Origin of the sequence: Pseudomonas sp. SWRI179 (assembly GCF_014268705.1) — a bacterium.
Taxonomy (GTDB): domain Bacteria; phylum Pseudomonadota; class Gammaproteobacteria; order Pseudomonadales; family Pseudomonadaceae; genus Aquipseudomonas; species Aquipseudomonas zanjanensis.
The window spans coordinates 1-55,408 of sequence record NZ_JABWRA010000032.1 but is presented as its reverse complement, the minus strand read 5'-3'; the positions used below and the strand labels follow the sequence as shown (position 1 = coordinate 55,408).

The following is a 55,408-nucleotide window of genomic DNA, read 5'->3' as shown; positions in this document are numbered from 1 at the left end:
GCCCTATAGCGAGACTTCCCATTTGGGCGAAGGATGTTTCCCACTGCTTTGCCCCGTATTCACCGATGCGGCGCATGAAAGGGCGTCGCGAAGGCATTTCCTACGACGCCCTTCGCTTACGTCTGAACGACATGTTCACTTAAGAACATGATCAATCGAAATTTCTGCTTTTTATGCGACAACGAGCGATGCTATTTTCGGTAACGAAACTGTAACATTCGCATCCGCCGCCATAACAAGAACCTGGAGCACTTGAATGTTTGCTTTCTTTCGACCTGCCGCACACCAGGCAGTCCTGCCTGAAGAAAAAATAGACAGCACTTACCGACGCCTTCGCTGGCAGATCTTCGCAGGGATCTTCATTGGCTACGCCGGGTATTACCTGCTGCGCAAGAACTTCTCCCTGGCCATGCCGTACCTGATCGACGAGGGTTATACCCGTGGCCAGCTGGGCCTGGCCATGTCGGCCATCGCCATTGCTTATGGGCTGTCGAAGTTCCTGATGGGCCTGGTCTCCGACCGTTCCAACCCGCGCTACTTCCTGCCCTTCGGCTTGCTGGTCTCGGCGGGGGTGATGTTCGTGTTCGGTTTCGCGCCCTGGGCAACGTCCAGCGTGACCATCATGTTCATCCTCCTGTTCATCAACGGCTGGGCCCAAGGCATGGGCTGGCCGCCAAGCGGACGGACCATGGTGCACTGGTGGTCGCAGAAGGAACGTGGCGGCGTGGTGTCGGTGTGGAACGTGGCGCACAACGTCGGTGGCGGCCTGATCGGCCCGCTGTTCCTGCTGGGCATGGCCTGGTTCAATGATTGGCACGCGGCATTCTATGTGCCCGCTACCGTAGCGCTCGTCGTTGCGGTGTTTGCCTTCGCGACCATGCGCGACACCCCACAATCGGTGGGCCTGCCTCCGATCGAGAAATACAAGAACGACTACCCGGAAGGCTACGACGCCAGCCACGAGAACGAATTCAGCGCCAAGGAAATCTTCGTCAAGTACGTGCTGCGCAACAAGATGCTCTGGTACATCGCCATGGCCAACGTCTTCGTCTACCTGCTGCGCTACGGCGTGCTGGACTGGGCGCCGACCTACCTCAAGGAAGCCAAGGGCTTCACGGTGGACAAGAGCTCCTGGGCCTATTTCTTCTACGAGTGGGCGGGCATTCCCGGCACGCTGCTGTGTGGCTGGATGTCCGACAAGATCTTCCGTGGCAACCGTGGCCTGACCGGCATGGTATTCATGGCCCTGGTGACCGTGGCAACGCTGGTGTACTGGCTGAACCCGGCCGGCAACCCGACCGTCGACATGATCGCCCTGGTTTCCATCGGATTCCTGATCTACGGCCCGGTGATGCTGATCGGTTTGCAGGCACTGGAGCTGGCGCCGAAGAAAGCCGCCGGTACCGCCGCGGGCTTCACGGGTCTGTTTGGTTACCTGGGTGGATCGGTCGCGGCCAGCGCCGCCATGGGCTACACCGTGGACCACTTTGGCTGGAATGGCGGTTTTGTGCTGTTGATCGGTGCCTGCCTGCTGGCGATGGCATTCCTCGCGCCAACCCTATGGCACAAGCAAATCGCCAGTCAGAGCCGCGAAGCAGTCGCCTGATCCAGCGTTGACTGGCAGCGCTTGAGCCGCGCCTCCAGGTTCCGGTCTGGCATGGCGTGGCTGCGCAGGGCGTGTACGGTCTGCTCGACGTAATCGCGAGTAGTGCCGTAACGCCCACAGGCGCTTTCGAACACCTGGCTCAGCACATGGTCCGGCAAGTTGCCGGCATAGCTGGGCAGGTGTCGCTCCAACACAAAACCCAAGGCTTGCACCCGGCTGCCATCCTCGAGACGGCAACTGAGCCAGTGCGGGCGATAGGACGGCACCGGCATCTCGCGCTGCCACAGGGCAAACAGCGAGTCCTCGAGATTTTCCTCCGGCAACCTGTAGGCGAAACCGCTGCATGAACCGCCGCGATCCAATCCGAACACCAATCCTGGCAATTCCGGGGTGCCGCGGTGTTCATGGGACCACAGGTATAAACCGCGATGGTAACCATGGACCCGGCCGCGCACCCGCTCCACCGCCGTGCATTCCGGCCGCCAGATCAATGAACCGTACGCGAACAACCAGACCGGACCGCCCTGGTGGAGACTCATGGTCAATTGCATCGAGGCGAGCAATTGTTCACGGGTCAGCTGCGGCCCCAGTTCGAGTCGTGGCGGGTACAAGGCACAGGTAATGGCGGATTCGATAGCGGTCATGGCCGTTAGCGGTTGGCTCCTCGCGGAGGCGGAAGGTAGTCGGGGGTGCCGTCATGGTGTTGACGGTCAGGGGAATTCAGGCAAGTTAAATGCCATTGCGTACCCTATATACGTTATCGGTATCTAGCCTCAAGACTAAATATCAAAACGAAATATATGATGTTATATCGATGGATGGACATCTGCTGTTGTGGCGAGGGAGCTTGCTCCCGCTGGACTGCGAAGCAGTCCCAAAAGAGGCGGTCGCTGCGCAACCGAGCGGGAGCAAGCTCCCTCGCCACAAAAGCAGACCTAAGCCTGGGAGGATGAATGCGGCTCAGGCGCGCGGCGCATACGCAAACACATCCGCACGCATCTGATGAGCATCCATGCCGGCTTCCACCAGGGCATCGAGCGTGGCATAGATCATGGCCGGCGAACCGCTGGCATAGACGTGCACACCAGAAAGGTCACTGATGTCCTCGCACACCGCTTCATGGAGCATCCCGCAGCGCCCTTCCCAGCCACACAAGTCGCTGACGACTTTATGCAGGAACAGGTTCGGCAGTTTTTTCCATTCGTCCCAATGCTCGATTTCATAGAAATCGTCCGGCCGCCGCACGCCCCAATACAGGTGCACCGGGTGCTTGAAGCCCGCCGCGCGGCAGTGCTCGATCAAGCTGTGCATCTGCGCCATGCCGGTTCCAGCGGCGATCAGCACCAATGGGCCTTCCGGTAGCTCGGACAAATGCGTGTCGCCAAACGGCATTTCGACGCGCACGCTGGGGTTGCGTCGCAGTTGCTCCAGCAGCGCCTGTGCACTGCTTTCGCGCACCAATACGTGCAATTGCAGCTCGCGCCCGGAATGCGGCGCCGAGGCCAGGGAAAAAGCCGATTTCTCGCCGTTTTCCCGCTCGATCATCAGGTACTGCCCGGCGTGATAGCGCGGTGGCTTGCCCGCCGGCGCACGCAGGCGCACTCGCCAGACATCACCGCCTACGTCGGCGCACTCGATGACCTGGCACGCCAGGTTGCGTACCGGCAACTCACCCGGCGACAGCACGCCGTCCCACAGCACCACGCAGTCCTCCAGCGGCTCGGCGATACAGGTGAAGATCTCACCGTGATCGCGCACCTCGCCCGCCTGTTGCACACGGCCCTCCACCAGCAACGCGCCACAGACGTGGCAGTTGCCGTTGCGGCAGCTTTGCGGGCATTCATAGCCCAGGCGCCGCGCGCCATCGAGAATCCGCTCCGCCGGCTGTATCTCCAGCACCGCGCCGGAAGGCTGCAAGGTCACACGCATCAATCTATTCCTAACTGATTCCAGATGGCATCGATCCGTTGGGTAACGGCTTCATCCTTGACGATAACCCGGCCCCACTCACGGGTGGTTTCACCGGGCCATTTATGCGTGGCATCGAGCCCCATCTTCGACCCCAGGCCAGACACCGGCGAGGCGAAGTCGAGGTAGTCGATCGGCGTATTCTCGATCATCACCGTGTCGCGCTTGGGGTCCATGCGCGTGGTGATGGCCCAGATCACGTCGTTCCAGTCCCGTGCATTGATATCGTCGTCGGTGACGATAACGAACTTGGTGTACATGAACTGTCGCAAAAACGACCAGACGCCGAGCATCACCCGCTTGGCGTGCCCCGGATACGACTTCTTCATGGTCACCACGGCCATGCGATACGAACAGCCTTCCGGCGGCAAATAGAAATCGGTGATTTCCGGAAACTGCTTTTGCAGGATAGGCACGAACACTTCGTTCAGCGCCACGCCGAGAATCGCCGGTTCGTCAGGCGGACGACCGGTGTAGGTGCTGTGATAGATCGGCTTGATCCGATGGGTGATGCGCTCGACAGTAAACACAGGGAAGCTGTCGACTTCGTTGTAGTAACCGGTGTGGTCGCCGTACGGTCCTTCGTCGGCCATTTCGCCAGGATGGATCACCCCCTCAAGGATGATCTCGGCGGTGGCCGGCACCTGCAGGTCGTTGCCACGGCATTTCACCAGCTCGGTGCGGTTGCCCCGCAGCAGGCCGGCGAAGGCATATTCGGAAAGGCTGTCGGGCACGGGCGTGACAGCGCCGAGGATAGTCGCCGGGTCCGCGCCCAGGGCCACCGACACCGGGAAGGGCTGGCCGGGGTGTTTTTCACACCACTCACGGTAGTCCAGCGCACCACCCCGATGGCTCAGCCAGCGCATGATGACCTTGTTGCGGCCGATCACCTGCTGACGGTAGATGCCCAGGTTCTGGCGGTCCTTGTTCGGGCCTTTGGTAACGGTAAGGCCCCAGGTGATCAGCGGGCCGACGTCGCCCGGCCAGCAGGTCTGTACCGGCAGCATAGCCAAATCGACATCGTCACCCTCGATCACCACTTCCTGGCAGATCGCGTCCTTGACGACTTTCGGCGCCATGGAAATGATCTTGCGGAAAATCGGCAGCTTCGACCAGGCGTCCTTCAGGCCTTTGGGCGGCTCGGGCTCCTTGAGGAACGCCAGCAGCTTGCCGATCTCGCGCAGTTCGCTGACGGCTTCGGCCCCCATGCCCAGGGCCACGCGCTCCGGTGTGCCGAACAGGTTGCCCAGCACCGGGATGTCATAACCCGTCGGATTTTCGAACAACAACGCCGGGCCTTTTGCGCGCAGGGTGCGGTCGCAGACCTCGGTCATTTCCAGGACGGGAGACACCGGCACCTGGATGCGCTTGAGTTCGCCGCGCTGTTCCAGCCCGCTGATAAAGTCGCGCAAGTCGCGATACTGCATGCAAAAGCCTCATGGTGGCCGTGGCGTTCGGGGGCCCGAGTTTAACGCCGCCCGTCCAGAATAGTGAATGCACAGATAGCAAAAAGCCGGGTTTCCCCGGCTCTTGCTGGCCTGTCCTGACGATTTACTTGCGTTTCATCGACAGGAAGAACTCATCGTTGGTCTTGGTCGTCTTCAGCTTGTCGACCAGGAACTCGATGGCAGCGACTTCATCCATCGGATGCAGCAGCTTGCGCAGGATCCACATGCGCTGCAACTCGTCATCGGCGGTCAGCAATTCTTCGCGACGGGTACCGGAACGGTTGATGTTGATCGCCGGGAACACACGCTTCTCGGCGATACGACGGTCCAGGGGCAGCTCCATGTTGCCGGTGCCCTTGAATTCCTCGTAGATCACTTCGTCCATCTTCGAACCGGTTTCAACCAGTGCGGTGGCGATGATGGTCAGCGAACCGCCTTCCTCGATGTTCCGCGCGGCGCCGAAGAAACGCTTCGGTTTTTCCAGCGCGTGGGCATCGACACCACCGGTCAGCACCTTGCCGGAGCTCGGGATCACGGTGTTGTAGGCGCGGGCCAGACGGGTGATGGAGTCCAGCAGGATCACCACGTCCTTCTTGTGCTCGACCAGGCGCTTGGCCTTCTCGATCACCATTTCGGCAACCTGCACGTGACGGGTTGGCGGCTCGTCGAACGTCGAGGCGACCACTTCGCCGCGCACGGTGCGCTGCATCTCGGTCACTTCTTCCGGACGTTCGTCGATCAGCAACACGATCAGGTGAACTTCAGGGTTGTTACGGGCGATGTTGGCCGCGATGTTCTGCAGCATGATCGTCTTGCCCGCTTTCGGCGGCGCCACGATCAGGCCGCGCTGGCCTTTGCCGATGGGTGCGCACAGGTCGATGACACGACCGGTGAGGTCTTCGGTGGAGCCGTTGCCGGCTTCCATCTTCATGCGCACGGTCGGGAACAGCGGGGTCAGGTTCTCGAAGAGAATCTTGTTCTTCGCGTTTTCCGGACGATCGAAGTTGATCGTGTCGACCTTGAGCAGGGCGAAATAACGCTCGCCTTCCTTCGGAGGGCGGATCTTGCCGACGATGGTGTCACCGGTGCGCAAGTTGAAGCGACGGATCTGGCTCGGCGAGACGTAGATATCGTCTGGGCCGGCGAGATAGGAAGCGTCTGCGGAGCGAAGGAAGCCGAAGCCGTCCTGGAGAATCTCCAGCACGCCATCACCGGAGATTTCCTCGCCGCTTTTCGCGTGCTTCTTGAGCAGGGAGAAAATCACGTCCTGCTTGCGCGAACGGGCCATATTTTCTATGCCCATCTGTTCGGCCAATTCGAGCAGTTCGGTAATCGGCTTTTGCTTGAGTTCAGTCAGATTCATATAGGAATGACGTAATCATTTATGGAGGGGGGAAATTAAGCTTTTGGCTTAATGAGGCCGCGCCGCGGAGAAGGCGACAGGATCGCGTACTTATTCGAAAGGAGAGCGTCGGCGACGGCTTGCAGGGGGCAATGGAGAAACCAGTGCGGGGCCGAATGTACCACCTGGGTTTGCAAGCGTCTAGCCCCGAATAACGAAAAAGCCCCGCGATTTGCGGGGCTTTTCCAGTGGCATTCGGCGCTTAGATGTTAGCGTCGAGGAAAGCAGCCAGTTGCGACTTCGACAGCGCACCGACCTTGGTGGCTTCGACGTTGCCGTTCTTGAACAGCATCAGGGTCGGGATACCACGCACGCCGTGCTTGGCCGGCGTCTCCTGGTTTTCGTCGATGTTCAGCTTGGCAACGGTCAGCTTGCCCTTGTAGGTCTCGGCAATCTCGTCCAGGACCGGAGCGATCATTTTGCAAGGACCGCACCACTCAGCCCAATAGTCGACCAGTACCGCGCCTTCGGCCTTGAGAACGTCAGCTTCGAAGCTAGCGTCGCTAACGTGTTTGATCAGATCGCTGCTCATGGAAATCTCCGGGGTCATCAGCAAAAAAACGTGGCCCATCATAGCGGCCCTTCCCGGGTTCAGGAAGCCGCAGTTGATTGAGTCTCGCTATGGCGCACGATGTATTTGAGTATGGCCCGGTTCAAGAAGCTACGGGAGCGACAAAGGAAATGCCGGTACGCAGCGCAGCGTTACGTACATGTTCCTGCATGGCTTTTTGCGCGGCGCCTGACGCCCGACGGGCCAGGGCGCGCAGGATCTTGCGATGCTCCTGCCAGGTTTCCATCGCCCGCTCCGCCCGGATGAACGGTAGTTTCTGGCTCTCCAGGAAGATGTCGGCGCTGGCGGTGAGGATGCTCAGCATCGCCTGGTTGCCGCTGGCCAGCAGGATTCGCCGATGGAATTCGAAATCCAGCCGCGCGGCGGCGTCGAAATCCCCGACCTTCAATTCCCGGCGCATGGCTTCGACATTGTCTTGCAACCGGTCGAGCTCATCGGCGCTGAGCGTCACCGCCGCCAACCCCGCCGCGAAACCCTCCAGGGCGTAGCGCAACTGGAAGATGTCCACCGGCGAAGCCTGGGCCGCGAACGGCCACCCCGGCGCGGACTCGCTGCGTGGAGCCTCTACCGGTGCCTGCACGAACACGCCCTTGCCCGGCTGCACGCTGATCATGCCCAAGGCACTCAGGGACGACAGCGCTTCGCGCAACGACGCCCGGCTCACCCCCAGTTGCAGCGCCAGGTCCCGTTGCGACGGCAGCGCATCGCCGGGGCCGAAGCCTTCATCGACGATCAGTTTGCGGATGGCTTGCAGCGCCACTTCAGGAACGGCACGAGCGATGGAATTCATGATTTTTCAGACGAACCGGGCCAGTGAGCGGCTAGTTGTAAAGCTATTCGTCGCGCCCGGCAAGTCGTGCCCCAGCAGGGTTCGGCGGCAAATGCCGACGCCCGATAAAGGTGCGAAACGCGGCGCAACTGTTCAGACCAGTAAGACCGCCTCCCACCAGCAAAACCGTGGCTTTGACCGATGAAGAGCCGGCTTGGCATGGCCTGTGCTCTGTCCGAACGCAGAAATCACATCACCGATTGCGGAGATTCGCCATGATTCAGCGTTGCAGCGCCCTGCTCACAGCCCTGTTCGCCAGCCTGATGCTTTGTCAGCTGCCTGCCCACGCCGATGGCCTGGAAGACGTGGTCAAGCGTGGCACCCTCAAGGTCGCCGTGCCCCAGGACTTCCCGCCCTTCGGTTCGGTCGGCCCGGACATGAAGCCGCGCGGCCTGGACATCGACACCGCGAAACTGCTGGCCGACCAGCTCAAGGTCAAGCTTGAACTGACCCCCGTCAACAGCACCAACCGCATCCCGTTCCTGACCACCGGCAAGGTCGACCTGGTGATTTCCAGCCTGGGTAAGAACCCGGAGCGGGAAAAAGTCATCGACTTTTCCAGCGCCTATGCGCCGTTCTACCTGGCCGTGTTCGGCCCGCCTGATGCCGCCATCAATGGCCTGGACGACCTCAAGGGCAAGACCATCAGCGTCACCCGTGGCGCCATCGAAGACATCGAGCTGACCAAAGTCGCCCCCGAAGGCGCCACCATCAAGCGCTTCGAAGACAACAACTCGACCATCGCCGCCTACCTGGCCGGCCAGGTCGACTTGATCGCCAGCGGCAATGTGGTGATGGTCGCCATCAGCGAACGCAACCCCAAGCGTGTTCCGGCGCTGAAGGTAAAACTCAAGGACTCGCCGGTTTACGTGGGCGTAAATAAGAACGAGCCGGCGCTTTTGGACAAGGTCAACCAGATCCTCGCCACCGCCAAGACCGATGGCAGCCTGGAGAAAAACTCCCAGACCTGGCTCAAGCAGCCGCTGCCGGCCGATCTCTGACCGTCGCTTGAGAGGCTGAGCATGGCTTATCAGTTCGATTTTCTACCGGTGGTGCAAAACACCGAGCTGCTGTTGCGCGGTGCGCTGTTCACCCTGGAACTGACGGCCATCGGCACGTTGCTCGGGGTCAGCCTGGGCATCGTCGGGGCCGTGGTGCGGGCGTGGAACATTCGCCCGTTCGCGGCGATCTTCGGCGTGTACGTGGAGTTGATCCGCAACACGCCGTTCCTGGTGCAGCTGTTTTTCATCTTCTTCGGCTTGCCGTCCCTGGGCCTGCAGATTTCTGAATGGCAGGCTGCGGTATTGGCGATGGTGATCAACCTTGGCGCCTACTCCACCGAGATCATCCGTGCCGGCATCCAGGCGATCCCACGGGGGCAATTGGAAGCCGCCGCGGCCCTGGCAATGAGCCGCTTCGAGGCGTTCCGTCATGTGGTGCTGTTGCCGGCACTGGGCAAGGTCTGGCCGGCCTTGAGCAGCCAGATCATCATCGTGATGCTCGGCTCGGCGGTCTGTTCGCAGATCGCCACCGAAGAGTTGAGCTTTGCCGCCAACTTCATCCAGTCGCGCAACTTCCGCGCGTTCGAAACGTACGCGCTGACCACGCTGATCTATTTGTGCATGGCGCTGTTGATCCGCCAGTTCCTCAATTGGGTCGGGCGTCGCTACATTGCCAGGAGCAGCCAATGAGCGATTTCACTTTCTGGGACGTGGTGCGCAACCTGCTCACCGGGCTGCAATGGACCCTGGCGCTGTCGCTGGTGGCGTTTATCGGCGGTGGCGTGATCGGTTTGCTGATCATGGTGCTGCGCATCTCCAAGCGCGCCCTGCCCCGCAACGTCGCCCGTACCTACATCGAGCTGTTCCAAGGCACACCGCTGTTGATGCAACTGTTCCTGGTGTTCTTCGGCGTGGCCCTGGCCGGGGTGGAGATTTCACCGTGGATGGCGGCGGCGATTGCCCTGACGCTGTTTACCAGCGCCTACCTGGCGGAGATCTGGCGCGGTTGTGTCGACTCGATTTCCGATGGCCAGTGGGAAGCCTCCGCAAGCCTGGCCCTCAACCCGCTCGAACAGTTGCGCTACGTGATCCTGCCCCAGGCCCTGCGCATCGCCGTGGCGCCGACCGTGGGCTTCTCCGTGCAGGTGGTCAAAGGTACGGCTGTCACGTCGATCATCGGCTTTACCGAACTGACCAAGACCGGCGGCATGCTTGCCAATGCCACGTTCGAGCCGTTCATGGTCTATGGCCTGGTCGCCCTCGGTTACTTCCTGCTCTGCTACCCCTTGTCCCTCAGTGCGCGCTACCTGGAAAGGAGACTGCATGCCTCTGCTTAGAATTACCGCCCTGCATAAATACTACGGCGATCATCACGTGCTCAAAGGCATCGACCTGAGTGTCGAGGAAGGCCAGGTGGTGGCGATCATCGGCCGCAGCGGCTCGGGCAAATCCACCTTGCTGCGCACCCTCAATGGCCTGGAGTCGATCAACGATGGCGTGATCGAAGTCGACGGCGAATACCTCGATGCGGCCCGCGCCGACCTGCGCAGCCTGCGCCAGAAAGTCGGGATGGTGTTTCAGCAGTTCAACCTGTTCCCGCACCTGACCGTCGGCGAGAACGTCATGCTCGCGCCGCAAGTTGTGCAAAAAGTGCCCAAGGCCAAGGCGGCCGAGCTGGCGCGGCAGATGCTGGAACGGGTCGGGCTGGGCGAGAAATTCGATGCGTTCCCCGACCGCTTGTCCGGCGGCCAACAGCAACGGGTGGCGATTGCCCGCGCCCTGGCGATGTCGCCGAAAGTGCTGCTGTGCGACGAAATCACTTCGGCCCTGGACCCGGAACTGGTCAACGAAGTGCTCAGCGTGGTGCGACAACTGGCCAAGGAAGGCATGACGCTGATCATGGTCACCCATGAAATGCGTTTTGCCCGGGAAGTCGGCGACAAACTGGTGTTCATGCACCAGGGCAAGGTGCATGAGGTGGGCGATCCCAAGGTGTTGTTCGCCAATCCGCAGACTGCGGAACTGGCGAATTTTATCGGGACTGTCGAATCGGTGGCGTGATTTTCAGTTGGCGGATACCAGCTCGAAGCGCCCGCGACCCTCGATCGACACCTCCTCGCGAACCCGGGTCGCGTTCGCCGGCAAGTAGGTGTCGACCTCCACTTGCGCGGAAAACATGCGCCCCAGGACAGGCGCACCGCCCTGCCTGGCAACCAATGTCTGGCCAGGCAACAAGCGGCTGGCCTGCTCCAGGGAGCGCGCACGCCCCTGGAACAATTCGACAGCCTGCCCATCGACGCGAGGCTGTCTGAGACTCAGCGTGAAACTGCCCTGCAGCCCAAGGCTGAAGGCTTCGGCGCCGACCCCAGGGGCGTCGAAGCGCAAAGCCATCGCGGTAGGCTGGGGGCAGACCACGCTCAGGTTCAAGGTTCGCTTGCCCAGCGCCAGTTCTGTCCTGCCCGGCTGTTCAACCAGCAGTTCGCCCCGGTGCAGGCGGCCGTAATCGACCCGATCCTGGCTCAGCGACACGCTGCATTGCTCAGCCTTCGCTGGGCTCGTCAGCATCAGCATCGCCATCAAGCAACTCAGGCAGCTCAGGCTCCTCGGCAGTCGCCAAGGCCTCATTTGGCTGAAGGTCAAGGCATACCGCAGAAGCGGTTTCATAAGGGAGATCTTCATCATTGTCTTCCGTCAGATCGAATTGAAGCTGGCAGGTCCTGGAGCTGGACAGCGCTACTTTCAGCGCCTGCTGCCCGCCGATATCGCCAATGAAAATCATGCCGTCACCCGCCACGCTGGTGAGGAAGTCGTCATTGTCGGCCAGTACCGAGACACCGTGCGGGAGTGCCTGCCCGCCCTCATCCCGGGCATGCAGCAACACCCTGCGTACGTTGACCACCGAGAAATCCACGGCATTGAACGAGCCACGACCAGCGCTCAGGATCTTGGTGCCGTTCTGGATATCCACGCGCTTGGGCAATGATCGAGTGTCCACTTCCAGGCGACTGTTGTTGTAGGCGGGCAAACTGGCGATGACCGCCCGCCCCTTGGCGTCCGTCCATACCGGCCCCTGCGGCGTGCTGATCCTGGCCCCCGGAACACCTTCGAGGGAAACGACACCAAACGTTTCCTGGACCCGGTAAGGGGAAAAGGTCACCCCTTGTTCATGGGCCACGATGCCGCCTTTGAGGTAGCCATTGTAATTGGTGTTAAAGCGGTCCTGGCTGGCCGCAAGCCCGACCTGCGCATAGCGCGGCGTGGCGTTGACAGTGCCCCGCGTCAGCGATTGCGGGTGGTTCAGTCCCTGTTCGGCGCCGACCTCGTAATTGAGGTATTCGTTGACGCGCTCGGTGTAGGCAGCCGTCAGGGTGGAGCGGCTTCCCTGATGCCTGAGGGAGGAACGAACACGCCGGTCCTTGCCCAGCGGTACGCTGACTTGCAGGCGTACCGACACGCCGTCATTGGATGAGCTCGAGGCCCCCACGGCCGAGTCCACATAGGCACTCACGCTCGCGTGCTTGAACGACTTGCTCCAGGAGCCATGCCAGTGGGCGTATTTCTGGTCGTCGAACTGCGACGATTGCGAATAACCCACCGAGAAACCACCCAGCGCCGGGTCGAACCAACTGAGTCCGGCCGTGTATTGGTTCTTGAAACGCGACCCCAGGAAATCATCCCGTTCGGATTGCCTGTCGCCGTAGCGGATCTCTGACACTTCGCGGTAACCCGGCGTTTGCCGGGTGGCACTGAGCGTCAGGTCAACGCTGTCGGCCACCGCTGTGCCCAACGAAAGGCTTCTGCGCGCGCCGGATTCACCGCTGGCCTTGTCGTGGGAAACATTGCCGCGCGCGCCCACCGCGAGGTTCGCTACAGGTCGAGTATCGAGCCCAAGTCCCGTCGCTTGATAATCCGACGTCCCCACCAGGCCGGCACTGAGCGCCGAGCTTTTCCCCAGGCCCCAGGTTGCGCTCCCCATCGCCAGCAAAGGTTGCTCCCCCTCGCTCTCGCTTGGCCCACGCACCTGGCCGAGGGAAACGTAATAGCCCGACTGAGCAGGCGCCGTGCCCCGGAAGGACGCCGACGGCACAATAAAACGCTGCTCTGCGCCACTCTCCTCTATCACGCTCACTTCAAGATCGCTGGTGCCGTTGAGCAAGGGCAGATTGCTGAGGGTGAATGGCCCCTCTGGAACCAGCGTGGTGTAGATCAACGCACCGGACTGACGAACCTCCACACGGGACTGGCTCAAAGCCAACCCCTCCACCACTGCACCATTGGCGCCCGCGCTACGCTTTACGCCGTCGGGGAAAAACTGCAGGCCGGAAAACTGGACGCCGCCGAACACCGGGCTGTTACTGGAGAGCTGTCCCACCTGGAACGTGGATTGCCAGGGCAGTACGTCGCGCTGGGCATAGGCGTACAGATGCTCGCTGCGTTGCACCCCATTGACCGATGTGTAGAGCTGGCGACTGCGCACAATCCAGTCCCCCAGATTGACGCCGGCTTCGGTGGCCAGGGAAAAATAACGGCTTGAACCGCCTGATCGCGATTGGCTTTCCAGGCCCAGCACATCGTAATTGAGCAGACCTGCCAAGCCGCCTCGGGAAAACATTCCCTCATCCAACTCCGGCGCGCGGAACGCCTCGCTCGAGACCACCAGTTCCACCTCCTCGCGATTGGGGCGTAGATTCACGACGGTATTGGGATATTGGGCAAGAAAGTCATGGCACGCCGGTTCGCTCCATTCTCCCTGGTCGACGGTGGCGGCCGGGACGCGCAAACCAGCTTTTTCCAGAAGAGCCTGGGTGAAACACAACTCGCCCTCGCGATTGAATCGCGCCTCGGACAACCCAAGCTGATTGCCGTTGACCCGCAGATTCACCACCTGCGTGCCCTCATGAAAACGCGGCGCGTAACGAAAATAATCCGACACACCAGGGTCGAGCCCACGGGAAGAGAGAATCGATGCGTCGAACTGCGCGAGTGTCTCGCTGGCCTTGCCAGGCCCTTGGGCGAGCACCGGGCCACCGGTTCCGCACCCGATCAGCGCGGACAACATCAGCTTGTGCGCCCAGCGGTTTTTTTTACCGGTCCATCCGCAAACGAATCGACGGTCGCCGTTGCGCACCCTAGAACATGGCGCGACCTGCGTGACCGTTATCATTGGCTCACGACCGGCGCGTCGAAGTTGCCGATGGCAAACCCATATACTGTCGCGGGCTGGATCGTCACCGAGGTCACCGTGGCGCCGGCCTCCTTGAATGGCGCCGTCAGGGTTTCGCCCGGCAGGATATAGGTGCGAGGCAAGGCAACCGAGGCGTTCGGGGGGTTCAGCTGTACCCGGTCAGACAACCGCACCACGTAAGGGCTGTCGTTCTGCACCGCCAGGTTTTCCCCGTCAACTTTCCATTTCAACAGCTCCCAGGGCGCCGAATGCCGAGCCAGGCCCTTGGGATGAATGATCAGCGGCAAGTTGTGCCGGACGTTGATGCCCACCGTGGCACCGCCGTTGGATGGCTTCTGCGGAATACCCTCGAACGTGACACGCTTGAGCCGCTGGGTCTTGAGCGGCTCCTTGAATACTCCGATCAAACGAATCAACTGCGTTTCGCCCGCATCGACCCGCATGATTGGCGGCGTCACGATGACGGACAATTCGCCATCTTCCGGTATGTGTTCAACTTTTGAATGAAGCAGCGTCGGGCCGGCGTCGGTGTTCTTGAGATTGATGGTGGCTTCGCCATTTTCCTCGTAATAAATGACCACCGTGGTTTCTGGCTGCACGCCAGCGGCCATTGCCGCGCCGCAGAATATAAAATTCAGGCACAGAGACGCACACAGGAAACACTTAAGTTTCAATAAAAAATTCAAGACACACTCTCCCGCCACGAATAAAAATTCATGGAGCGATATATATAATTTGAACACTCAAACTCGAAAACAACCGCTGCCTGACACGTGATATTTGTTCGCCACCCATGTCAGCCAGCGGTACAGAGCCAATAATAATGCTCAATAAAATACCGACCCCGTAAGCGGGGTCGGCATGGACGTCAGATGTATTTCAACTCCAGCGTTGCACTGCCATCGATTTGAACATCGTCTCGCACCGCCAGCTCGGTGGTGTTGTTGATCACGGCTTCGATTTCCAGCTCGCCAGAAAGCGTTGTCAGCATGTATGGGCTCGTGTCCCCGGTAGCAGCCCACGAGAGGGTGTACTGTGGAAGACTGCGCATGAAATCCTTGGCGCCAAACCAGCTGGCTCCATCATTACCACTCAGAATGGTGCGGGAACTGGTGCCCCCGTCCATCGAGGAGTTACGGATAAACAAAGCGTAGGCGCCAATCTTGTCGCCATTAGCATTCGTACCCAAGCCGAAACTATTCAGTGGCGCGGCAAGCTCAAGGTCTACAACCTCCATAGCCTCATGTTTCCTGCTGGCCGCCCGGTTATCCGAGGCGGTCAAACCAACAAGCGTAGGGCCATCACAGGTAATGTTGAAAGCGGTATTGCGCGCCCCCAGCCTGGTGTAATCAATAGGGCTCAACTCAGTCGGGGTGATCCGTCCTAAATCCACCTCCAACGTAGGAATATTCAGCGAGCAACTGCCAGGCACAATACTGCCCGCCACATGCAAATCAGCAGCCTGAACATTGGCGCAGGCCAGAGCGAGAACACTGACTGCCGCCAATCCAAATATTTTTTTCATTTCTTGATTCCTCAACTAGCATCAATGGGATGCCGTTCATGCAACGCCCGGGAATTCCTTATCCCAGCAGCCCAACTCAGCAGACAACCTTCTTCCTGAACCTGAAGCAGTCGCAACAACTAACAGCACGGCGAAATTGCCGAACGGAAGTCTCGGTTAAGTTCCCTTAAAAATAAGCCAGAAAGATCACCTATCATTGTAGGAAATGGCTTCGAACTATATAGCAACAGATGCCTCTTACAGAAGTTTCACACTAAGTTATATCTTTACTGTTCCCCGCAAAAAAAGCCTGCGAGCGACCGAACCTCACGGGCATCCGTTGGCGGCGGCGGTCGATCGTGGCACGATGGCTGGGTTATCGACCGAGATCCTTCAACCATGCCGAATACCCAAGCCAAGAATCTGTCCCTGATCGCTGCCATCGACCTGGGCTCCAACAGCTTCCACATGGTCGTCGCCAAGGCCCAGAACGGAGAAATCCGCATCCTTGAGCGGCTCGGCGAGAAGGTCCAACTGGCCGCCGGCATCGATGAAGAACGCCAACTGAGCGAAGAATCCATCCAGCGCGGGCTCGATTGCCTCAAGCGGTTCGCCCAACTGATCAACGGCATGCCCCTGGGCGCGGTGCGGATCGTCGGCACCAACGCCCTGCGCGAAGCGCGCAACCGTGGCGAGTTCATCCGCCGCGCCGAAGCCATCCTCGGCCATCCGGTGGAAGTCATCTCCGGCCGTGAAGAAGCCCGCCTGATCTACCTGGGCGTTTCCCATACTTTGGCCGACACCCCGGGCAAGCGCCTGGTGGCGGACATCGGTGGGGGCAGTACCGAGTTCATCATCGGCCAGCGCTTCGAGCCGCTGCTGCGCGAAAGCCTGCAGATGGGCTGCGTCAGCTACACCCAGCGTTATTTCCGCGACGGCAAGATCACCCCGGCCCGCTATGCCCAGGCCTATACGGCGGCGCGCCTGGAAATCATGAGCATCGAACACGCCCTGCATCGCCTGACCTGGGACGAAGCCATCGGCTCCTCGGGGACCATCCGGGCCATCGGCCTGGCGCTCAAGGCGGGTGGCCACGGCACTGGCGAAGTCAACGCCGAGGGCCTGGCCTGGCTCAAGCGCAGGGTGTTCAAGCTCGGTGAGGCGGACAAGATCGATTTCGAAGGCATCAAGCCCGACCGCCGGGCGATTTTCCCGGCGGGCCTGGCGATCCTCGAAGCGATTTTCGACGCCCTCGAATTGCAACGCATGGACCACTGCGAGGGCGCCCTGCGCGAAGGCGTGCTTTACGACCTGCTGGGACGGCATCATCACGAAGACGTGCGTGAACGCACCCTGGGCTCGCTCATGGAGCGTTATCACGTCGACCTGGAACAAGCCGTACGGGTCGAGCGCAAGGCGCTACATGCCTTCGACCAGGTCGCCGACGATTGGGACCTTAACGACGGGGTCTGGCGTGAGTTGCTGGGCTGGGCCGCCAAGGTCCATGAAGTGGGCCTGGACATCGCCCACTATCACTACCACAAGCACGGCGCCTACCTGATCGAGCACTCGGACCTGGCGGGTTTCTCCCGGGAAGACCAGCAGATGCTCGCGCTATTGGTACGCGGCCATCGGCGCAACATTCCCAAGGATAAATTCGCCGAGTTCGGCGACGACGGCATCAAGCTGATTCGCCTGTGCGTGCTGCTGCGTTTTGCGATCCTGTTCCACCACATCCGTGGCACCCAGGAAATGCCGCAAGTGGCCCTGCATGCCGACGGCGATCAGTTGGACGTGATGTTTCCCGACGGCTGGCTGGAAGAGAACCAACTGACCCAGGCCGATTTCGCCCAGGAAGCGGAATGGCTGACGCGGGTCGGGATTGTGTTGAACATCCACTGATTGCTTGCTGGAGTCCCTAGTGGCCCAACTGCAATCCATTGTGGCGAGGGAGCTTGCTCCCGCTGGAGGGCGAAGCCCTCCCAAGAGTTGGGGCTGCTGCGCCCGAAGCGTCGGACCGGCCCAGCGGGAGCAAGCTCCCTCGCCACAAAAGCTAAGCCTGCCCCCCAGACCTTCGAGTTTTAACGAACCGCCAGCACCGGGCTGCTCAAGCGCTCCAACAAGGTCGCCTGGGCGCTGCGCGGGTTCTGGTTGCCGGTCGGCGTGTTGCGGATGTAACGGCCATCCGACTGCAGGCTCCAGCTGTGGGTGTTGTCGGTCAGGTAGCTTTCCAGCTCCTTCTTGACCCGCAGGATCAGCTTCTTGCCTTCCACCGGGAAGCAGGTCTCGACCCGCTTGTCGAGGTTGCGCTCCATCCAGTCGGCGCTGGACAGGAACATCTGCTCCTCACCGCCGTTGAGGAAGTAGAACACCCGCGTGTGTTCCAGGAACCGCCCGATGATCGAGCGCACGTGGATATTGTGGGACACCCCCGGAATGCCCGGCCGCAGGCAGCACATGCCCCGCACCACCAGGTCGATGCGCACGCCCGACTGGCTGGCCTTGTACAACGCACGGATGATCTTCGGATCGGTCAGCGAGTTGAACTTGGCAATGATGTGGGCCGGCTTGCCGTCCAGGGCGAACTGCGTCTCCCGGGCGATCATGTCGAGCATGCCCTTTTTCAGGGTGAACGGCGCATGCAGCAGTTTCTTCATGCGCAGGGTCTTGCCCATGCCGATCAACTGGCTGAACAACTTGCCGACGTCTTCGCACAAGGCATCGTCGGAGGTCAGCAGGCTGTAGTCGGTGTACAGGCGGGCGTTGGCGGCATGGTAGTTGCCGGTGCCCAAGTGGGCGTAACGCACGATCTCACCGGCTTCACGGCGTAGGATGAGCATCATCTTGGCGTGGGTCTTGAAGCCGACCACGCCGTAGATCACCACCGCGCCGGCCGCTTGCAGGCGGCTGGCCAGTTGCAGGTTGGATTCCTCGTCGAAGCGGGCGCGCAATTCGATCACGGCCGTGACTTCCTTGCCGTTTCGCGCGGCGTCCACCAGGGCATCGACGATTTCCGAGTTGGCGCCGCTGCGATACAGGGTCTGGCGCACCGCCAGGACGTGCGGGTCCTTGGCGGCCTGGCGCAGCAGGTCGACCACCGGCGTGAACGACTCGAACGGGTGCAACAGGAGGATGTCCTGCTTGCTGATCACGCTGAAAATGTTCTCGCTGTTTTGCAGCAGTTTCGGGATCTGCGGCGTGAACGGCAGGTATTGCAGTTCCGGGTGGCTGTCCAGGCCGGTGATGCTGAACAGTCGGGTCAGGTTGACCGGGCCGTTGACCTGGTACAGCTCGGTCTCGTGCAGGTTGAACTGCTTGAGCAGGTAGTCGGACAGGTGTTTGGGGCAGGTGTCGGCCACCTCCAGGCGCACCGCATCGCCGTAGCGACGGGAGAACAGCTCGCCGCGCAGGGCGCGGGCCAGGTCTTCGACGTCCTCGGTGTCCACCGACAGGTCGGCGTTACGGGTCAGGCGGAACTGGTAGCAACCCTTCACTTTCATGCCCTGGAACAGGTCATCGGCGTGGGCGTGGATCATCGACGACAGGAACACATAATTGTCCCCGGGGCCGCCGACGTCTTCCGGCACACGGATGATGCGCGGCAACAGGCGCGGCGCCGGGATGATCGCCAGGCCGGAATCGCGACCGAAGGCGTCGATGCCTTCCAGCTCGACGATGAAGTTCAGGCTCTTGTTGACCAGCAGCGGGAACGGGTGCGTCGGATCGAGGCCGATCGGCGTGATGATCGGTGCGATCTCGTCACGGAAATAGCGGCGCACCCATGTCTTGATCTTGGTGTTCCAGTTGCGCCGGCGGATGAAGCGCACCTGGTGTTTTTCCAGCTCCGGCAACAGGATGTCGTTGAGGATCGCGTACTGCCGGTCCACATGACCGTGGACCAGTTCGCTGATGCGCGCCAAGGCCTGGTGCGGTTGCAGACCATCGGCGCCGGCCTGTTCACGGGCGAAGGTGATCTGCTTCTTCAGGCCGGCCACACGGATTTCGAAAAACTCGTCCAGGTTGCTGGAAAAGATCAGCAGGAACTTCAGCCGCTCCAGCAGCGGGTAGGACTCGTCCAGCGCCTGCTCCAGCACGCGGATGTTGAACTGCAGTTGCGACAGCTCGCGATGGATGTACAGGCTGCTGTCATCCAGGTTCGGAATGGCAATCGCCGGGGCCGGGGCGGGCTCGACCACAGCCGGGGGAGCGGGCTCCAGCTCCGGCGGTGTCTCGGCGACTTGCTCGACCACGGGTTGAGCGTCTTTTACGGCAACTTCTGTGAGTCCTTCGGTATTCATCGCAAGTTCCTGGGAGGCTATTTCTGCTCTCGTAACAATTGGGCGGCGCGCACGGCAAAGTAAGTCAGGATGCCATCAGCGCCTGCGCGTTTGAAAGCGGTCAAGGACTCCAGGATCACCCCTTCGCCCAACCAACCGTTCTGGATCGCGGCCATGTGCATGGCGTACTCGCCGCTGACCTGATAAACAAAGGTCGGCACTTTGAATTCGTCTTTGACCCGGCAAAGAATGTCGAGGTAGGGCATGCCAGGCTTGACCATGACCATGTCTGCCCCTTCTGACAAGTCAGCCGCCACTTCGTGCAAGGCTTCCTGACTGTTGGCCGGGTCCATCTGATAAGAGGCCTTGTTGGCCTTGCCCAGGTTCAGCGCCGAGCCGACCGCATCGCGGAACGGGCCGTAATAGGCGCTGGCGTACTTGGCCGAGTAGGCCATGATCCGCACATTGACGTGACCGGCGACCTCGAGGGCTTCGCGGATCGCCTGGATGCGCCCGTCCATCATGTCCGACGGCGCTACCACCTGGGCACCGGCCTCGGCATGGGACAACGCCTGCCGGACCAGCGCATCGACAGTAATGTCGTTCTGCACGTAGCCTTCTTCGTCGAGGATACCGTCCTGCCCGTGAGTGGTGAACGGGTCCAGTGCCACGTCGGTGATCACCCCCAGCTCCGGGAAGCGCGCGCGCAGGGCGCGGGTCGCACGTTGGGCAATGCCCTCCGGGTTCCAGGCTTCGGCGGCGTCCAGGGATTTGAGCGCCGGCGGCGTAACCGGGAACAGGGCCAGCGCCGGAATGCCCAGCTCGACCCAGTGGGCGGCTTCTTCGAGCAGCAGGTCGATGGTCAGGCGTTCCACCCCGGGCATCGACGCCACCGCCTCGCGACGGTTCTCACCGTCCAACACGAACACCGGCAGGATCAGGTCATCGGTGGTCAGCACGTTTTCACGCACCAGCCGACGAGAGAACTCATCACGGCGGTTGCGACGCAGACGGGTAGCAGGGAACAGACGATTGGCGGGGGTAAAGCTCACGGCAGACTCCTGAGCCCGCAGACGGGCGAGCGTGACAGTTATAAGCGGCCATTATGACGAACGCATGACAGTTGTGCGAAAGCGCGACCGGTAGTCGCAGTCATTGTCTTCTGTAGGAATTGTTCACGTCGAGACACATTTCGATACTTTCCTGAATGTGTCCGAAGGGTTAGGCTGCGCGTTCATTTCGCCAGCACCCAGACAATGCTCCAACAATTTCTGCATGACTTCGGCTACTTGGCCTTGTTTATCGGCACGTTCTTCGAAGGCGAAACCATCCTCGTGCTCGCAGGCTTCCTGGCGTTCCGTGGCTACATGGACATCAACCTGGTGGTCGTCGTGGCGTTCTGCGGCAGCTACGCGGGCGATCAGCTGTGGTATTTCCTGGGGCGCAAGCACGGCCGCAAGCTCTTGGCGCGCAAGCCGCGCTGGCAGTTGATGGGCGATCGCGCGTTGGAGCACATCCGCCGGCATCCGGACATCTGGGTCCTGAGTTTCCGCTTCGTCTACGGCCTGCGCACGGTGATGCCGGTGGCCATCGGCCTGTCAGGCTACCCGCCGGGCCGCTACCTGCTGCTCAACGGCATCGGCGCGGCAATCTGGGCCACGGCCCTGGCCGCCGCCGCGTACCACTTCGGCGCGGTGCTGGAAGGCATGCTGGGTAGCATCAAGAAATACGAACTGTGGGTGCTCGGCGCGTTGCTGGTGCTGGGCCTGGTCCTGTGGCTGCGCCGGCGCATCAAGAATGCGCGGCTGGCCAAGAAAGTCCTCGAAGCCGAGCGACTCGAACAAGCCAAGTCTGCCGAGCCTACGACGCCAACCGAGTAAACCGGCTGCGGCAGCAGTACAGCCCGATGCCGCTGAGCAGGCTGTAGCTGAGCAGCCCGACCCAGGCCCCATGGCTCATCACAGCGCTGGCCGGCCACAACCCGGCCAAGGGCGCCAGCCATACCAGCGGTAGGTTCGACGCCAGCCGCAACAGCTCCAGCTTCAGCGCCCACGGGCGATTCTCCAGGGCCACGCCCAACACGAACAGACCGAACGCCACCGCGCCCCAACCCAGCACCAGGGCGGCGACCGGCAGGCTGCCTTCAAGGTTCATCAAATAACTGCCCAAGGCAATGTAGACGCCGAACTGCAGCCCCACGTACCACTGCTGGCGCGGGTCCAGCGGCACTTCGAATTTGCGGAACTGGCTCAAGTCCGGCTTGTTCAGCGGGTACCGGGCCGCGACATCCGCCGGACGCCAACCGGTGGGCATGAACCAGATTCGCAGCTTGTCCCACCAGCGCCCCGCTCGCCGCGCATCGGCCCACAGCTGGGCATAGAACTGCAGGTTGGCCCACACCGGATTCCAGCTCGCCAGCGGCGTGGTCACGCCAAAAATCACCGGCTCGTTATCGTCTTCTTCCTGGAAGGTGCCAAACAGACGGTCCCAAATAATGAACACCCCGCCGTAGTTGCGATCCATGTAGAGAGGGTTCTGTGCATGGTGGGCACGATGATTGGACGGCGTCACGAAACACCACTCCAGCCAGCCCAGCTTGGGAATGTGCTGGGTGTGGACCCAGAACTGGTACAGCAGATTCAACGCCGCAACGCTGACGAAGACCACCAACGGCACGCCCAATACGGCGAGCGGGACGTAGAAGACCCAGCTCAACAGGAAGCCGGTGCTGGTCTGGCGCAACGCGGTGGACAGGTTGTAGTCCTCGCTCTGGTGATGCACCGAATGGGCGGCCCAGAGGATGTTGCGCTCATGGCCCATGCGGTGCAGCCAGTAATAGCAGAAGTCGTAGAGCACAAAGGCAAACACCCAGGTCCAGGCCCGGTCGGCAGGGAGCTCGATGACGGCCAGGTGCTTCAATGCAAAGGCATAGGTCACCAGTCCCACGCCTTTGGTCAGCAGGCCGGTGGTGGTCGACAGCACGCCGGTGCTCACGCTGTTGATCGCGTCTGCCACGCGGTAGTGGCTCACGCCCCGCCAGCGATCGGCCAACAACTCGACGGCAATCAGCACAAAGAAGAACGGCACGGCATACAGGATGAAGTTCATGACGCAACCCGGGCAGGCGAGGCAGGGAGATAACCGGCAGGTTAGGTGTAGCTGCCCGATCCCCCTATGGCAACGAGTGACAAATTAGTAGACATTTAACGCCATGAATCTGGAGAAAAAGCCCATGAGCAAAAAAATTGCAGTGATCCTTTCCGGCTGTGGCGTGTATGACGGCGCCGAGATCCACGAAAGCGTGATCACCTTGCTGCGCCTCGATCAGCGCGGGGCGCAGGTCCAGTGCTTCGCCCCCAACATTGCCCAGTTGCATGTGATCAATCACCTGACAGGCGAGGAAATGCCCGAGAGCCGCAACGTGTTGGTGGAGTCCGCGCGGATCGCCCGGGGCAACGTGAAGGATTTGCGTGACGCCAACGTCGACGATTTCGATGCGCTGATCGTACCCGGTGGCTTTGGCTCGGCGAAAAACCTCTCCAACTTTGCCGTCGAGGGCGCCGGCTGCACGGTCCAGCCAGAAGTCCTGGCCTTGACCGAAGCCTTTGCCGAGGCCGGTAAACCGGTGGGGCTGATCTGCATCTCCCCGGCCCTGGCAGCAAAAATCTATGGCCCGGGGGTGACCTGCACCATCGGCAACGACCCGGATACGGCGGCGGCCGTGAGCAAAATGGGCGGCACCCACGAAGACTGCGCGGTGACCGACATCGTCGAGGACCGCGCGCGCAAACTGGTCAGCACGCCGGCCTACATGCTGGCGCAGAACATCAGCGAAGCGGCTTCGGGCATCAACAAGCTGGTGGACCGGGTGTTGGAATTGACGCACGAGAACGACGCCTGACCCCGCAACCGCTCCTGAACTTCCTTCCTGTGGGAGCGGGCTTGCTCGCGAATGCGGTGTGTCAGTCATCGATGAGCCAACTGAACCTACGCCTTCGCGAGCAAGCCCGCTCCCACAAGGGAATTGAGGCATGAGTCAGGAAACTCGAGTCAACCGAGTCAGGATCCGATCCAGCGCATTGGCAAACCCTTGCTTGTCCCGCTCGCTGTACGCCGCCGGGCCGCCACCCATATGCCCCTGCTCACGCAAATCGGTGAACAGGTTGCGCACCGCCAGGCGCTCGCCCATGTTTTGCGCGTCGAACTCCTTGCCCCGCGGGTCCAGGGCGGCGACGCCCCTCTTTACCAACCGGTCGGCCAAGGGCACATCGCTGCAGATCACCAACTCACCCGGCACGGCGTGCTCCACCAGGTAATCGTCCGCCGCGTCAGGGCCGCTGGGCACCACGATCAACTTCACACAGGCCAGGGCCGGCTTGATCTGCGGTTGGCCAGCCACCAGCACCACCTCGAACCGGCGCTTCAAGGCGAACTTGACCACCAGTTCCTTCGCCGCCTTGGGACAGGCGTCGGCGTCGATCCATACGCGCATTGAGTGGTTTCCTCTAGATTGAAAAGCATCGCGGGCAAGCCTTGCTCCCACAGGTAAGTGCTGGCTGTGGGAGCAGGCTTGTGTGGGAGCAAAGCTTGCTCGCGATTATGAGCGCAGCGAATGCCTTTTCAGGAAACCTGCACCCGACGTTTCTCCGCCACCCAGCTGCGCCCATACAGCACCACGATCGCCAGGATCGCCACCACTTGGGCGGCCAGCGAATAGGCATCGGCATGAATGCCCAGCCAGTCGAAGTCGAAGAACGCCACCGGATGGGTGCCGAAAATCCCGGCTTCCTGCAACGCCTTCACACCATGACCGGCGAACACCACCGACAGCGCGCACAGCAACGCGGCGTTGATACTGAAGAACAGCGCCAGCGGCAGTTTCGCCGAGCCGCGCAGGATTACCCAGGCCAACCCCACCAGCAACACCAGCGCCGTCGCACCGCCGGCCAGCACCGCGTTGTGCCCGGCAGGGCCCGCTTGCAGCCACAGGGTTTCGTAGAACAGGATCACCTCGAACAGTTCGCGATAGACCGAGAAGAACGCCAGGATCGCAAAACCAAAACGACCACCGCCGCCCACCAGGCTGCTCTTGATGTAGTCCTGCCAGGCCGCTGCGTGGCGACGGTCGTGCATCCAGACACCCAGCCACAGCACCATCACGCTGGCGAACAACGCCGTCGCGCCTTCGAGCAACTCGCGCTGGGCACCGCTGACGTCGATCACATACGCCGCCAGGCCCCAGGTCGCCAGGCCGGCCAGCAGCGCCAGGCCCCAACCGACGTTGACGCTGCGCACCGCCGACTGCTGGCCGGTGTTGCGCAGGAATGCCAGGATTGCCGCCAGCACCAGGATCGCTTCCAACCCTTCACGCAGCAGGATCAGCAAGCCGGAGATGTAGCTCAGCGACCAGCTCAAGCCATCGCCGCCCAGCAAGTCGGCGGACGCTTTCAACTTGGCCTTGGCCGCGTCCAGGCGCTGTTCGGCCTGCTCCACCGGCAGACCGTCCTGCAGCGACTGACGGTAGGCCATCAGGGCCTTTTCGGTGTCTTTGCGCACGTTGGCATCGACGTTGTCCAGCGAGCTTTCCACCAGCTCGAAACCTTCCAGGTAAGCCGCGACCGACAGGTCGTAGGCCTGGTCATGGTCACCGGCGCGATACGCCGCGATGCTTTTGTCCAGGGTGGCGGCCGTGTAGTCGAGCAACTGCGCCGGGCCACGTTGCACCTGTGGCGGCTGGGCGCGCTGGGCACGGAATGTCGCCGCCGCCGCCGGGCCTTGCGCGGCGAGGACTTCGCCCGGGGTCTGGCGCGCCAGGTCAGCGAGGTTAAAGACTTGTTCACTTTTGGCCGCGGCCGGGTCGGCGCTGAAGCTGGCGATGTAGGTCGCCAGGTCCCAGCGTTGACGGTCGTCGAGCTGATCGGCGAAAGCCGGCATGTCGGTGCCTTCGATGCCCATGCCGAGGGTGTTGTAGATCCCATAGAGGCTCAGGCGATCCAGGCGCTGGGCGTCCCGCAAGTTGGCGGGCGGCGGTTCCAGGCCAACACCGGCAGGACCGTCGCCGGCACCGCTGGCACCGTGGCACACCGAACAATTCTGCGCATACAACGGCGCACCGCGAATGGGATCGGGAGTGATGACCGGCGCTTGGCTGACTTCATATGCCACCGCCAGCTTGGCCCCCAGCTGCCGCGCCAGGCGGGCGACTTCGCCGCCGTCCTGGCGCTGAGTGATCGCCGTGCGCAAGGCGCCGATGCCCTGGACCAGCTCGGCCTTTTCCGGTTTGGCCGGCAACCCGACGATCAACCCTTCCAGCGCCTGGGTGAACTCCAACTGCTCGCGGTACTCCGCCTCGTCGATGACCTTGCCTGCCTCGACCGTAGCCGGGTAATCCGCCCCGATGTAATCCAATAAATGCAGCGCCTGGGGGGCACTTTCGAGGGTGTCAGCCAGCAGCGAAGTGCTGCACAGCGCAAGCAATGGCAATACAAGCCAGGCCAGCAAACGGAACGGCGCAGTCATGAATGACTCTCGGTTGGTAATAAGAAGTAACACATTGTTCACTTCCAATGGCTTTGGCTCAAGGGCGGATGTGCCTGGGGAGCCGATTTTCATCGGATTTTCATGCTTTGGAGGTGATGTCACAAAAACAGCATTTCGCAATTGAAAAGCCATTACATAGCCAAGCGCCATGTTTATAATCCCGCGGCCTTCTTATCATTCGATGGCATAAAAGCTCCTCTTTTTATGAGGAACCGACAGCGTTTCGACGCTCGTCCGTGGGATCGCTCCAGCCCGGCCCGCACACCCCCGGCTGCTATCAGGGAAGAAAATGTTCATGGCATCCCGTGCCGTTCTTTCGGTCGCCCTCGGCGCGATCACCTTGTTGTCCGGCTGCTCGGCCTTTCGCAACTACGACAGCGAATTGGCCCAGACCAACCAGCAGCTGGCGTCCGGCAACGTCGACGGCGCGTTGACCCTGCTGGAAAAGAACAACTCCAGTCAGGACAAAGACCTGCTGTATTACTTCGAGAAAGGTGAGCTGCTGCGTGCCAAAGGCGATTTGTCCGGCAGCCAGACCGCCTGGAACAGCGCCGATCAGCAGGTCGGCCAGTGGGAGGATGCGGTCAAGCTCGACACAGCCAAGTACCTGGCCCAGTTCGGCAGCTTCCTGGTCAACGATAAAGTCCGCCGCTACGAAGGCTACGATTACGAAAAGGTCATGCTGACCACGCAGATGGCCCTGAATCTGCTGGCAGTGAATGACTTCGACGGCGCCCGGACCCAGATCAAGAAGACCCACGAACGCGAAGCGGTGATTGCCGACCTGCGGGACAAGGAATACCTCAAGCGCGAGGAAGAAGCCGAGAAACAAGGGGTCAGGACCGAATACAAGGACCTCCAGGGTTACCCGGTGGCCAGCCTCGACGCCCCGGAAGTCGTCGGCCTCAAAAACAGTTACCAAAGCGCGTTCAGCCACTACCTGGCCGGTTTCGTCTACGAAGCCCTGGGTGAAAAGGACCTGGCCGCGCCGGGCTATCGCAAGGCCGCCGAACTGCGCCCCAACACGCCATTGCTGGAGCAGGCCCTGCGCGACCTGGACAAGCCTGCCGCCAAAAGCGATGACAGCGACATCCTGATCGTGGTGCAGAGTGGCCTGGCGCCGTCCCGGGACTCGATCCGCATTCCCCTTCCGCTGCCGATCAGCGGCAACCTGGTCATCACGCCGTTGTCGTTCCCGCTGATCAAGCCTGACACCTCCACAGCCACCTTCGGCCAGATCGGTGTCGATGGCCGCCAGTTGGACCTGACCCAGCTCAACAGCACCACCGCCATGTCGCGCCGAGCCCTGCGCGATGACATGCCGGGCATCATCCTGCGCACCACCGTGCGCGCCATCACCCGTGGCGTGGCGCAAAAACAGATCAACGAAACCAACCCCCTGGCCGGCCTGGCCGTGGGTCTTACCTCGGCGGTACTCGAAGGCGCCGACACCCGGACCTGGCGCACCCTGCCCGACTACACCCAGGTCGTGCGCCTGCGCCTGAAGAAAGGCGAGCACCAGGTCACCCTGCCAAGCGCGGTGGGCGGTTCGGTGGTCAAGGTCACCGTCGACCAGCGCTACCAGGTCATCACGCTACGGGCGGTGGGTAACCAAGTGTTCGCCGGCGGTTTGGCGGCCCAGGTGATACCAAGCGCCAACCCGACCGCCATTGCCCTCAAGCAACCTTAAGAACGGAGTCTTGTTCACATGCGTTTAAAACTGATCGCCGTCGGCGCCCTGGCCTTGCTGGCCGGTTGCGCCACCCCGCCGCCACCGGAGCCGGGCAGCGCCGCCAGCAAGGTCGTGGCGATGGGCAAGACCAAGAACATCGTGGTCGGCGCCATGCGCGTGGCCCGGGAAAACGGCTACATGACCGTCAACGTCCAATTGAGCAACACCAGCTACAACAACAAGACGATGTATTACCGCTTTGCCTGGCTGGGGCCGGAAGGCTTTCCGATCGCCGAAGAAGAAACCTGGAAAAGCCTGACGATGTATGGCGAACAGACCAGTTTCCTGCCGGCCATCGCACCGACACCCAAGGCCGTGGATTTCCGTTTGGAAATCAATACCCCTTGAGCCTGATCCCGGTCGGTCAAGCCAGCACGGACCTGTGGCGAGGGAGCTTGCTCCCGCTGGGCCGCGAAGCGGCCCCAAGATCTTGCGGTCGCTGCGCAGCCGAGCGGGAGCAAGCTCCCTCGCCACAGGGATCGTCGGCACAAGTTCCTTTACCGATCGGCATTGCACCTAAGCCCATATTCATTCAGTTTTCGAGAGCCCCCACATGTTCGTACGCATTTCCTCCCTCGCCCTCGCCGCCCTGCTGGTCAGCGGCTGTGCCAACAACTCGCCGGTCCTGGGCAACAAGAACATCAGCTACGGCGACACCAAGGCCGTGGAAACCGTGACCAACGAGTTCGGCTCCACCGACCTGCAGATGATCGCCGAGTCCATGACCCGCTCCCTGGCCCAGTCCGGCATCCTGCAGGGTCGCCCGGTTGTCCAGGTCTATGACGTGAAGAACAAGACCAGCGAATACATCGACACCCGCGAAATCACCACCAGCATCAAGACCCAGTTGATGAAGACCGGCGCGGCCCGTTTCGCCAGCGACAACACCGCCATGGAAAGCCAGGTCGACCAGCTCAAGCTGCAGAACCAGAGCGGCCTGTACAAGAAAAGCACCGTGGCCAAGACCGGCAACATGATCGCTGCCAAGTACCGCCTCGAGGGCTCCATCAGCTCGATCGTCAAGCGCAGCAGCGACTACAAGGACGTCTTCTACAAATTCAGCCTGCAATTGATCGACGTCGAGAGCGGTCTGGCCGAGTGGATGGACGAAAAAGAAATCCGCAAGACCACGGAGCGCTAAGCCATGCGCACATGGATAGGCATCATGGCCCTGGCCTGCGCATTCAGTGCCCAGGCGGCCCCAAAAGTCGCGGTGACCGACCTGGCGTACCAGGAGCGGGTGGAGGAATACATCCACACCGTTTCGGCGCAAAGCAACTTCCAGGCGAACCCCTACAGCGCCAGCGCTTCCTCGAGCTACGACGAGATGGAAGCCACCAGCAGCTACATCGAGCAGGGCGAACTGCGTAAGTTCACCGGCGACATCAAGGGCGAGATCCTGCGCAGCGGCATGTTTCAGCTGACCCAGGGCACGCCCCACACGGCGGCTTCCACTGGCGACGTGTATGACGTGATCAAGCGCATCAAGGCCGGCAACTTCAAGGGTGCCGACTACGTGCTGTTCGGCACCGTGTCGGACATCGACTTCACCCGCGACATCAACGAGTTGGCCCATACCGACAGCTACTCGGCTGTGCTGGCGTTGACCCTGGTGGCGGACTTCAGCCTGATCAACACCAAGACCTACGAGATCACCTCGGCCTTCACGGCCATGGGCGAAGGCCAGGACACCAAGTTGCTGAACCACCGGGACGCACGCATCAGCCTCAACCGCCCGCGGGTGGTCCGCGAAGTGTCCAAGGCCCTGGGTGAAGACGTGGCGCGGCAACTGAGCGAACAACTCGGCGGCCCGAGCTACGAGCAACCTGGCGAACCGGTACAGCGCAATAACCTGCCTCGGGATACGGCGCCGGTGATCTTGCGCTGAGTCATACCGTCGGGTAGCTGTTTAGCGGCTCTTGTGGCGAGCTAGCTGTTTTAGCTTCTGTGATGAGCTGAATGCTTTTGTGGCGAGGGAGCTTGCTCCCGCTGGGCCGGTCCGACGCTTCGGGCGAAGCGGCCCCAAGATCTTGCGGTCGCTGCGCAACCGAGCGGGAGCAAGCTCCCTCGCCACAAAAGCCCTCTACAAAAGCCAGCCACAAAAGCTACCTCGCCACAGGTTTCGCTTTATGCCGCGGCTTTGCGAATCGTCGCAAGCAAACCCGCCGCGCCAATGAACATACCCGCAAAGGCACGGTTCATCCGCCGCTGTTGTTTCGGTGTGCGCAACAGACGCAGGACTTTCGACGCCAACCCGGTGTACCCGGCCATGACGATGAGATCGACGGCGATCATGGTGACGCCCAGGATCAGGTACTGCTGGATCAACGGCGCATGGGGATTGATGAACTGCGGCAACACCGCCAGCATGAACACCAGCGCCTTGGGGTTGCTGACATTGACCAGGAAACCGCGAAACACCAGCGCCAGGGGCTTACCGATGGGCTGTGGGGCCGCGTCGTCGGTCATGTCGCCGGGAATGGCTCGCCACTGCTTGACCCCCAGGTAGACCAGGTAGGCCACGCCGAACCACTTGATGGCATAGAACGCAGTGGCCGACGCCGTGAGGATCGCGCCAACACCAGCGGCAACGACCACGATTTGCAACGCCAGGCCCAATTGCAGGCCCAAGGCGTTCCAGTAACCGCGCCAAAAGCCATATCGCAGACCGCTGGACATCGATGCAATCGCGCCGGCACCCGGCGAAAGACTGATCACCCAGCACGCAGCGAAAAACGCCAACCATGTTTCCAGCACCATTTCACCCCCCGGCTTGGATTCGTCGAAACGCCTAAGCTAATGCGCCGTCACGTGGTTGACCATCGTTTTTTGCACACGCATTTGAGTCGATGCAAACACCGTGGCGAGGGAGCTCGCTCCCGCTGGGCCGCGTAGCGGCCCTATGCGTTATTCGACGAACCCACCCACCGGAAACGCCTCACTGCCGCGCCAGCGCCGTACCGAACGCTGGAAGAACAGGCTGTTGGGCACTTGCACCATCGCGCTGCCGGTGCCGAGTTCCTCGGGTTCGATCAGCGTGGTGTACAGCAGATTGATTGCCACCACGCGCCCCTTGATACCGGGCTTGTCGGTGCTATCCACCAACTCGACCACATCGCCCAGGCGAAAGGGTCCCACGGTGTAGATCAAAACGGCGCAGAACAGGTTGGACAGCACGCTCCAGATGGCGAAGAACGCCACCGCTGCCACCGCGACAAAGCCCGACAGCGCCGTCCACAGCACCGTGGCCGAGACACCCAGGCGTTCGAGCACCACCAGCACCGCAGTGCCCATGATCAGCCAGCGCAGCACGCCCCGCAGGATAATCACCAGTTGGGGTGGGAGCGGGTAACGCTCACCCAGGCCCGTGAGCGCACGCGCGACGAAGCGCTGCGAGACATAACCGGCCACCAGGATCAGCAGGATTTGCACACCGAGCCAGATCGGCTCGATCCACATGACAGGGACAGGCAACGCCAACGCTTCCATCAGGACAACGCCTCCAGCTCCGCTTGCAGGTTTTCCAGCAATTCCAGCGCTTGCATCCAAGCCTCCTCGAGCTCCGCTTCCCGGACCTTCAGCTTGGCCTGTTCGGCCAGCAGGTCACGCAACTCATCCTTGCGCGCTGCCTCGTAGAGACCACTGTCGCCCAGGCTGGTTTCGATTTTCTGCAGTTTTTCGTGCAGCTTGCCCAGCTCGGCTTCGAGCTTGTCGGCCTCGCGCTTGTGCGGCGCCAGTTGCTGGCGCAGTGCGGCGGCGGCCTGGCGCTGGGCTTTCTTGTCGGTCTTGTCCGGGTTGACCGGTGTGCTGCTGACCGGCGCGTTGCGCTGGCGGTACTCCACCAGCCAACGGGCGTAGTCCTCCAGGTCACCGTCGAACTCCTCGACCTTGCCATCGGCGACCAGGAAGAAGTTATCCGTGGTGCTCTTGAGCAAATGCCGATCGTGGGACACCACCAGCACCGCGCCACTGAATTCCTGCAAGGCCATGGTCAGGGCCAGGCGCATTTCCAGGTCCAGGTGGTTGGTCGGTTCGTCGAGCAGCAACAGGTTCGGCCGGCCCCAGGCGATCAACGCCAGCGCCAGGCGGGCCTTTTCGCCACCGGAGAAATTCAACACCGGCTCGTCGATGCGCGCCCCGCGGAAATCGAAACCGCCGAGGAAATCGCGCAGGGTCTGCTCACGCTCGGTCGGCGCCAACCGTTGCAGGTGCAACAGTGGGCTGGCCTTGGAATCCAGGGAGTCGAGCTGGTGTTGGGCGAAGTAGCCGACGACGGTGTTTTCACCTCGGGTCAGGCGCCCGGCCAGAGGCTCGAGTTCGCCGGAAAGGTTTTTGATCAGGGTCGACTTACCGGCACCGTTGGGGCCCAGCAGGCCGATCCGCGCACCGGGGGTCAGTTGCAGCTTGACCTTCTCCAGCACGGTCTTGTCGCCGTAGCCCAGGCGTGCGTCGGACAGGTCGATCAACGGGCTGGAGATCTTGGTCGATTCGCGGAAGACAAAATCGAACGGTGAATCGACGTGGGCCGCCGACAGCTCTTCCATCCGCTCCAGCGCCTTGATCCGGCTCTGGGCCTGGCGTGCCTTGGTGGCCTGGGCCTTGAAGCGGGCGATGTAGCTTTCCATGTGCGCACGTTGCGCCTGTTGCTTCTCATAGGCTTGCTGTTGCTGGGCCAGGCGTTCGGCACGGGCGCGCTCGAAGGCGCTGTAGCCGCCACGGTACAAGGTGAGCTTGCGCTGGTCGACATGGGCCACGTGATCCACCACCGCATCGAGGAAATCACGGTCGTGGGAAATCAACAGCAGCGTGCCCGGGTAGCTCTTGAGCCAGTCTTCGAGCCAGATGATGGCGTCGAGGTCCAAGTGGTTGGTCGGTTCATCGAGCAACAACAGGTCCGAAGGGCACATCAACGCCTGCGCCAGGTTCAGGCGCATCCGCCAGCCGCCGGAGAAATCCCCGACCTGACGGTCCATCTGTTCATTGGTGAAACCCAGGCCGGCGAGCAATTTACGCGCGCGGGCATCGGCGGTGTAGCCATCGGCACTGTCGAGTTCCGAATGCAGGCGGGCCTGTGCGGCACCGTCGTGGGCCGCTTCCGCCGCCGCCAGGTCACGTTGCACCTGGCGCAGGCGCAGGTCGCCATCGAGCACGTAGTCCACCGCCAGGCGCTCGAGGGTGTCGACCTCCTGGCGCATGTGGGCGATGCGCCAATCGGCCGGCAGCAGGCAATCGCCCGAGTCCGGGTGCAGCTCGCCTCGCAGCAAGGCGAACAGGCTCGATTTGCCGGCACCGTTGGCACCGATGAGGCCGGCTTTGTGGCCGGCGTGCAGGGTCAGCTCGGCGTCTTCTAGCAGACGTTGCGGGCCACGCTGTAAAGTCAGGTTCTGAAGTCGGATCATAATGGCGGCGGAGTCTACCAGCTTCGCTCGCAACTGGCGCGAGTAGCACGATGTCCCCTGACCTGTGGAGTTTTTCCCTCGACCTCTATGCCAAGCCTGGCGTAGAGCCTGCGTGCCTGGCGGCACAAGACGCCGGCGCCAACGTCTGCCTGCTGCTTTGTGGCCTGTGGCTGGCGCAGCGCGGCGTGGCCTGCAATGAACACCGGCTGCAGCGACTTCGACAAATGGCCGAGCCGTGGGAGACCGAGGTGGTGCGGCCACTGCGTACGCTTCGCAACCAATGGAAAGCCGGCGCCCTTCAGGACACGGCACTCAATGGCCTGCGCGAACAGGTCAAGCAGCTGGAGTTGGCCGCCGAACGGCGATTGTTGGAGAGATTGGAAGCGCTGGCCAAGGATTGGCCGGGGGCACAACAGAACGATTCAGCGCAATGGCTGCAAGGGCTGGCGGCGAATGCCGGACCCGCGAGCCGCGACGCGCTGCATCAACTGCGCGTCGCGGTGTCCGGCACTTAGGAAGCGCTGGTTGGGGTGCTGCTGGTGGTCGGCGCAACGGCAGCTGGGCTGGTCGCCGCGGCCGGAGTGCTGGCGGTTGGCGCAGGTGCCGCGGTCGGAGCCGGAGCCGATGTTGCGGGCTTGGCGGCTGGCGCAGTCGCAGGTTTTGCAGCGGCTGGTTTTTTCACGGCCGGTTTCGCGGCGGGCTTGGCAGCAACTGGTTTCGCGGCGGCTGGCTTGGCAGCCGTTGGCTTCGCAACTGCAGGCTTGGCCGCGGCCGGTTTGGCAGCGGGTTTAGCCGCGGCTTTGGCAGGGGCTTTGGCAGCGACTGGCTTGGCAGCGGTTTTTGCAGCGGGCTTGGCCGCAGCCGTTTTGGTTGCCGCAGGCTTCGCTGCCGGTTTGGCAGCAGGCTTGGTGGCAGCCGGTTTTGCAGTGGCTTTTACCGGCGCTTTGGCAGCCGGTTTAGCGGCGGCTGTTTTAGCGGCAGGTTTGGCGACAGCTTTTGCCGCTGGCTTGGCGGCAGGTTTAGCAGCCGCTTTTACAGCAGGCTTGGCAGCCGCAGGTTTAGCGGCCGCCGTTTTTGCAGCGGGCTTGGCAGCCGCCTTGACGACTGGTTTTTTCGCCGCAGGTTTTGCAGCGCTGGCAGCGACGGGTTTGGCAGCCGGCTTGCTGGCGGCTTTGGTCGGTGCTTTGGCGGCAGGCTTGGCAGCGACTTTGGCCGGTGCTTTTGCCACGGCGGGTTTAGCCGCCGGCTTCTTGGCCGATACAGCGGCAGGCTTGGCAGCACGAAGCGACAGCGCCTTGCCCGCGGCTTCTTGCACGCGACCGACGCCCTGGGCCAGTTTCAGGCTTTCCTGGGCATCACGCTTGAGTTGCAGAATGTAGGCGCGGGTTTCGGACTGACGATCCTTCAAGGCATCGAGCAAGTCTTCGAGCTCTTTCACGACGTCTTTAGCCTTGGCTTGGGCCTTGGCCTTGCCAGCGGTGGCTGCGTCTTGCAGTTTGGTGCGCGACTTGTGCAGTTTTTCCTGCGCCTTGCCGCGTTGCTTTTCCAGTTTGGCGAGCAGTTTTTCAGCATCAGCCAGCGCTTGGGAGCAGGCATTTTCCAGATGTTCGAGCAGGCTGCCCGAGAGTTGTTGGAGCAAGTGCAACGGAGTGTTTACAGGCTTCTTGGTGGCCGACATGGTTTACCTCCTGACTGACGTGAGTGCGGCTCATACTAGACCTCTGCTGCAACCGCCGCTAGGGCATGTTGACAGTACACAAGACGTTGCGTTGCAAGGGAGGAAAAATCTTCTGCGCCAGTGCCTTGGCAATCCACCTCTACAGATATCGGCACTGGCATAATTCCTCGATTCGAGGCCGGAGAGCACACATGTCGCGTCACCTGTTTTTACTCCTGTGCATGGCTTGCGCCACGGTCCAGGCCGCTGAAAAAACCAGCGCAAACGATGCCCACGATTTGGCTTACAGCCTGGGCGCCAGCCTCGGCGAACGCCTGCGCCAGGACGTGCCGGACCTGCAGATCAAAGCCTTGGTTGAAGGTTTGCAACAGGCCTACCTGGGCAAGCCGCTGGCGCTCAAGGATGAACGCATCGAACAAATCCTGGCCGAGCATCAGGCGCAACTGAACGCGCCTTCGACAACGCCGCAGACCGAAGCCGCATTGAAAACCGAGCAACAATTTCTCGTCGAAGAAAAGAACCGACCCGGCGTCCAGCAACTGGCAGACGGCATCCTGCTGACCGAAATCAAGCCAGGCCATGGCGCGAAGGCCGGCCCTCATGGCAAGGTCCAGGTGCTGTATACCGGTCGACTGCCGGACGGCTCCGTATTCGATTCCAACCGCCAGGCACAATGGTTCAACCTCGACAGTGTGATTGACGGTTGGCGCAGTGCATTGCCGCAAATGCCGGTCGGCGCGAAATGGCGACTGGTGATTCCGTCGTCCCTGGCCTATGGCGCTGAAGGGGCCGGGGATGTGATCCCGCCGTACACGCCATTGGTGTTTGAGATCGAGTTGCTGGGCGCGACGACCTGACGTTGACCCCATAAAAAACGGTGCGCAATGCGCACCGTTTTTTCATGACCGCGAGCCCTCAGGCCTGGACGGTATCTTCTTCCTTGTGAGCGTTGTGCAGCACTTCGATCAGGCAGTCTTCCAATTCGAAACGCTCGTGCAGCAAGCCGCCCAGCTCCTTGAATTTTTCCGCTACACACTTGCCTTCATCGCACAGGTCGTTGAACGCCAGCAACTTCTCGGTGATGACATCGATGCGCGGGTAAATCGTCTCGGCCAATTCCAGGCCGCGCTTGTCGTTGAAGGCCTTGGCCTCGCCCGTCAGTTGTTCATAGATCTCGAAATGACCGGCAGACACATAGTCGACCAGCACACCGCAGAACTCTTGCAAGGGTTTGCGGCTTTCGCTCAGGGCTTCAGGCTTGTCGCCAAGATCATCGTAGGCCCGAATCAGTTCGCGACGCTCTTGCAGCCAGCGATCGATCAACAGATGCACCCCACCCCAGCGTTCCTGAGCATTCTGACAACTTTCGAGCATGGTGATTTCTTCCCTTGTGAGTCATGCCCCTCGCAGCCTGTGCACGCCTGATGGAACAGGGACAAGCCAGACACAACATGATCGAGCGGCACAATTCCAATAACACGTGCGGGCCAGATTATGCCCGCACGACAACGGCTTCAAGGTACGCAGGAGATAAAGTTCATACAAGTGTTTAATCCACGGCCCGGACCAACTGCGACGTCTCGCCGCTGAGCGGTTGTACCAGAGCACTCCAGGCAAGGCGCAGCAGCAGATAGGTCATCACGCTGGACACCGCAAGAAAAAACAACAAGCTCCACTCGGGGATGCTCATGTCGAACAACGTCCAAGTGATATTCGCGCAGTCGACGGTGCCATCAAAGATACGATGCAATGCGCACCACCACGAATCCATCAGCTTGGGCTGGGCAACACAATCAGCAAACGGCTCGAACGAATCGCTTTGCATCAAGACCTGACGCCAGGCCAGGGTCATTCCCCCCGCTACAAAAACCAGCCCTGCCGTACCGTAGAAGAGCGTGCCTCTTTGACCTGGACCCTGCACGCAGGCCACGAGACTGTTCACCAGGAACAGCATCAGGCACAACCGCTGCAAGACACACAGGCTGCAAGGCGCCAGGCCGACCGAATATTCCAGATACGTGCTGATGCCCAAAGCCAGGGCGGCGGCGATGGAAGCCATGAGAAACAAGAAACGTGAGCTGGCCAAAGACATGGCGATTCCGTAACAGAAGAGACAAGCTGTTACGGTAGAGGAAAGCCCTCGGGCCTTTCAAGACAGCCTCGCGCAGACACTTCACCGGGGGTGTAGGGAATTCCCGACAGGCCGAGGAGGATACGGCGCGATGGGCTGTAGGACTTTACTGATGGTATGACCAAAGCCCCGAAACCGTATTCGCAACCACGCATTTAAGGTTCATCAACCCGTGGCGAGGGAGCTTGCTCCCGCTGGGCTGCGCAGCAGCCCCAAAGCCATTCAACACGGTGCATCAGGAAAACAGTGAGCAGGTTTTTTACGACTGCTGCGCAGCCGAGCGGGAGCAAGCTCCCTCGCCACGATGGTTCATACCCTTTTCAAGAATGGGTCATATCCCTCTCAAGTGGACAACACCTAAGCCGGAACCGGCAGCGGCGCAGCCAGCAGGCGCTCATCCAACAACCCCAACCCCTCTTGGAACAACTGGTTGCTGCGCTCGGCATCCCCCAGTTGCGCCAGCAGGCGCGCCAGTTCGGCGCAGGCTTCGGGATTGCGCTGGGCCCGCAAACTGCTTTCCAGGTAATCCCGCGCCTTGCCCCACAAGCTGTTCTGCAGGCATAGGCGCCCCAGGGTCAGCAGCAGGCTTGGATCGGCCGGGTGGTCCTTGAGCCAGCCCTCGGCCGTTTGCAGTTGGCGGATCGGATCGTTGCCACGAACCAGCCCATATAGACGCGCCAGGTGGCTGTCGTAATGACGCTTGAGCGCGCCGCGCAGCACCTCTTCGGCTTCGACCTGAGCGCCCAACTGACGCAGTTGCTCGGCATAGGCCAATACCAACGCCGGTTCCTGGCGCTGCGCGGAGGTCAGCTGTTGCCAGGCCCGATTGAGCGACTGCAAACCGACACTGCCGTCCTCTTCACGGTGGGCCGCCAGGGTGAGGTTTTCGCCCCAGGCACGCCGTTCCAGTTCAGCCAATTCAGCCGGCGGCAGGACTTTATCCTTGCGCAACTCCGGCAACAGCCGGATCACCGCCGACCAGTCGCCGCGCTGCTGATGCAGTCGCTGCAATTGGCGCAGGGCCTGGACGTTATGGGGATGACGCTCATGCATGGCCTGCAGCGTGCTCAATGCCCCGTCCGTGTCGCCCCGGTCCGTCTGCAGTTGCGCGTGCGTCAGGGCAATGGCCAGCTCCGCCTGGGGCTGACGCTCCAGGGCGCGCTCCAGCAAACTGTCGCTCTGTTCGTAAAGACCTTGTTCGTTAGCCGCGCGGGCAGCACCCAGGTAATACAGCAGCGGTTGGCGCTCGGCTTCGGCGGCACGGTGCAGGTGGCGCTGGGCACTGGCCCAGCGACCTTCGGCCAGGTCCAACTGGCCGTGTTCGATCGCCACTTGCACCCGACGGCTGCGGTTGCGCCGCGACCACGGGTTGACTACGCCGCTGGACGTGGTCACCAGCCCGATCAGGAATCTCAGGCCTCGCCACACCAGCCAGAGCACCGCCACCAGCGCCAGGGTGACCCACAGGCCGGCTTCATAACGGAAGTTCTTGTACGCCACCAGCACGTAACCCGAATGCTCGGCAATCGCCACGCCCAGCAAGCCGGCGGCGGCGATGACCACGAACAGAATCACGTAGAGACGTTTCATGGCGTGGCCTCCTGCGCGCCAGGCGCGGGCAGCGGCTTGACCGATTCCTCGGCATTGAGGTTGCGGCGCTCAAGGTAGGCCTGGACGCTGCTCAGCGTGCCGGTCAGGTCCGGGGTGACCACCGTCACCGGTTGCTTGGACAGCTCACCCACGCGCTCGAGCATGATTTTGCTTTGTGGGTTGTCCTGGTTGAAGTTGTTCTTCAACACATCCCGCGCCTCGGTCAGCGCCTGGGTGTAGACCGGCGCCTGGCCGTTGAGGGCGGCCCATTGCGCCTGCTCCAGCGCCAGGCTCAGGGCCAGGCGCACCTGCACGAGGCTTTGCCCGGCCAGCAGCGGACGGACGTTCTCGTCCGCATTGAAATCGATGCGGATATAGCGCGAAATCTGGTCCCACCACTGCGCCCACCGGCTGGCACCATCGCCATCGGCGGTCAGGCCCAGCAGCGATTCGCCGCGATCCTTGTACTCGGGTGCCAGTTCGGTCAGTTGCAGCACCTGGTCACGCAAGGCGCCCAGTTGCAGGAACAGCCCGGTGCGATCCGGTTGTTCGGTGCTGCGCAGCGCAGCGAGGGTCTTGGCCAATTGCTCGCGGGCGGCGAACGAACCAGGGTCGTTCTGCTCCCGCAGGATTTCGTCAGCGCCCTGGACCAGCGCCTGGGCACTGTTGATGTCTTGCAGGGCGGAAAGACGCAGGCTCGCTAGGCGCAACAGGTGCTCGGCCTCTGCCAGGCGCCAGTCCTTGCGGCTGGCACCGAGCACGGTTTCCAGGCGCTGATTCAAGTGTTGTTGGTCACTCTGCAACTGGGCCACCAGGCGCCGCCGCTCCTCCAACTCTTCAGCCGGGGGCAATTGCGCCAGGCGCTCGCTCAGGCGTTGCTCGTTGAGCTTGAGGGCCTGGGCCTGGTCGTTCAGCGCCTGGACCTGGGCGGACTGCTGCTGGTTATTGGTTTGCAGGTGACGCACCTGCCATACACCCCAGCCGCCAACGGCTACGCCGGCAGCACCGAGCAACAGTGCAACAACGGCCAGCCCGTTGCCACGACGCGGCGCTACGGGAGGCGGGGTTTCAACCGGCGCATCGATCGCTGGCTGGTCTAGATCTTCTTTTGGCAAGGCTGTTTCGCTCACGTATCCATCCTTTGCATTAGAAAACGGCACGGAGTGTTCCCGTAACGCCGCCAGCAAAGCCGCGGCATGGGCGCCACGGCAATCCACAACTGTTCGGGCCCCGGCGGCTCGCGCCATCTCGGCCACCCTTGGGCTTGGCACAAACAACGGTAACCGCGCCAGGGCCGGCCACGCATCGCCGGCCAGCCGCCGCAGATGCTCGAAGCCCTGCCCACTGCTGACCACCAGGGCGTTCAAGCGTTCCGCTTCGACTTTCGCCGGCAACGCCCCTTCGCCGTAATCAGGCAAGTGGCGGCGGTACAATTCCAGATAATCGACACTAGCACCTCGCTCGCGCAAACGCTCTGCCAGCAAGCCACGCCCGCCTTCACCCCGCACGATCAACACCTTGGGGTCGGGCCGCGATACAGCCTGGCGCAAGACCAAGTGTTCCAGCAAGGCTTCGCTGTCATCGCCGTGATCGGGATAAAACACGGTGAGGCCGGCATCGGCGAGGATCTGTCCGGTGGCCGCGCCCACGCTGAACCAGGGTTGGTCCGCAGGCTTGGGCCAGTATTGGCGCAGCAGCTCGACGCACAGGCGTGCGGCCGGTTTGCTGACGACGATCACGGCAGAGTATTGGTCCAGCGCCTGGAATATCACCCGCCCGGCATCGGACAGCGGGACCGGCTCGATCTCCAGCAACGGCAAGCTGCTGCTGTAGACCCCCGCTTCGGCCAGAACCGCCGCCAGCGCCGACGACTCGTCCGCCGGCCGGGTGAGCAGCAGCCGCCAGCCCGTCACGCGTGGCCGGCCTCGCCGTAGACCGTCTTGAGGATGTCGGCGGCGCCCTGGCTCAGCAGGTCTTCAGCCACGCGCACACCCAGCGCCTCGGCATCGTGGCGCGGCGCCCGTGCCTCGGCGCTAAGCAGTCGGCCGCCGTTGGGATCCCCCACCAGACCCCGCAACCAGACCTGCTCACCCTCCAGCACGGCGTAACAGGCGATTGGCACCTGGCAACCGCCATTGAGATGTTTGTTCAGCGCGCGCTCGGCGAATACCCGCGTGGCGGTGTCTGCATGATGCAGCGGCGCCAGCAGGGCATGGATGTCGCTGTCGGCGCTACGGCACTCGATGCCCACCGCCCCTTGCCCGCCGGCCGGCAGGCTGTCATCGACGCTGATGGCCGAGGTGATGCGGTCTTCGAAGCCCAGGCGGATCAAGCCGGCGGCGGCGAGGATGATGGCGTCGTATTCGCCGGCGTCGAGCTTGGCCAGGCGTGTGTTGACGTTGCCACGCAGGAAACGGATTTGCAGATCCGGGCGCCGCGTCAGCAATTGTGCCTGGCGACGCAGGCTGGACGTGCCGACCACGCTCCCGGCAGGCAGCGCCTCAAGGCTGGAAAACGTGTTGGAGACGAACGCATCGCGGGGGTCTTCTCGCTCGCAGATGCAAAACAGGCCCAGGCCTTCGGGGAAGTCCATGGGCACGTCTTTCATCGAGTGCACGGCGATGTCGGCTTCGTTGTCCAGCAACGCGGTTTCCAGCTCCTTGACGAACAGGCCCTTGCCGCCGATCTTCGACAGCGGCGAGTCCAGCAGCTTGTCACCGCGACTGACCATGGGCACCAGGGTCACGCTCAGCCCGGGATGGGCCGCTTCCAGGCGGGCTTTGACGTATTCGGCCTGCCAGAGGGCCAAGGCACTTTTACGGGTGGCGATGCGGATCTCGCGAGGGGACATGGATCAATCCGTACTTAAAAGATACGGCAGATAATAACAGCTCAGCCAAAACCGCTTTGATTTGAATCACGACCCCAAGGCCTCCCTGGCCGCCAGATCCTCGAAATGAAACGCGTTGAACGCCTTGGACCGCTCGGTTAAAGCTGCTGCATCATCTTGCGCACGCCGGCCACGTGCCGTCGGCTGACAATCAGCGCGTCGCCATTGAGGCCCTTGAGGAACAGTTGGAAATGCCCAAGGGGGGTGCGCTGCAAGCGCTCGATGCGCTCGCGGGCCACGAGGGCGTTGCGGTGGATGCGTACGAAGCGTTCACCGAACTCGTCTTCAAGGGCCTTGAGGGGTTCGTCCAGCAACACCTCGCCACTCTCATGACGCAAGGTCACGTACTTATGGTCGGCAATGAAATAGACCACCTGGTTCAAGGGGATCAACTCGATGCCTTTGCGGGTGCGCGCACTGATGTGGCTGCGTGGGCCACTGCCGCTTTCGGCGGCCGGACGGGTCAGTGCCGCCAGTTGCACACGGTTGGGCCGCTCGGCCTTGCGCAAGGCTTCGAGCAACGCCTCGGACGCCACGGGCTTGACCAAATAGCCCACGGCACCGGCCTGCAACACCTCGGGTGGGAAGTCGTCCCGGGTGGTACAGAACACCACGGCGGGCGGCGATTCTCGTTCGCACAACTTCGCCGCCACTTGCAGGCCGTCCAGGCCAGGCATGCGAATGTCGAGCAGCACGATATCCGGCTTGTGGCTGTCGATAAGGGCCAATGCCTCGTCGCCATTGGTGGCGCTCGGCTCCAGGACACTGTAACCCTCGAGTTCGCCAACCATTCGGCTCAGGCGCTCGCGGGCCAGTGGTTCGTCATCAACGATCAGGACATTCATATTGCGCTGGATTCCTGCGTGAGTCTCGCACAAGGATAGCGTAGACAGGGGAAGTGACATCCGTCACCGCGATCCACGCTAAGACTCGTTCGAGGGCCAAAAAGTGCCGCGAGGCGGTTGTCTATCTTTACCAGCGCTTGCCGACCGATGCCCGAGGCCCGTTGTCGCACGGCGTCGCCGTAGGGATTGTTAACTGTCGATCTGACCAATATGAGCTCCCCCTTCTTCTATTTTTCCGGTGCGCCATGGATGGAAAAAGCAAAAGTCCTACCGTCCACTGTAGACGGTTGCCACGACGATATTGCTCAATCGAAAAATATCGTTGTGCGAAAACCTTCTTGGATCCCAAGGCCCGATCGGAAAAACCTGCCGACCAGTGCCAGCGCCAGTCCCGGCAACCCTGCTATCATCCGCCGCAGCCTTTAACCGCTACTTTCTCCACAGCCGATCACGAGCGAATTCATGAGCACTGACAAGACCAATCAGTCCTGGGGCGGCCGCTTCAGTGAACCCGTCGACGCCTTCGTCGCCCGCTTCACCGCCTCCGTCAATTTTGACCAGCGCCTGTATCGCCACGACATCATGGGTTCGATCGCCCACGCCACCATGCTGGCCAAGGTCGGCGTGCTCACCGATGCCGAGCGCGACAGCATCATCGACGGCCTGAAGACCATCGAAACTGAAATCGAGGCCGGCCAGTTCGACTGGCGCGTCGACCTTGAAGACGTGCACATGAATATCGAAGCACGCCTGACCGACCGCATCGGCGTGACCGGCAAGAAACTGCACACCGGCCGCAGCCGCAACGACCAGGTCGCCACTGACATCCGCTTGTGGCTGCGGGATGAAATCGACCTGATCCTGGGCGAAATCACGCGCTTGCAAAAAGGCCTGCTGGAGCAAGCCGAGCGCGAGGCCGAGAGCATCATGCCGGGCTTCACGCACCTGCAGACCGCCCAACCTGTAACGTTTGGGCATCACATGCTGGCCTGGTTCGAAATGCTCAGCCGCGACTACGAGCGCCTGGTGGACTGTCGCAAGCGCACCAACCGCATGCCCCTGGGCAGCGCCGCGCTGGCCGGCACCACGTACCCGATCGATCGTGAATACACTGCGCAGTTGCTGGGCTTCGACGCCGTCGGCGGCAACTCTCTGGATAATGTCTCGGACCGCGATTTCGCCATCGAATTCTGCGCCGCCGCAAGCATTGCGATGATGCACCTGTCGCGTTTCTCCGAAGAGCTGGTGCTGTGGACCAGCGCGCAGTTCCAATTCATCGATTTGCCCGACCGCTTCTGCACCGGCAGCTCGATCATGCCGCAAAAGAAAAACCCCGACGTGCCGGAACTGGTGCGCGGCAAGAGTGGCCGGGTGTTCGGCGCACTGATGGGCCTGCTGACCCTGATGAAAGGCCAGCCGCTGGCCTACAACAAGGACAACCAGGAAGACAAGGAACCGCTGTTCGACGCCGCCGATACCTTGCGCGATTCGCTGCGGGCCTTCGCCGACATGATCCCGGCCATCAAGCCCAAGCACGCTGTGATGCGCGAAGCGGCCCTGCGCGGCTTCTCCACTGCCACCGACCTGGCCGACTACCTGGTACGCCGCGGCCTGCCGTTCCGCGATTGCCATGAGATTGTCGGCCATGCCGTGAAATACGGCGTAGACAGTGGCAAGGACCTCGCAGAAATGAGCCTGGACGAACTGCGCCAGTTCAGTGATCAGATCGAGCAGGACGTGTTTGCCGTGCTGACCCTGGAAGGCTCGGTCAATGCCCGCGACCACATCGGTGGCACCGCGCCGGCGCAGGTCAAGGCAGCCGTGGTGCGTGGCCAGGCGCTGCTCGCTGGCCGCTAAAAAGCTAAAAAGCTAAAAAGCTAAAAAGCTAAAAAGCTTCGCGAGCAAGCCCGCTCCCACATGGGATCTCCAGTGGACCCAAAATCTTGGTGAATATGGAGATCCCATGTGGGAGCGGGCTTGCTCGCGAAGGCGTCCTTCAAGGCGCCAGAAAACTCACTTCTTGGCAGCAATCCTCGCCAAAAACGCCGGCATCTCTGCCTCCCTGTCCGCCGCGATCCGCTGCACGTTCGGGTTCTCCCCCAACCGCTCCATCAGCGCCTTGGCCGCCGGCATGTCCGCCAGCAAATCCATATCGAAGACCTTCTTGCCCACCTGCAAAGCCAGCGAAAGGCTGTAGTAGAAATACAGGTCGGCAATGCTCAGGCTGTCGCCCGCCACGTAGGGCGAGAACTTGCCGTGTCGACCGAGCGAGGCGAACCCCAGCAGCAATTCGGCCTTGGATTTTTCCTTGATGGCCTCGGCCACCTGCATACCGAAGAACGCCTCGCCATAGCAGGCCCGTCCGGGCAGCTCGATGTACAACTCGATTTCCCGGCACAAGGCCAACACCTGGGCGCGCTCGAACGGGTCGGCTGGCAGCAAGGCCTTACCCGGCTGGGTCTGCTCGAGGTATTCGAGGATGACGCTGGTCTCGTTGATAAAACCCTGTTCGGTCTTGAGCACCGGCACCTTGCCGCGCGGGCTGATGGCCAGGGCTTCCGGGGTCTGGGCGCCGAAGAACTGGACCTCTTCGAAGGGCAGGCCCTTCTCCAGCAGCGCCAGCTTGACCATGTTGTAATAATTACTGACGGAGAAACCATAAAGCTTGAGCATTACAAAGCCTCCAGGCCGTGCGGGGTTGGCAGCCTTGCGTTATAGACCGTCGAGGCGTTTCCTGCCAGGCGCATCACGACGCTGAATGCAGGTAAACTGGCGGCCTTTCCTACAGGAGCCTGCCATGAGCGAGCCAACCGATATCGACAACGACGAAGAAGCGTTCGTCGAGAACACGCTGATCGAGGCGATTGAAAACCAGATCGAGAGTGACAACCCGCCAGCGGCCAAGGCCGTTTTCAATAAATTGACCCTGGTGGGTTATGAGCGCGAAGAAATCCTCAACTTGATGGCCCATGTGCTCGCGGTGGAAATCGACGCGATCCTGGAAGAGGACCGCCCGTTCAATACCGAGTGGTACGAAGCCGCCTTGCGTGCCCTCCCCGAGTTGCCGCCGGAAAAAAACTGAACCGCTCTTGTGAAAACTGGACCGCTCTTGTGGCGAGGGAGCTTGCTCCCGCTCGGCTGCGCAGCAGTCGTCAAGCTATTGGGGCCGCTTCGCGTCCCAGCGGGAGCAAGCTCCCTCGCCACAAAAGAATCGCTTTAAACAAAAAAAGCATGACACTGACACTGGACAGCTCGGCCGAGTGCGCTCACCTTAGTGACGCTGTCGACCAAATTCCTAGAAAGTCTGGAGTCCTTATGTCGCTTACCCCTGAGTTGGTTGCCGAACTGGAAATCCTCGCACTCTTCAACCTGGACAGTTCCCAGGAAGGCCTGAAAATTCATCAGACCGCTGCCCCTAAAGCGATTGCCGCTGCCCAACGCCTGTTCGAAAAAGAGCTGATCGATCAACCCGATGGTGGCTACCTGACCAGCCTTGGGCGTGATGCCGCGCAGAATGTACAAACCGTCCTGACTATTCTCAGCGTTCAAGAAACCGCCTGATCCCCCTGCCGCCCACGGAAATCTCCTCTACGGGATTTCCGCCGGCGCACTGGCGCCCTGCGTAAAAAACCAACCTCAAAATCCTGTTTTCAGCTTAAGTATTCCCAAGACCGGGCGCTAACCTGCCATCACCCCACGTTCGACGCCGCGAGCCGGTTTGAGCCGACATGACCCGCAACCACGAAATACGCCCCGATCTGGACGAAGGAATCGACCGCAAGGTGCTGAGCCAGTTGCGCGCACGTTTCCTCAAGCTCAACACCGTGCGGATGGAGCGCGCCCTCGAAGGCCTGTCGCCGCGCCAGCAAGGCGTACTGACGTTGCTGCCGCTGTTCTTCCACGTCAACCATCCGCTGCTGCCCGGCTACGTCTCCGGCAGCACGCCTGCCGGACTGTCGAACTACGAGCCTGACGCCGACGTCCTTGCCGAAGCCCAGCGGCTGACCCGTTCGTTTTCCTACAAGCCTCGGCACGGCGGCAACCCGCCTCGCCCGATCCTGGGCCTGTTCCTGATGGGCAGCCTCGGCACCCTGGCCCAGGCCGATCAGAGCGACATGGACGTGTGGGTCTGCCACGGGCCGGACCTGAGCGACGATGAGCTGGCCGAGCTGCGCAAGAAATGCCAGTTGCTGGAGATATGGGCCGCGACCCAGGGCGCCGAAGCGCACTTTTTCCTGATCGACCCGGCGCGTTTTGTGCGGGGCGAGCGGGACAACCAGCTCAGTTCCGACGATTGCGGCACCACCCAGCACTACCTGTTGCTCGACGAGTTCTACCGCACCGCGATCTGGCTGGCCGGGCGCACACCGATCTGGTGGCTGGTGCCGGTCTATGAAGAAGAGAACTACGAGCAATACACCCATACGCTGATGTCCAAGCGTTTCATTCGCGCGGATGAAACCCTGGACCTGGGGCATCTGGCCTACATCCCGCCGGGAGAATTCGTCGGTGCCGGGCTCTGGCAACTGTTCAAGGGCATCGAATCGCCCTATAAGTCCGTGCTCAAGCTGCTGCTGACCGAAGTCTATGCCAGCGAACACCCGAACGTGCGCTGCCTGAGCCTGCGTTTCAAGCAGGCGGTGTTTGCCAATCGCCTGGACCTGGAAGAGCTGGACCCATACATGCTGGTTTACCGCCGCATCGAGGAATACCTCAATGCCCGTGGCGAACCCGAACGCCTGGAGCTGATCCGCCGCGCGCTGTACTTGAAGGTCAATCGCAAACTCACCGGCCAGGCGCGCAGCAATGGCTGGCAACGGGTACTGCTTGAGCGACTGGCCCGGGAGTGGGGCTGGGACCAGCGTCAGTTGGCCTTGCTGGACAGCCGCAGCCAGTGGAAAGTCCGCCAGGTCAGCCACGAGCGGCGCGCCCTGGTCAACGAACTCACCCACAGCTACCGCTTCCTGACCCAGTTCGCCCGCACCGAGAAAACCGTCAGCCTGATCAACAAGCGCGATCTCAACGTGCTGGGCCGGCGGTTGTACGCCGCCTTCGAGCGCAAGGCCGACAAGGTCGAGTTCATCAACCCCGGCATCGCGCCGGACCTGGCCGAAGACACCTTGACCCTGGTCCAGTCGCCCAACAAGAAAGAACCCGGGCAGAACCAGTGGGGCCTGTACAACGGCAGCCTCAACGCCCTGGAGTGGGAGAACTTCGCGCCGATCAAGCGCTGCCGGGAGTTGCTGGAACTGCTGACCTGGTGTCATCGCAACGGCGTGATCGACAGCAGCACGCGCCTGGCGCTGCACCCAGGTAGCAGCGACCTGAGCGAGTTCGAACTGTTCAACCTGCTGGGAAGCCTGCAGCAATCCATTGCCCTGCCCCTGGTTACGGTGGACGAAGCGCAGTTGTTGCGGGCCAGCGTGCCCAGCGAAGTGTTGATCCTGGTGAACGTCGGCGTCGACCCGCTCAAGCACCACCGCGACTTGAACATTCTGATGACCACCGAGCGTACCGATTCCCTGAGCTATGCCGGGGTCCGGGAAAACCTGGTGCTGACCCTCGACCAAGTCACGCTCAATAGTTGGAATGAGGTGCTGGTCAACCGTTTCGACGGCGAACACGCCCTGCTCGATTGCCTGCGCGACTACCTCAACGACCTACCCGTCACCCAGCGCCAGCCGCGCTTGCAGGTGCGCTGCTTCTGCCACAACCGCGCCCAGTTCATTGCGCGGCGCGTCGAGGAAGTCATCGAAACAGCCCAGACCCTGTTATTGAGCAGGCTCAATTACCGTTATCTGCTTCAGGTCCAGCAGCACTATCACGTGCTGGAATTGATGCCCGGCCAGGTCAATCACGTAGCCCTGGGCAGCTTGTCGGCGCTGATGGATTACCTGGGCGAAGAACTGACGGCCTACAGCCCCTTGCACCTGGACCCGATGGCGCTGGAAGACCATGACCTGGCGCTGATCCTGCCCATGGGGCAGCCCGAGTGCATCCAGGTGTTCTACCGGACCAACGAGGACGAAGCCGACCTGTACGTGCTCGATGAATTCAACGCGCTGTGGCAACAACACGTGCCGTATCACGACGAACAAAGCCTGCTGGTACCGCTGCAGCGCTTTGTGCAATCGGTGCTGTACCGCCGCGACGCCTTGCTGCCGCTGGATGCCGCCCAGCCGCTGAGCCTGGAAACCCTGTACTACCAGTTGCTGCCTTCAGGTGGCCGGGCACGACGGATCGAAGCGCGGCAAGCCCCGCAGATGCCGGTCAACAAACCGTTCTATGACGTGCAGGCGATCATCGGCAAAGCGGCGCACGGGCAGGTGCACGTCACCTTGTACTGCGATCAACAGGAGTTTTCCGAACTGGAGCATGGCGACCAGCTGTTCCGCGTGGTCGCCAGGGAGATCGTCGAACAGCGCCGCGAAGCCCAGCGCTATCGCTGCTACATCACTGACCTGGACCTCTCGGGACTGGTGGGCGACGGCGCCTGCTCAACAAACTTGTACCTGCGCTACAAGGCCGACCTGGAACGCGCCCTGAACGAGGCGCTGGCCCTGGCCTGATGCGCCCGGGCACTCAGAGCTGAAAATCACCGCCGGCTTCGGGCTGGTATTCGACGTCCAGCAAGGTCAGCTTCAGCGTCTTGCCGCCCGGGGCCGGCCAGTCGATGTGCTGGCCGACCTTCAGGCCCAGCAAGGCACTGCCCACCGGCGCGAGGATCGAGATCCGGCCTTCGTCGGCCTTGGCGTCCTGTGGATAAACCAAGGTCAGGTGATAGTCCTTGCCGCTGCTTTCTTCGCGGCAGTGCACACGCGAGTTCATGGTCACGACATCGGCAGGCACTTCTTCGTGGCCCACCACGTTCTCGGCGCGATCCAGTTCAGTTTGCAACGCAATCACGCCCGGCAGCGTTTCATCAAGACTGTCGATCAGGCGTTCCAGACGCTGTACGTCCAGGCGGGTAAGGGTGATGGAAGGTGCGGTCATGATCCAGGCAGACTCCTTTCTTCTGCACAAAAAAAGCAAAACCCCGCCACAAAAAGGCGGGGTTTTCACGGGCCTCGATAAGTTGAGGCGTAGCCGGACACTACCACAGCTCAATAAATAAACAACCCGGGCAAGATTTGCCCTGCCCATGGACACCACCGAACCCTTGTGGCGAGGGAGCTTGCTCCCGCTGGGTTGCGAAGCGACCCCAAAAAACTGCGACTGCTGCGCAGCCGAGCGGGAGCAAGCTCCCTCGCCACAAAAAGCCTGGCCATCAGGTGTTGGCTACTTCAAGAGTCGGCGCTTGAGCGCCTCGGCACAAATGACCCGCCGGCGCTCGTCGTCGGCCGAGCGCCATTCGCGGATATCTTCCACATGGCGCAAACATCCGAGGCAGACCTTGCGTTCATCCAACTTGCACACGCCGGTACACGGCGACGGCACGGCGGGGCTGACATTGCTGTAGAGCGGCTTGGGTGGCCGTGGCAGGGCGGTCTGGCTCACGCCGTCACAGGCCTTCGAAATCGAGTTCCACGCCAGCCTGCTGCTTGACGATGCGCTCGAGCATCTCGCCCAGCTGCTCTTCGCTCTTGTCGCACATCCAGCGTTCGCTTTCCTCGTCATAGTCGAAATGAAAGCCGCCGGAGACCGCTGCCAGCCACAACTGCCGCAACGGCTCCTGGCGACTGAAGATCAGCTGGCTGCCGTTTTCGAACTTGACGGTGAGGACACCGGCGGAGATTTCCAGGTCAATGTCCAGGCCACTGTCATCGAACACATCCTCCAGCGTTTGCTGGGTCGCATCGACCAGATCGTGAAAACGGGCTTCAGTCAAACTCATTGCGGCAACCTCGAAAATGTCTGCTCATGCTCAAGCGCCGCAAGATACGGACGCTTCCCGGCGATTGCAAAGGATATACCGACTGACGACCCCAGTGCCGCCGGACGGGCGCCCCGTTGCATAGGCAAGCTGACGGGTGGCCGGTATACTCCGGCGCAATTAACGCATTTTCAAGGATTTCGCCATGAAGCGCCTGATCTCTTCCCTTGCTGCGCTCGTCGCGGTTGCCTGCCTCGTGACAGCTTGTGGTCAAAAGGGTCCGCTGTACCTGCCTGATGACAGCAAGTCTCCCGAAGAACAAGCAGAACAGGCCAAGTCGTCGCAATCCAAGTCACACTCGCACGACACCCACACCACTTACTAAGGGAACGCCATGGACGCTTTTAACTACCGTGGCGGGGAGCTGTTCGCGGAAGGGGTTGCCCTGTCCGCGATCGCCGAACGTTTCGGCACGCCGACCTACGTCTATTCCCGTGCCCACATCGAAGCGCAATATCGGACATTCGCCGATGCCCTCGAAGGCATGCCGCACCTGGTGTGCTTCGCTGTAAAAGCCAACTCGAACCTGGGCGTGCTCAACGTCCTCGCACGCCTGGGCGCCGGTTTCGACATCGTCTCCGGTGGCGAGCTCGAGCGTGTGCTGGCCGCGGGCGGCAGCGCCGACAAGATCGTCTTCTCCGGCGTCGGCAAGACCCGCGAAGACATGCGCCGCGCCCTGGAAGTCGGCGTGCACTGCTTCAACATTGAATCCACCGATGAGCTCGAGCGCCTGCAAGTCGTCGCCGCCGAGCTGGGCGTCCGCGCGCCGGTTTCCCTGCGCGTGAACCCGGACGTCGACGCCGGCACCCACCCGTACATTTCTACCGGCCTGAAGGAAAACAAGTTCGGCATCGCCATTGCCGACGCCGAGGATGTGTACGTACGCGCCGCCCAACTGCCGAACCTGGAAGTGCTGGGCGTCGATTGCCACATCGGCTCGCAGCTGACCACCCTCGAACCGTTCATCGATGCCCTCGACCGCCTGCTGGCGCTGGTCGACCGCCTCGGCGACTGCGGCATCTACCTGCGTCACATCGACCTGGGTGGCGGTGTCGGCGTGCGCTATCGCGATGAAGAGCCGCCGCTGGTGGCCGACTACATCAAGGCCGTGCGTGAACGCCTCGACGGTCGCGACCTGGCGCTGATGTTCGAGCCCGGCCGCTACATCGTGGCCAATGCCGGCGTGCTGCTGACCCAGGTCGAATACCTCAAGCACACCGAGCACAAGGATTTCGCCATCGTCGATGCGGCCATGAACGACCTGATCCGCCCGGCGCTGTACCAGGCGTGGATGGACGTCACCGCCGTGCGCCCTCGCGACACCGCGGCCCGCCCCTACGACATCGTCGGGCCGATCTGCGAAACCGGTGATTTCCTGGCAAAAGGCCGGGAGCTGGCGCTGGAAGAAGGCGACTTGCTGGCCGTGCATTCGGCCGGTGCCTACGGGTTTGTCATGAGTTCCAACTACAACACCCGCGGCCGCTGCGCCGAGGTGCTGGTGGACGGTGATCAGGCATTCGAAGTGCGTCGCCGCGAGACGGTAGCCGAGTTGTTTGCCGGCGAAAGCCTGCTGCCGGAGTAAAACCATGCTGCTGCGTTTTACCAAGATGCACGGCCTGGGCAATGACTTCATGGTCCTCGACCTGGTCAGCCAGCACGCGCACATCCAGCCCAAGCATGCCAAGCAATGGGGCGACCGCCACACCGGCATCGGGTTCGACCAGTTGCTGATCGTCGAGGCGCCGAACAACCCGGACGTGGATTTCCGCTATCGGATCTTCAACGCCGACGGTTCGGAAGTGGAGCAATGCGGCAACGGCGCGCGCTGCTTCGCCCGTTTCGTGCTGGACAAGCGCCTGACCGCCAAGCGGCAGATCCGCGTCGAGACCAAGAGCGGCATCATCGAACTCGATGTGCGCAGCGACGGCCAGATCGGCGTCAACATGGGCGCTCCGCGCCTGGTGCCGGCGGACATCCCGTTCCAGGCGCCGGCCCAGGCCTTGAGCTATCAGGTGGATGTCGACGGCACCCCGGTGGAACTGGCGGCGGTCTCCATGGGCAACCCCCATGCCGTGCTGCGCGTGGCCGATGTCAACAGTGCCCCGGTGCATGAGCTGGGGCCGAAAATCGAGCATCATCCGCGCTTTCCGGCGCGGGTGAATGTCGGTTTCCTGCAAGTCATCGACCGCCACCGCGCACAATTGCGCGTCTGGGAACGCGGCGCCGGGGAAACCCAGGCCTGCGGGACCGGCGCCTGTGCCGCCGCCGTCGCTGCGATCAGCCAGGGGTGGATGGATTCGCCATTGTTGATCGACCTGCCCGGCGGGCGCCTGTCCATCGAATGGGCAGGCCCTGGCCAACCGGTGATGATGACCGGCCCGGCAGTACGTGTATACGAAGGACAAGTTCGTCTTTGAGTGAGCCAAACCCATGACCGATCAGCCACAGGTTCCAGCCCCACAGCCCGACGAATCCCCCAGTCTTCCAGAAACCGCGGCCGTGGCTGCTTACCTGGAGGCTCATCCGGACTTCTTCGTCGAGCATGAAGAACTGCTTGCGACGATGCGCATCCCCCACCGGCGCGGCGATACCGTGTCGCTGGTGGAACACCAGATGAAAATCCTGCGCGAGCGCAACATCGAAATGCGCCATCGGCTTTCGCACCTGATGGACGTGGCCCGGGACAACGACCGGCTCTTCGACAAGACCCGTCGGCTGATCCTGGCCCTGATGGACGCCAGCACCCTTGAAGACCTGGTCATGAGCGTCGAAGACAGCCTGCGCCAGGATTTCCAGGTGCCCTTCGTCAGCCTGATCCTGTTCGGCGACAACGCCATGCCGGTGGGCCGGTGGGTGACCCACGCGGAAGCGCAGACGGCCATTGGCGGCCTGCTCACGGAAGACAAAAGCGTCAGCGGCAGCCTGCGCGAGCATGAGCTGGATTTCCTGTTCGGCGAAGAACAACGCAAGCAGATCGGCTCCACTGCCGTCGTCGCCATCGCCCACCAAGGCGTGCACGGCGTGCTGGCCATCGCCAGCCGCGATCCGCAGCATTACAAGAGTTCGGTGGGCACGCTGTTTTTGAGCTACATCGCCGAAGTCACCGGCCGGGTGCTGCCAAGGGTCGCCGGCTCGCTGCGCCCGGTACGCTGATCATGGAACGGCAACTGGACGCCTACTGCGAACACCTGCGCAGTGAGCGCCAGGTGTCGCCCCACACGTTATCGGCCTATCGCCGCGACCTGGAAAAGGTGCTGGGCTGGTGCCAGAAGCAGAACATCGGCAGTTGGTCGGCCCTGGACATCCAGCGCTTGCGCAGCCTGATCGCCCGCCTGCATCAACAAGGCCAATCCTCCCGCAGCCTGGCGCGCCTGTTATCGGCGGTGCGTGGCCTGTACCACTACCTCAATCGCGAAGGCCTGTGCGATCACGATCCGGCCACCGGCCTGGCGCCGCCCAAGGGCGAACGCCGGCTGCCGAAGACCCTCGACACCGACCGCGCCCTGCAATTGCTTGAAGGCGCCGTCGAGGATGATTTCCTGGCCCGGCGCGACCAGGCGATTCTCGAGCTGTTCTATTCTTCCGGCCTGCGGCTTTCAGAGCTGACGGGGCTCAACCTGGATCAACTGGACCTGGCCGACGGCATGGTCCAGGTGCTCGGCAAGGGCAGCAAGACGCGCCTGCTGCCCGTCGGCCGCAAGGCCCGGGAAGCCCTGGAGCAGTGGCTGCCCCTGCGAGCACTGGCCAACCCTGCCGACGATGCGGTATTCGTCAGCCAACGCGGTCGGCGCCTCGGCCCGCGGGCGATCCAGTTGCGGGTCAAGGCCGCCGGCGAACGCGAGCTGGGGCAGAACCTGCACCCGCACATGCTCAGGCATTCCTTCGCCAGCCACCTCCTGGAATCCTCCCAGGACCTGCGCGCCGTGCAAGAGCTGCTGGGTCACTCGGACATCAAGACCACACAGATCTATACCCATTTGGACTTCCAGCACCTGGCAACGGTCTATGACAGTGCCCACCCCAGGGCCAAACGCATCAAGGGCGACGAATCATGACCATCGAGCTCATCACTTTCGACCTGGACGACACCTTGTGGGACACCGCCCCGGTGATCGCCAGCGCCGAAGCCGTACTCCGCCAATGGCTGACCGACAACGCGCCCGACCTGGGCGATTTCCCGGTGGAGCGCCTGTGGGCGATCCGCACGCAAGTGCTCAGCGAAGAGCCGAACCTCAAGCACCGCATCAGTGCACTGCGCCGGCGCGTGCTGTTCCGGGCGCTGCAAGACGCCGGTTATGATCAGTGGCGAGCCTCGGAGTTGGCAGACCAGGGATTCGAGGCATTCCTCCATGCCCGGCATCAACTGGAGGTCTTCCCCGACGTCGAGCCAACCCTGGAAATCCTCGCCAACCAGTTCGCCCTTGGCGTCGTCACCAACGGCAACGCCGATGTGCGTCGCCTCGGGCTGGCCGACTACTTCAAGTTTGCCCTGTGCGCCGAAGACATCGGCATCGCCAAGCCAGACGCCCGGCTGTTCCACGAAGCCTTGCAGCGCGGTGGTGCAACGGCGCAGACGGCCGTGCATATCGGCGATCACCCGGGCGACGACATCGCCGGCGCCCAACAGGCCGGCCTGCGCGCGGTGTGGTTCAACCCGACAGGCAAGGCCTGGGATGCCGCGCATGCGCCCGACGCGGAAATCCGCAGCCTGACCGAACTGCCGGGGCTATTGGCAGGGTGGCATAGCCAGCCCTGAACCCCTGCTTCGCAGCGCCTCAAATCCCTATGTGGGAGCGAGCTTGCTCGCGAAGACGGCCCCCATCCGCCGCCTGAGCCTCAAACCGATCCGTGGCGAGGGAGCTTGCTCCCGCTCGGCTGCGCAGCAGTCGCTAAACCGGTCGAAGTGGTCTGCCTGGAAATACGCCGGGGCCCGCTTCGC

Annotated in this window: 53 protein-coding genes and 2 pseudogenes; 24 read left to right on the top strand and 31 right to left on the bottom strand. The window is 61.9% G+C overall.

Features of this window, described 5'->3' with window-relative positions; translation table 11 throughout:
• Positions 1 to 256: 256 nt before the first annotated feature.
• Positions 257 to 1,606, top strand: coding sequence for a glycerol-3-phosphate transporter (gene glpT, locus HU767_RS18375; RefSeq protein ID WP_053126430.1), 1,350 nt, complete (start codon positions 257 to 259; stop codon positions 1,604 to 1,606).
• On the opposite strand, the gene HU767_RS18370 is transcribed toward glpT, so the two are convergent.
• The 6 genes from HU767_RS18370 to HU767_RS18345 form a co-directional block, all read right to left on the bottom strand.
• Entirely contained in the window at positions 1,582 to 2,250 is a 669-nt protein-coding gene (locus HU767_RS18370; protein WP_186707597.1) for a gamma-glutamylcyclotransferase, read from the bottom strand. The genes glpT and HU767_RS18370 overlap by 25 nt on opposite strands.
• A 316-nt stretch (positions 2,251 to 2,566) precedes the next feature.
• Positions 2,567 to 3,535, bottom strand: coding sequence for a CDP-6-deoxy-delta-3,4-glucoseen reductase (locus HU767_RS18365; protein ID WP_186706824.1), 969 nt, complete (start codon positions 3,533 to 3,535; stop codon positions 2,567 to 2,569).
• A complete protein-coding gene (gene ubiD / locus HU767_RS18360; protein ID WP_039590257.1) occupies positions 3,535 to 5,001 on the bottom strand; it encodes a 4-hydroxy-3-polyprenylbenzoate decarboxylase in 1,467 nt (488 codons plus the stop codon). Before ubiD ends, HU767_RS18365 begins: the two co-directional genes overlap by 1 nt.
• A 124-nt stretch (positions 5,002 to 5,125) precedes the next feature.
• On the bottom strand, positions 5,126 to 6,385 hold the full coding sequence (rho, locus tag HU767_RS18355; protein ID WP_003206716.1) for a transcription termination factor Rho: 1,260 nt from the start codon (positions 6,383 to 6,385) through the stop codon (positions 5,126 to 5,128).
• Positions 6,386 to 6,626: 241 nt separating this feature from the next.
• Positions 6,627 to 6,956: a thioredoxin TrxA gene (gene trxA / locus HU767_RS18350; RefSeq protein ID WP_003206727.1), complete on the bottom strand. Its 330-nt coding sequence runs from the start codon at positions 6,954 to 6,956 to the stop codon at positions 6,627 to 6,629.
• A gap of 121 nt (positions 6,957 to 7,077) precedes the next feature.
• Positions 7,078 to 7,785: a FadR/GntR family transcriptional regulator gene (locus HU767_RS18345; RefSeq protein ID WP_186730165.1), complete on the bottom strand. Its 708-nt coding sequence runs from the start codon at positions 7,783 to 7,785 to the stop codon at positions 7,078 to 7,080.
• Positions 7,786 to 8,039: 254 nt separating this feature from the next.
• On the opposite strand from HU767_RS18345, the gene HU767_RS18340 reads away from it, so the two are divergent.
• Genes HU767_RS18340 through HU767_RS18325 form a run of 4 tightly spaced genes read left to right on the top strand, consistent with a single transcriptional unit; the run spans position 8,040 to position 10,886 of the window.
• Positions 8,040 to 8,825: a transporter substrate-binding domain-containing protein gene (locus tag HU767_RS18340; protein WP_135847706.1), complete on the top strand. Its 786-nt coding sequence runs from the start codon at positions 8,040 to 8,042 to the stop codon at positions 8,823 to 8,825.
• A 21-nt stretch (positions 8,826 to 8,846) separates the two neighbouring features.
• Complete coding sequence (locus HU767_RS18335) at positions 8,847 to 9,515, top strand: amino acid ABC transporter permease (RefSeq protein ID WP_053126440.1); 669 nt, start codon at positions 8,847 to 8,849, stop codon at positions 9,513 to 9,515.
• Positions 9,512 to 10,162: an amino acid ABC transporter permease gene (locus tag HU767_RS18330; RefSeq protein ID WP_186730164.1), complete on the top strand. Its 651-nt coding sequence runs from the start codon at positions 9,512 to 9,514 to the stop codon at positions 10,160 to 10,162. The genes HU767_RS18335 and HU767_RS18330 overlap by 4 nt, the downstream gene beginning before the upstream one ends.
• Complete coding sequence (locus tag HU767_RS18325) at positions 10,149 to 10,886, top strand: amino acid ABC transporter ATP-binding protein (RefSeq protein ID WP_186706830.1); 738 nt, start codon at positions 10,149 to 10,151, stop codon at positions 10,884 to 10,886. Before HU767_RS18330 ends, HU767_RS18325 begins: the two co-directional genes overlap by 14 nt.
• A gap of 3 nt (positions 10,887 to 10,889) precedes the next feature.
• Here HU767_RS18325 and HU767_RS18320 read toward each other — a convergent pair whose 3' ends face one another.
• The 4 genes from HU767_RS18320 to HU767_RS18305 form a co-directional block, all read right to left on the bottom strand.
• Positions 10,890 to 11,390: a hypothetical protein gene (locus HU767_RS18320; RefSeq protein ID WP_186706831.1), complete on the bottom strand. Its 501-nt coding sequence runs from the start codon at positions 11,388 to 11,390 to the stop codon at positions 10,890 to 10,892.
• The gene (locus HU767_RS18315) at positions 11,365 to 13,989 is read right to left on the bottom strand and encodes a fimbria/pilus outer membrane usher protein (RefSeq protein ID WP_238349494.1); all 2,625 of its coding nucleotides are present in this window, start codon (positions 13,987 to 13,989) and stop codon (positions 11,365 to 11,367) included. The genes HU767_RS18320 and HU767_RS18315 overlap by 26 nt, the downstream gene beginning before the upstream one ends.
• Positions 13,986 to 14,714, bottom strand: a complete 729-nt coding sequence (locus tag HU767_RS18310; protein WP_346343476.1) for a fimbria/pilus chaperone family protein — start codon at positions 14,712 to 14,714, stop codon at positions 13,986 to 13,988. Before HU767_RS18310 ends, HU767_RS18315 begins: the two co-directional genes overlap by 4 nt.
• A 164-nt stretch (positions 14,715 to 14,878) precedes the next feature.
• Complete coding sequence (locus HU767_RS18305; protein ID WP_186730163.1) at positions 14,879 to 15,535, bottom strand: DUF1120 domain-containing protein; 657 nt, start codon at positions 15,533 to 15,535, stop codon at positions 14,879 to 14,881.
• Between the two features lie 378 nt (positions 15,536 to 15,913).
• On the opposite strand from HU767_RS18305, the gene ppx reads away from it, so the two are divergent.
• Positions 15,914 to 17,416 carry an exopolyphosphatase gene (gene ppx / locus HU767_RS18300; RefSeq protein ID WP_186706833.1) on the top strand — a complete coding sequence of 501 codons (1,503 nt, stop codon included), beginning with the start codon at positions 15,914 to 15,916 and terminating at the stop codon, positions 17,414 to 17,416.
• Positions 17,417 to 17,595: 179 nt separating this feature from the next.
• On the opposite strand, the gene ppk1 is transcribed toward ppx, so the two are convergent.
• Together ppk1 and hemB are read right to left on the bottom strand one after the other, a co-directional pair.
• The gene (gene ppk1, locus HU767_RS18295) at positions 17,596 to 19,812 is read right to left on the bottom strand and encodes a polyphosphate kinase 1 (protein ID WP_186706834.1); all 2,217 of its coding nucleotides are present in this window, start codon (positions 19,810 to 19,812) and stop codon (positions 17,596 to 17,598) included.
• 17 nt (positions 19,813 to 19,829) lie between these two features.
• Complete coding sequence (hemB, locus tag HU767_RS18290) at positions 19,830 to 20,843, bottom strand: porphobilinogen synthase (protein WP_072405986.1); 1,014 nt, start codon at positions 20,841 to 20,843, stop codon at positions 19,830 to 19,832.
• A 204-nt stretch (positions 20,844 to 21,047) separates the two neighbouring features.
• Between hemB and HU767_RS18285 the strand changes: the two genes are divergently transcribed.
• On the top strand, positions 21,048 to 21,671 hold the full coding sequence (locus HU767_RS18285) for a DedA family protein (protein WP_186706835.1): 624 nt from the start codon (positions 21,048 to 21,050) through the stop codon (positions 21,669 to 21,671).
• On the opposite strand, the gene HU767_RS18280 is transcribed toward HU767_RS18285, so the two are convergent.
• On the bottom strand, positions 21,652 to 22,899 hold the full coding sequence (locus tag HU767_RS18280) for a sterol desaturase family protein (RefSeq protein WP_186730162.1): 1,248 nt from the start codon (positions 22,897 to 22,899) through the stop codon (positions 21,652 to 21,654). The genes HU767_RS18285 and HU767_RS18280 overlap by 20 nt on opposite strands.
• 124 nt (positions 22,900 to 23,023) lie before the next feature.
• On the opposite strand from HU767_RS18280, the gene elbB reads away from it, so the two are divergent.
• Complete coding sequence (gene elbB, locus HU767_RS18275; protein ID WP_186706837.1) at positions 23,024 to 23,692, top strand: isoprenoid biosynthesis glyoxalase ElbB; 669 nt, start codon at positions 23,024 to 23,026, stop codon at positions 23,690 to 23,692.
• Between the two features lie 135 nt (positions 23,693 to 23,827).
• Here the strand turns inward: elbB and HU767_RS18270 are convergent, their stop codons facing one another.
• On the bottom strand, positions 23,828 to 24,283 hold the full coding sequence (locus tag HU767_RS18270) for a YaiI/YqxD family protein (protein ID WP_186706838.1): 456 nt from the start codon (positions 24,281 to 24,283) through the stop codon (positions 23,828 to 23,830).
• Positions 24,284 to 24,411: 128 nt separating this feature from the next.
• Positions 24,412 to 26,310, bottom strand: a complete 1,899-nt coding sequence (locus HU767_RS18265) for an FTR1 family protein (protein WP_186730161.1) — start codon at positions 26,308 to 26,310, stop codon at positions 24,412 to 24,414.
• Positions 26,311 to 26,626: 316 nt separating this feature from the next.
• Here HU767_RS18265 and HU767_RS18260 point away from each other — a divergent pair, with 316 nt between their 5' ends.
• From HU767_RS18260 to HU767_RS18245, 4 genes are all read left to right on the top strand, one after another.
• Positions 26,627 to 28,021, top strand: coding sequence for a hypothetical protein (locus HU767_RS18260; RefSeq protein WP_186706840.1), 1,395 nt, complete (start codon positions 26,627 to 26,629; stop codon positions 28,019 to 28,021).
• Between the two features lie 18 nt (positions 28,022 to 28,039).
• Positions 28,040 to 28,411 carry a YcfL family protein gene (locus HU767_RS18255; protein WP_186706841.1) on the top strand — a complete coding sequence of 124 codons (372 nt, stop codon included), beginning with the start codon at positions 28,040 to 28,042 and terminating at the stop codon, positions 28,409 to 28,411.
• A 205-nt stretch (positions 28,412 to 28,616) separates the two neighbouring features.
• Positions 28,617 to 29,204: a penicillin-binding protein activator LpoB gene (lpoB, locus tag HU767_RS18250; RefSeq protein WP_053126460.1), complete on the top strand. Its 588-nt coding sequence runs from the start codon at positions 28,617 to 28,619 to the stop codon at positions 29,202 to 29,204.
• A gap of 3 nt (positions 29,205 to 29,207) precedes the next feature.
• Complete coding sequence (locus HU767_RS18245; RefSeq protein WP_186706842.1) at positions 29,208 to 29,951, top strand: penicillin-binding protein activator LpoB; 744 nt, start codon at positions 29,208 to 29,210, stop codon at positions 29,949 to 29,951.
• Positions 29,952 to 30,190: 239 nt separating this feature from the next.
• On the opposite strand, the gene rhtB is transcribed toward HU767_RS18245, so the two are convergent.
• From rhtB to HU767_RS18230, 3 genes are all read right to left on the bottom strand, one after another.
• Positions 30,191 to 30,823 (bottom strand): homoserine/homoserine lactone efflux protein, encoded by a 633-nt coding sequence (gene rhtB / locus HU767_RS18240; RefSeq protein WP_186730160.1) that lies wholly within the window; start codon positions 30,821 to 30,823, stop codon positions 30,191 to 30,193.
• A 147-nt stretch (positions 30,824 to 30,970) separates the two neighbouring features.
• Positions 30,971 to 31,552, bottom strand: coding sequence for a mechanosensitive ion channel family protein (locus HU767_RS18235; RefSeq protein ID WP_186706844.1), 582 nt, complete (start codon positions 31,550 to 31,552; stop codon positions 30,971 to 30,973).
• Positions 31,552 to 33,462, bottom strand: a complete 1,911-nt coding sequence (locus HU767_RS18230) for an ATP-binding cassette domain-containing protein (protein WP_186706845.1) — start codon at positions 33,460 to 33,462, stop codon at positions 31,552 to 31,554. Before HU767_RS18230 ends, HU767_RS18235 begins: the two co-directional genes overlap by 1 nt.
• 50 nt (positions 33,463 to 33,512) lie before the next feature.
• Between HU767_RS18230 and HU767_RS18225 the strand changes: the two genes are divergently transcribed.
• Positions 33,513 to 33,977 (top strand): TIGR02444 family protein, encoded by a 465-nt coding sequence (locus tag HU767_RS18225; RefSeq protein WP_186730159.1) that lies wholly within the window; start codon positions 33,513 to 33,515, stop codon positions 33,975 to 33,977.
• Here HU767_RS18225 and HU767_RS18220 read toward each other — a convergent pair.
• A complete protein-coding gene (locus tag HU767_RS18220; protein WP_186730158.1) occupies positions 33,974 to 35,140 on the bottom strand; it encodes an AlgP family protein in 1,167 nt (388 codons plus the stop codon). The two genes, HU767_RS18225 and HU767_RS18220, sit on opposite strands and share 4 nt — an antisense overlap.
• A 191-nt stretch (positions 35,141 to 35,331) precedes the next feature.
• On the opposite strand from HU767_RS18220, the gene HU767_RS18215 reads away from it, so the two are divergent.
• Positions 35,332 to 35,997: an FKBP-type peptidyl-prolyl cis-trans isomerase gene (locus HU767_RS18215; RefSeq protein ID WP_186730157.1), complete on the top strand. Its 666-nt coding sequence runs from the start codon at positions 35,332 to 35,334 to the stop codon at positions 35,995 to 35,997.
• Between the two features lie 58 nt (positions 35,998 to 36,055).
• Here the strand turns inward: HU767_RS18215 and HU767_RS18210 are convergent, their stop codons facing one another.
• From HU767_RS18210 to HU767_RS28870, 8 genes and pseudogenes are all read right to left on the bottom strand, one after another.
• A complete protein-coding gene (locus HU767_RS18210; protein ID WP_053126475.1) occupies positions 36,056 to 36,514 on the bottom strand; it encodes an Rsd/AlgQ family anti-sigma factor in 459 nt (152 codons plus the stop codon).
• Between the two features lie 175 nt (positions 36,515 to 36,689).
• On the bottom strand, positions 36,690 to 37,232 hold the full coding sequence (locus HU767_RS18205; protein WP_186706849.1) for a disulfide bond formation protein B: 543 nt from the start codon (positions 37,230 to 37,232) through the stop codon (positions 36,690 to 36,692).
• Positions 37,233 to 37,628: 396 nt separating this feature from the next.
• On the bottom strand, positions 37,629 to 38,861 hold the full coding sequence (locus HU767_RS18200) for a heme biosynthesis protein HemY (protein ID WP_186730156.1): 1,233 nt from the start codon (positions 38,859 to 38,861) through the stop codon (positions 37,629 to 37,631).
• Positions 38,858 to 39,991 (bottom strand): uroporphyrinogen-III C-methyltransferase, encoded by a 1,134-nt coding sequence (locus HU767_RS28880; protein ID WP_346343477.1) that lies wholly within the window; start codon positions 39,989 to 39,991, stop codon positions 38,858 to 38,860. The genes HU767_RS18200 and HU767_RS28880 overlap by 4 nt, the downstream gene beginning before the upstream one ends.
• A 36-nt stretch (positions 39,992 to 40,027) precedes the next feature.
• Positions 40,028 to 40,774: pseudogene (locus tag HU767_RS28875) on the bottom strand (uroporphyrinogen-III synthase); the annotation flags it as partial.
• Positions 40,771 to 41,712 (bottom strand): hydroxymethylbilane synthase, encoded by a 942-nt coding sequence (hemC, locus tag HU767_RS18190; protein WP_186730154.1) that lies wholly within the window; start codon positions 41,710 to 41,712, stop codon positions 40,771 to 40,773. The pseudogene HU767_RS28875 and the gene hemC, both read right to left, overlap by 4 nt.
• A 137-nt stretch (positions 41,713 to 41,849) precedes the next feature.
• Positions 41,850 to 42,596, bottom strand: coding sequence for a LytTR family DNA-binding domain-containing protein (locus HU767_RS18185; RefSeq protein ID WP_060740100.1), 747 nt, complete (start codon positions 42,594 to 42,596; stop codon positions 41,850 to 41,852).
• Positions 42,593 to 42,739 (bottom strand): annotated as a pseudogene (locus HU767_RS28870) (sensor histidine kinase); the annotation flags it as partial. The pseudogene HU767_RS28870 and the gene HU767_RS18185, both read right to left, overlap by 4 nt.
• 319 nt (positions 42,740 to 43,058) lie before the next feature.
• On the opposite strand from HU767_RS28870, the gene argH reads away from it, so the two are divergent.
• Positions 43,059 to 44,453 (top strand): argininosuccinate lyase, encoded by a 1,395-nt coding sequence (gene argH, locus HU767_RS18180; protein WP_186706854.1) that lies wholly within the window; start codon positions 43,059 to 43,061, stop codon positions 44,451 to 44,453.
• A 156-nt stretch (positions 44,454 to 44,609) separates the two neighbouring features.
• Here the strand turns inward: argH and HU767_RS18175 are convergent, their stop codons facing one another.
• The gene (locus tag HU767_RS18175) at positions 44,610 to 45,269 is read right to left on the bottom strand and encodes a glutathione S-transferase (RefSeq protein WP_186730153.1); all 660 of its coding nucleotides are present in this window, start codon (positions 45,267 to 45,269) and stop codon (positions 44,610 to 44,612) included.
• Positions 45,270 to 45,393: 124 nt separating this feature from the next.
• Between HU767_RS18175 and HU767_RS18170 the strand changes: the two genes are divergently transcribed.
• The 3 genes from HU767_RS18170 to HU767_RS18160 all read left to right on the top strand — a co-directional run bounded on the left by HU767_RS18170 (position 45,394) and on the right by HU767_RS18160 (position 49,165).
• Positions 45,394 to 45,678, top strand: coding sequence for a hypothetical protein (locus tag HU767_RS18170; RefSeq protein WP_186706856.1), 285 nt, complete (start codon positions 45,394 to 45,396; stop codon positions 45,676 to 45,678).
• Between the two features lie 233 nt (positions 45,679 to 45,911).
• Entirely contained in the window at positions 45,912 to 46,157 is a 246-nt protein-coding gene (locus HU767_RS18165; RefSeq protein WP_157711860.1) for a TIGR02647 family protein, read from the top strand.
• Positions 46,158 to 46,324: 167 nt separating this feature from the next.
• Positions 46,325 to 49,165, top strand: a complete 2,841-nt coding sequence (locus tag HU767_RS18160) for a class I adenylate cyclase (protein ID WP_186706857.1) — start codon at positions 46,325 to 46,327, stop codon at positions 49,163 to 49,165.
• A 13-nt stretch (positions 49,166 to 49,178) separates the two neighbouring features.
• Here the strand turns inward: HU767_RS18160 and rnk are convergent, their stop codons facing one another.
• The 3 genes from rnk to cyaY form a co-directional block, all read right to left on the bottom strand.
• Positions 49,179 to 49,589, bottom strand: coding sequence for a nucleoside diphosphate kinase regulator (gene rnk, locus HU767_RS18155; RefSeq protein WP_186706858.1), 411 nt, complete (start codon positions 49,587 to 49,589; stop codon positions 49,179 to 49,181).
• A gap of 285 nt (positions 49,590 to 49,874) precedes the next feature.
• Entirely contained in the window at positions 49,875 to 50,093 is a 219-nt protein-coding gene (locus HU767_RS18150; RefSeq protein ID WP_186706859.1) for a DUF1289 domain-containing protein, read from the bottom strand.
• Between the two features lie 4 nt (positions 50,094 to 50,097).
• Entirely contained in the window at positions 50,098 to 50,430 is a 333-nt protein-coding gene (cyaY, locus tag HU767_RS18145; RefSeq protein ID WP_072343055.1) for an iron donor protein CyaY, read from the bottom strand.
• Between the two features lie 184 nt (positions 50,431 to 50,614).
• Here cyaY and HU767_RS18140 point away from each other — a divergent pair, with 184 nt between their 5' ends.
• The 6 genes from HU767_RS18140 to HU767_RS18115 are packed head-to-tail and all read left to right on the top strand — an operon-like array spanning position 50,615 to position 55,225.
• Positions 50,615 to 50,794 carry a lipoprotein gene (locus HU767_RS18140; protein WP_018605419.1) on the top strand — a complete coding sequence of 60 codons (180 nt, stop codon included), beginning with the start codon at positions 50,615 to 50,617 and terminating at the stop codon, positions 50,792 to 50,794.
• 9 nt (positions 50,795 to 50,803) lie between these two features.
• Positions 50,804 to 52,051, top strand: coding sequence for a diaminopimelate decarboxylase (gene lysA / locus HU767_RS18135; RefSeq protein WP_186730152.1), 1,248 nt, complete (start codon positions 50,804 to 50,806; stop codon positions 52,049 to 52,051).
• Between the two features lie 4 nt (positions 52,052 to 52,055).
• A complete protein-coding gene (gene dapF / locus HU767_RS18130; RefSeq protein ID WP_186730151.1) occupies positions 52,056 to 52,886 on the top strand; it encodes a diaminopimelate epimerase in 831 nt (276 codons plus the stop codon).
• Between the two features lie 13 nt (positions 52,887 to 52,899).
• Complete coding sequence (locus HU767_RS18125; RefSeq protein ID WP_053126501.1) at positions 52,900 to 53,622, top strand: DUF484 family protein; 723 nt, start codon at positions 52,900 to 52,902, stop codon at positions 53,620 to 53,622.
• A 2-nt stretch (positions 53,623 to 53,624) separates the two neighbouring features.
• Complete coding sequence (gene xerC, locus HU767_RS18120) at positions 53,625 to 54,524, top strand: tyrosine recombinase XerC (RefSeq protein ID WP_186706862.1); 900 nt, start codon at positions 53,625 to 53,627, stop codon at positions 54,522 to 54,524.
• Entirely contained in the window at positions 54,521 to 55,225 is a 705-nt protein-coding gene (locus HU767_RS18115; protein WP_186730150.1) for an HAD family hydrolase, read from the top strand. Before xerC ends, HU767_RS18115 begins: the two co-directional genes overlap by 4 nt.
• Positions 55,226 to 55,408 lie beyond the last annotated feature (183 nt).

What these genes read in the sequence shown, in the direction of transcription:
- HU767_RS18370 (WP_186707597.1), bottom strand. Translation starts at nt 2,250, where the DNA reads ATGACCGCTATCGAATCCGCCATTACCTGTGCCTTGTACCCGCCACGA.
- HU767_RS18255 (WP_186706841.1), top strand. Translation starts at nt 28,040, where the DNA reads ATGCGTTTAAAACTGATCGCCGTCGGCGCCCTGGCCTTGCTGGCCGGT.
- HU767_RS18280 (WP_186730162.1), bottom strand. Translation starts at nt 22,899, where the DNA reads ATGAACTTCATCCTGTATGCCGTGCCGTTCTTCTTTGTGCTGATTGCC.
- HU767_RS18210 (WP_053126475.1), bottom strand. Translation starts at nt 36,514, where the DNA reads ATGCTCGAAAGTTGTCAGAATGCTCAGGAACGCTGGGGTGGGGTGCAT.
- HU767_RS18235 (WP_186706844.1), bottom strand. Translation starts at nt 31,552, where the DNA reads ATGGAAGCGTTGGCGTTGCCTGTCCCTGTCATGTGGATCGAGCCGATC.
- lpoB (WP_053126460.1), top strand. Translation starts at nt 28,617, where the DNA reads ATGTTCGTACGCATTTCCTCCCTCGCCCTCGCCGCCCTGCTGGTCAGC.
- HU767_RS18170 (WP_186706856.1), top strand. Translation starts at nt 45,394, where the DNA reads ATGAGCGAGCCAACCGATATCGACAACGACGAAGAAGCGTTCGTCGAG.
- HU767_RS18160 (WP_186706857.1), top strand. Translation starts at nt 46,325, where the DNA reads ATGACCCGCAACCACGAAATACGCCCCGATCTGGACGAAGGAATCGAC.
- HU767_RS18230 (WP_186706845.1), bottom strand. Translation starts at nt 33,462, where the DNA reads ATGATCCGACTTCAGAACCTGACTTTACAGCGTGGCCCGCAACGTCTG.
- trxA (WP_003206727.1), bottom strand. Translation starts at nt 6,956, where the DNA reads ATGAGCAGCGATCTGATCAAACACGTTAGCGACGCTAGCTTCGAAGCT.
- HU767_RS18115 (WP_186730150.1), top strand. Translation starts at nt 54,521, where the DNA reads ATGACCATCGAGCTCATCACTTTCGACCTGGACGACACCTTGTGGGAC.
- HU767_RS18200 (WP_186730156.1), bottom strand. Translation starts at nt 38,861, where the DNA reads ATGAAACGTCTCTACGTGATTCTGTTCGTGGTCATCGCCGCCGCCGGC.
- HU767_RS18185 (WP_060740100.1), bottom strand. Translation starts at nt 42,596, where the DNA reads ATGAATGTCCTGATCGTTGATGACGAACCACTGGCCCGCGAGCGCCTG.
- argH (WP_186706854.1), top strand. Translation starts at nt 43,059, where the DNA reads ATGAGCACTGACAAGACCAATCAGTCCTGGGGCGGCCGCTTCAGTGAA.
- rho (WP_003206716.1), bottom strand. Translation starts at nt 6,385, where the DNA reads ATGAATCTGACTGAACTCAAGCAAAAGCCGATTACCGAACTGCTCGAA.
- HU767_RS18345 (WP_186730165.1), bottom strand. Translation starts at nt 7,785, where the DNA reads ATGAATTCCATCGCTCGTGCCGTTCCTGAAGTGGCGCTGCAAGCCATC.
- HU767_RS18205 (WP_186706849.1), bottom strand. Translation starts at nt 37,232, where the DNA reads ATGTCTTTGGCCAGCTCACGTTTCTTGTTTCTCATGGCTTCCATCGCC.
- ppx (WP_186706833.1), top strand. Translation starts at nt 15,914, where the DNA reads ATGCCGAATACCCAAGCCAAGAATCTGTCCCTGATCGCTGCCATCGAC.
- HU767_RS18270 (WP_186706838.1), bottom strand. Translation starts at nt 24,283, where the DNA reads ATGCGCGTATGGATCGACGCCGACGCCTGTCCCAAGGCGGCGAAGGAA.
- HU767_RS18365 (WP_186706824.1), bottom strand. Translation starts at nt 3,535, where the DNA reads ATGCGTGTGACCTTGCAGCCTTCCGGCGCGGTGCTGGAGATACAGCCG.
- HU767_RS18225 (WP_186730159.1), top strand. Translation starts at nt 33,513, where the DNA reads ATGTCCCCTGACCTGTGGAGTTTTTCCCTCGACCTCTATGCCAAGCCT.
- elbB (WP_186706837.1), top strand. Translation starts at nt 23,024, where the DNA reads ATGAGCAAAAAAATTGCAGTGATCCTTTCCGGCTGTGGCGTGTATGAC.
- HU767_RS18140 (WP_018605419.1), top strand. Translation starts at nt 50,615, where the DNA reads ATGAAGCGCCTGATCTCTTCCCTTGCTGCGCTCGTCGCGGTTGCCTGC.
- HU767_RS18215 (WP_186730157.1), top strand. Translation starts at nt 35,332, where the DNA reads ATGTCGCGTCACCTGTTTTTACTCCTGTGCATGGCTTGCGCCACGGTC.
- HU767_RS18330 (WP_186730164.1), top strand. Translation starts at nt 9,512, where the DNA reads ATGAGCGATTTCACTTTCTGGGACGTGGTGCGCAACCTGCTCACCGGG.
- xerC (WP_186706862.1), top strand. Translation starts at nt 53,625, where the DNA reads ATGGAACGGCAACTGGACGCCTACTGCGAACACCTGCGCAGTGAGCGC.
- dapF (WP_186730151.1), top strand. Translation starts at nt 52,056, where the DNA reads ATGCTGCTGCGTTTTACCAAGATGCACGGCCTGGGCAATGACTTCATG.
- HU767_RS18165 (WP_157711860.1), top strand. Translation starts at nt 45,912, where the DNA reads ATGTCGCTTACCCCTGAGTTGGTTGCCGAACTGGAAATCCTCGCACTC.
- rhtB (WP_186730160.1), bottom strand. Translation starts at nt 30,823, where the DNA reads ATGGTGCTGGAAACATGGTTGGCGTTTTTCGCTGCGTGCTGGGTGATC.
- ppk1 (WP_186706834.1), bottom strand. Translation starts at nt 19,812, where the DNA reads ATGAATACCGAAGGACTCACAGAAGTTGCCGTAAAAGACGCTCAACCC.
- HU767_RS18260 (WP_186706840.1), top strand. Translation starts at nt 26,627, where the DNA reads ATGGCATCCCGTGCCGTTCTTTCGGTCGCCCTCGGCGCGATCACCTTG.
- HU767_RS18305 (WP_186730163.1), bottom strand. Translation starts at nt 15,535, where the DNA reads ATGAAAAAAATATTTGGATTGGCGGCAGTCAGTGTTCTCGCTCTGGCC.
- HU767_RS18320 (WP_186706831.1), bottom strand. Translation starts at nt 11,390, where the DNA reads ATGCTGACGAGCCCAGCGAAGGCTGAGCAATGCAGCGTGTCGCTGAGC.
- HU767_RS18220 (WP_186730158.1), bottom strand. Translation starts at nt 35,140, where the DNA reads ATGTCGGCCACCAAGAAGCCTGTAAACACTCCGTTGCACTTGCTCCAA.
- HU767_RS18265 (WP_186730161.1), bottom strand. Translation starts at nt 26,310, where the DNA reads ATGACTGCGCCGTTCCGTTTGCTGGCCTGGCTTGTATTGCCATTGCTT.
- HU767_RS18325 (WP_186706830.1), top strand. Translation starts at nt 10,149, where the DNA reads ATGCCTCTGCTTAGAATTACCGCCCTGCATAAATACTACGGCGATCAT.
- rnk (WP_186706858.1), bottom strand. Translation starts at nt 49,589, where the DNA reads ATGACCGCACCTTCCATCACCCTTACCCGCCTGGACGTACAGCGTCTG.
- HU767_RS18175 (WP_186730153.1), bottom strand. Translation starts at nt 45,269, where the DNA reads ATGCTCAAGCTTTATGGTTTCTCCGTCAGTAATTATTACAACATGGTC.
- cyaY (WP_072343055.1), bottom strand. Translation starts at nt 50,430, where the DNA reads ATGAGTTTGACTGAAGCCCGTTTTCACGATCTGGTCGATGCGACCCAG.
- hemC (WP_186730154.1), bottom strand. Translation starts at nt 41,712, where the DNA reads ATGTCCCCTCGCGAGATCCGCATCGCCACCCGTAAAAGTGCCTTGGCC.
- lysA (WP_186730152.1), top strand. Translation starts at nt 50,804, where the DNA reads ATGGACGCTTTTAACTACCGTGGCGGGGAGCTGTTCGCGGAAGGGGTT.
- HU767_RS18315 (WP_238349494.1), bottom strand. Translation starts at nt 13,989, where the DNA reads ATGATAACGGTCACGCAGGTCGCGCCATGTTCTAGGGTGCGCAACGGC.
- ubiD (WP_039590257.1), bottom strand. Translation starts at nt 5,001, where the DNA reads ATGCAGTATCGCGACTTGCGCGACTTTATCAGCGGGCTGGAACAGCGC.
- HU767_RS18340 (WP_135847706.1), top strand. Translation starts at nt 8,040, where the DNA reads ATGATTCAGCGTTGCAGCGCCCTGCTCACAGCCCTGTTCGCCAGCCTG.
- glpT (WP_053126430.1), top strand. Translation starts at nt 257, where the DNA reads ATGTTTGCTTTCTTTCGACCTGCCGCACACCAGGCAGTCCTGCCTGAA.
- HU767_RS18335 (WP_053126440.1), top strand. Translation starts at nt 8,847, where the DNA reads ATGGCTTATCAGTTCGATTTTCTACCGGTGGTGCAAAACACCGAGCTG.
- HU767_RS18245 (WP_186706842.1), top strand. Translation starts at nt 29,208, where the DNA reads ATGCGCACATGGATAGGCATCATGGCCCTGGCCTGCGCATTCAGTGCC.
- HU767_RS18285 (WP_186706835.1), top strand. Translation starts at nt 21,048, where the DNA reads ATGCTCCAACAATTTCTGCATGACTTCGGCTACTTGGCCTTGTTTATC.
- HU767_RS18125 (WP_053126501.1), top strand. Translation starts at nt 52,900, where the DNA reads ATGACCGATCAGCCACAGGTTCCAGCCCCACAGCCCGACGAATCCCCC.